At 64.3% G+C, this 56,166-nt stretch carries 61 protein-coding genes (1 of these 61 only partly in view); 34 read left to right on the top strand and 27 right to left on the bottom strand.

The genetic code is table 11. The annotated features are described in order from the left end of the window. The 9 genes in view from ORI27_RS06250 to ORI27_RS06210 are tightly spaced (at most 57 nt apart) and all read left to right on the top strand, a layout consistent with a single transcriptional unit that may run on beyond the window. On the top strand, positions 1–261 hold the end of the coding sequence (locus tag ORI27_RS06250; protein ID WP_265995972.1) for a phytoene desaturase family protein. Its footprint begins 1,311 nt before the window's first position; the window shows 261 of its 1,572 coding nt (coding positions 1,312–1,572); its start codon lies beyond the left edge, outside the window; the stop codon is at positions 259–261. A gap of 32 nt (positions 262–293) precedes the next feature. Then, complete coding sequence (locus tag ORI27_RS06245) at positions 294–1,049, top strand: hypothetical protein (protein WP_265995973.1); 756 nt, start codon at positions 294–296, stop codon at positions 1,047–1,049. A 46-nt stretch (positions 1,050–1,095) separates the two neighbouring features. Continuing rightward, positions 1,096–1,854, top strand: a complete 759-nt coding sequence (locus tag ORI27_RS06240) for a hypothetical protein (protein ID WP_265995974.1) — start codon at positions 1,096–1,098, stop codon at positions 1,852–1,854. A 57-nt stretch (positions 1,855–1,911) separates the two neighbouring features. Beyond that, positions 1,912–3,486 (top strand): AMP-binding protein, encoded by a 1,575-nt coding sequence (locus ORI27_RS06235; RefSeq protein WP_265995975.1) that lies wholly within the window; start codon positions 1,912–1,914, stop codon positions 3,484–3,486. 2 nt (positions 3,487–3,488) lie between these two features. Next, a complete protein-coding gene (locus ORI27_RS06230; protein ID WP_265995976.1) occupies positions 3,489–4,652 on the top strand; it encodes an acyl-CoA dehydrogenase family protein in 1,164 nt (387 codons plus the stop codon). Then, complete coding sequence (locus ORI27_RS06225; protein ID WP_265995977.1) at positions 4,649–5,788, top strand: acyl-CoA dehydrogenase family protein; 1,140 nt, start codon at positions 4,649–4,651, stop codon at positions 5,786–5,788. The genes ORI27_RS06230 and ORI27_RS06225 overlap by 4 nt, the downstream gene beginning before the upstream one ends. An 18-nt stretch (positions 5,789–5,806) precedes the next feature. Further along, positions 5,807–6,613: an enoyl-CoA hydratase/isomerase family protein gene (locus ORI27_RS06220; RefSeq protein ID WP_265995978.1), complete on the top strand. Its 807-nt coding sequence runs from the start codon at positions 5,807–5,809 to the stop codon at positions 6,611–6,613. Beyond that, positions 6,610–7,320 (top strand): hypothetical protein, encoded by a 711-nt coding sequence (locus ORI27_RS06215; RefSeq protein WP_265995979.1) that lies wholly within the window; start codon positions 6,610–6,612, stop codon positions 7,318–7,320. Before ORI27_RS06220 ends, ORI27_RS06215 begins: the two co-directional genes overlap by 4 nt. 9 nt (positions 7,321–7,329) lie before the next feature. Further along, positions 7,330–8,532, top strand: a complete 1,203-nt coding sequence (locus ORI27_RS06210; RefSeq protein WP_265995980.1) for an aminoglycoside phosphotransferase family protein — start codon at positions 7,330–7,332, stop codon at positions 8,530–8,532. Here ORI27_RS06210 and ORI27_RS06205 read toward each other — a convergent pair. Further along, positions 8,515–9,834, bottom strand: coding sequence for a protoporphyrinogen/coproporphyrinogen oxidase (locus tag ORI27_RS06205; protein ID WP_265995981.1), 1,320 nt, complete (start codon positions 9,832–9,834; stop codon positions 8,515–8,517). The genes ORI27_RS06210 and ORI27_RS06205 overlap by 18 nt on opposite strands. A gap of 115 nt (positions 9,835–9,949) precedes the next feature. On the opposite strand from ORI27_RS06205, the gene ORI27_RS06200 reads away from it, so the two are divergent. Beyond that, entirely contained in the window at positions 9,950–10,567 is a 618-nt protein-coding gene (locus ORI27_RS06200) for a TetR/AcrR family transcriptional regulator (protein WP_265995982.1), read from the top strand. A gap of 43 nt (positions 10,568–10,610) precedes the next feature. Here ORI27_RS06200 and ORI27_RS06195 read toward each other — a convergent pair whose 3' ends face one another. Continuing rightward, on the bottom strand, positions 10,611–11,354 hold the full coding sequence (locus ORI27_RS06195; protein ID WP_265995983.1) for a hypothetical protein: 744 nt from the start codon (positions 11,352–11,354) through the stop codon (positions 10,611–10,613). Between the two features lie 71 nt (positions 11,355–11,425). On the opposite strand from ORI27_RS06195, the gene ORI27_RS06190 reads away from it, so the two are divergent. The 5 genes from ORI27_RS06190 (at position 11,426) to ORI27_RS06170 (ending at position 16,572) form a co-directional block, all read left to right on the top strand. Continuing rightward, positions 11,426–12,058 (top strand): TetR/AcrR family transcriptional regulator, encoded by a 633-nt coding sequence (locus tag ORI27_RS06190; RefSeq protein ID WP_265995984.1) that lies wholly within the window; start codon positions 11,426–11,428, stop codon positions 12,056–12,058. A 182-nt stretch (positions 12,059–12,240) separates the two neighbouring features. Then, complete coding sequence (locus tag ORI27_RS06185) at positions 12,241–13,419, top strand: spirocyclase AveC family protein (RefSeq protein WP_265995985.1); 1,179 nt, start codon at positions 12,241–12,243, stop codon at positions 13,417–13,419. A 28-nt stretch (positions 13,420–13,447) separates the two neighbouring features. After that, a complete protein-coding gene (locus ORI27_RS06180) occupies positions 13,448–15,142 on the top strand; it encodes a nitric oxide reductase activation protein NorD (RefSeq protein WP_265995986.1) in 1,695 nt (564 codons plus the stop codon). Beyond that, entirely contained in the window at positions 15,123–15,947 is an 825-nt protein-coding gene (locus ORI27_RS06175) for a CbbQ/NirQ/NorQ/GpvN family protein (RefSeq protein WP_265995987.1), read from the top strand. The genes ORI27_RS06180 and ORI27_RS06175 overlap by 20 nt, the downstream gene beginning before the upstream one ends. After that, complete coding sequence (locus ORI27_RS06170; RefSeq protein WP_265995988.1) at positions 15,928–16,572, top strand: TetR/AcrR family transcriptional regulator; 645 nt, start codon at positions 15,928–15,930, stop codon at positions 16,570–16,572. Before ORI27_RS06175 ends, ORI27_RS06170 begins: the two co-directional genes overlap by 20 nt. Here the strand turns inward: ORI27_RS06170 and ORI27_RS06165 are convergent. Together ORI27_RS06165 and ORI27_RS06160 are read right to left on the bottom strand one after the other, a co-directional pair. Then, positions 16,526–17,296 carry a hypothetical protein gene (locus ORI27_RS06165; RefSeq protein WP_265995990.1) on the bottom strand — a complete coding sequence of 257 codons (771 nt, stop codon included), beginning with the start codon at positions 17,294–17,296 and terminating at the stop codon, positions 16,526–16,528. The genes ORI27_RS06170 and ORI27_RS06165 overlap by 47 nt on opposite strands. A gap of 10 nt (positions 17,297–17,306) precedes the next feature. Continuing rightward, entirely contained in the window at positions 17,307–18,383 is a 1,077-nt protein-coding gene (locus ORI27_RS06160; RefSeq protein ID WP_265995992.1) for a spirocyclase AveC family protein, read from the bottom strand. A gap of 120 nt (positions 18,384–18,503) precedes the next feature. Between ORI27_RS06160 and ORI27_RS06155 the strand changes: the two genes are divergently transcribed. Next, positions 18,504–19,127: a TetR/AcrR family transcriptional regulator gene (locus tag ORI27_RS06155; RefSeq protein WP_265995993.1), complete on the top strand. Its 624-nt coding sequence runs from the start codon at positions 18,504–18,506 to the stop codon at positions 19,125–19,127. On the opposite strand, the gene ORI27_RS06150 is transcribed toward ORI27_RS06155, so the two are convergent. From ORI27_RS06150 to ORI27_RS06140, 3 genes are read right to left on the bottom strand one after another with little or no spacing between them, the layout of a single operon-like run. Then, on the bottom strand, positions 19,124–19,417 hold the full coding sequence (locus ORI27_RS06150; RefSeq protein ID WP_323055567.1) for a cytochrome C oxidase subunit IV family protein: 294 nt from the start codon (positions 19,415–19,417) through the stop codon (positions 19,124–19,126). The genes ORI27_RS06155 and ORI27_RS06150 overlap by 4 nt on opposite strands. 7 nt (positions 19,418–19,424) lie before the next feature. Continuing rightward, positions 19,425–20,024: a cytochrome c oxidase subunit 3 gene (locus ORI27_RS06145; protein WP_265995995.1), complete on the bottom strand. Its 600-nt coding sequence runs from the start codon at positions 20,022–20,024 to the stop codon at positions 19,425–19,427. Then, positions 20,021–20,830 (bottom strand): hypothetical protein, encoded by an 810-nt coding sequence (locus ORI27_RS06140; protein WP_265995996.1) that lies wholly within the window; start codon positions 20,828–20,830, stop codon positions 20,021–20,023. Before ORI27_RS06140 ends, ORI27_RS06145 begins: the two co-directional genes overlap by 4 nt. A 145-nt stretch (positions 20,831–20,975) precedes the next feature. Here ORI27_RS06140 and ORI27_RS06135 point away from each other — a divergent pair, with 145 nt between their 5' ends. Continuing rightward, positions 20,976–21,641: a TetR/AcrR family transcriptional regulator gene (locus ORI27_RS06135; protein ID WP_265995997.1), complete on the top strand. Its 666-nt coding sequence runs from the start codon at positions 20,976–20,978 to the stop codon at positions 21,639–21,641. On the opposite strand, the gene ORI27_RS06130 is transcribed toward ORI27_RS06135, so the two are convergent. Beyond that, positions 21,638–22,402 (bottom strand): hypothetical protein, encoded by a 765-nt coding sequence (locus ORI27_RS06130; RefSeq protein ID WP_265995998.1) that lies wholly within the window; start codon positions 22,400–22,402, stop codon positions 21,638–21,640. The two genes, ORI27_RS06135 and ORI27_RS06130, sit on opposite strands and share 4 nt — an antisense overlap. Between ORI27_RS06130 and ORI27_RS06125 the strand changes: the two genes are divergently transcribed. From ORI27_RS06125 to ORI27_RS06115, 3 genes are all read left to right on the top strand, one after another. Then, positions 22,352–23,506, top strand: coding sequence for a TetR family transcriptional regulator (locus ORI27_RS06125; RefSeq protein ID WP_265995999.1), 1,155 nt, complete (start codon positions 22,352–22,354; stop codon positions 23,504–23,506). The two genes, ORI27_RS06130 and ORI27_RS06125, sit on opposite strands and share 51 nt — an antisense overlap. A gap of 88 nt (positions 23,507–23,594) precedes the next feature. Then, positions 23,595–24,299 carry a hypothetical protein gene (locus tag ORI27_RS06120; RefSeq protein ID WP_265996000.1) on the top strand — a complete coding sequence of 235 codons (705 nt, stop codon included), beginning with the start codon at positions 23,595–23,597 and terminating at the stop codon, positions 24,297–24,299. A gap of 35 nt (positions 24,300–24,334) precedes the next feature. Beyond that, entirely contained in the window at positions 24,335–24,931 is a 597-nt protein-coding gene (locus tag ORI27_RS06115) for a TetR/AcrR family transcriptional regulator (protein WP_265996001.1), read from the top strand. On the opposite strand, the gene ORI27_RS06110 is transcribed toward ORI27_RS06115, so the two are convergent. Further along, positions 24,925–25,998, bottom strand: coding sequence for a spirocyclase AveC family protein (locus ORI27_RS06110; protein ID WP_265996002.1), 1,074 nt, complete (start codon positions 25,996–25,998; stop codon positions 24,925–24,927). The two genes, ORI27_RS06115 and ORI27_RS06110, sit on opposite strands and share 7 nt — an antisense overlap. 316 nt (positions 25,999–26,314) lie before the next feature. On the opposite strand from ORI27_RS06110, the gene ORI27_RS06105 reads away from it, so the two are divergent. Beyond that, entirely contained in the window at positions 26,315–27,085 is a 771-nt protein-coding gene (locus ORI27_RS06105) for a hypothetical protein (RefSeq protein WP_265996003.1), read from the top strand. A 15-nt stretch (positions 27,086–27,100) separates the two neighbouring features. Then, positions 27,101–28,693, top strand: coding sequence for a phytoene desaturase family protein (locus tag ORI27_RS06100; protein WP_265996004.1), 1,593 nt, complete (start codon positions 27,101–27,103; stop codon positions 28,691–28,693). Here ORI27_RS06100 and ORI27_RS06095 read toward each other — a convergent pair. The 4 genes from ORI27_RS06095 to ORI27_RS06080 are packed head-to-tail and all read right to left on the bottom strand — an operon-like array spanning position 28,690 to position 31,193. Further along, positions 28,690–29,478, bottom strand: coding sequence for a hypothetical protein (locus ORI27_RS06095; protein WP_265996005.1), 789 nt, complete (start codon positions 29,476–29,478; stop codon positions 28,690–28,692). The two genes, ORI27_RS06100 and ORI27_RS06095, sit on opposite strands and share 4 nt — an antisense overlap. A 46-nt stretch (positions 29,479–29,524) precedes the next feature. Beyond that, positions 29,525–30,289 (bottom strand): hypothetical protein, encoded by a 765-nt coding sequence (locus tag ORI27_RS06090; RefSeq protein WP_265996006.1) that lies wholly within the window; start codon positions 30,287–30,289, stop codon positions 29,525–29,527. An 8-nt stretch (positions 30,290–30,297) separates the two neighbouring features. Then, positions 30,298–30,573 carry a cytochrome C oxidase subunit IV family protein gene (locus ORI27_RS06085; protein WP_265996007.1) on the bottom strand — a complete coding sequence of 92 codons (276 nt, stop codon included), beginning with the start codon at positions 30,571–30,573 and terminating at the stop codon, positions 30,298–30,300. A 2-nt stretch (positions 30,574–30,575) separates the two neighbouring features. After that, positions 30,576–31,193 carry a cytochrome c oxidase subunit 3 family protein gene (locus tag ORI27_RS06080; protein WP_265996008.1) on the bottom strand — a complete coding sequence of 206 codons (618 nt, stop codon included), beginning with the start codon at positions 31,191–31,193 and terminating at the stop codon, positions 30,576–30,578. Between the two features lie 180 nt (positions 31,194–31,373). Between ORI27_RS06080 and ORI27_RS06075 the strand changes: the two genes are divergently transcribed. Beyond that, positions 31,374–32,147 (top strand): hypothetical protein, encoded by a 774-nt coding sequence (locus ORI27_RS06075; RefSeq protein WP_265996009.1) that lies wholly within the window; start codon positions 31,374–31,376, stop codon positions 32,145–32,147. 145 nt (positions 32,148–32,292) lie between these two features. Here the strand turns inward: ORI27_RS06075 and ORI27_RS06070 are convergent, their stop codons facing one another. From ORI27_RS06070 to ORI27_RS06040, 7 genes are all read right to left on the bottom strand, one after another. Further along, positions 32,293–33,258 (bottom strand): acyl-CoA dehydrogenase family protein, encoded by a 966-nt coding sequence (locus tag ORI27_RS06070; protein ID WP_265996010.1) that lies wholly within the window; start codon positions 33,256–33,258, stop codon positions 32,293–32,295. Continuing rightward, positions 33,255–34,379 carry an acyl-CoA dehydrogenase family protein gene (locus tag ORI27_RS06065; RefSeq protein WP_265996012.1) on the bottom strand — a complete coding sequence of 375 codons (1,125 nt, stop codon included), beginning with the start codon at positions 34,377–34,379 and terminating at the stop codon, positions 33,255–33,257. The genes ORI27_RS06070 and ORI27_RS06065 overlap by 4 nt, the downstream gene beginning before the upstream one ends. Continuing rightward, positions 34,376–35,155 carry an enoyl-CoA hydratase/isomerase family protein gene (locus tag ORI27_RS06060; protein WP_265996013.1) on the bottom strand — a complete coding sequence of 260 codons (780 nt, stop codon included), beginning with the start codon at positions 35,153–35,155 and terminating at the stop codon, positions 34,376–34,378. Before ORI27_RS06060 ends, ORI27_RS06065 begins: the two co-directional genes overlap by 4 nt. 83 nt (positions 35,156–35,238) lie before the next feature. Further along, positions 35,239–35,796, bottom strand: a complete 558-nt coding sequence (locus ORI27_RS06055) for a TetR/AcrR family transcriptional regulator (protein WP_265996014.1) — start codon at positions 35,794–35,796, stop codon at positions 35,239–35,241. A 135-nt stretch (positions 35,797–35,931) separates the two neighbouring features. Then, positions 35,932–36,699: a crotonase/enoyl-CoA hydratase family protein gene (locus ORI27_RS06050; protein WP_265996015.1), complete on the bottom strand. Its 768-nt coding sequence runs from the start codon at positions 36,697–36,699 to the stop codon at positions 35,932–35,934. Continuing rightward, complete coding sequence (locus ORI27_RS06045; RefSeq protein ID WP_265996016.1) at positions 36,696–37,460, bottom strand: SDR family NAD(P)-dependent oxidoreductase; 765 nt, start codon at positions 37,458–37,460, stop codon at positions 36,696–36,698. Before ORI27_RS06045 ends, ORI27_RS06050 begins: the two co-directional genes overlap by 4 nt. 100 nt (positions 37,461–37,560) lie before the next feature. Continuing rightward, positions 37,561–38,391, bottom strand: a complete 831-nt coding sequence (locus ORI27_RS06040; protein ID WP_265996018.1) for a mycofactocin-coupled SDR family oxidoreductase — start codon at positions 38,389–38,391, stop codon at positions 37,561–37,563. Positions 38,392–38,524: 133 nt separating this feature from the next. Between ORI27_RS06040 and ORI27_RS06035 the strand changes: the two genes are divergently transcribed. The 4 genes from ORI27_RS06035 to ORI27_RS06020 all read left to right on the top strand — a co-directional run bounded on the left by ORI27_RS06035 (position 38,525) and on the right by ORI27_RS06020 (position 41,750). After that, positions 38,525–38,998 (top strand): PaaI family thioesterase, encoded by a 474-nt coding sequence (locus tag ORI27_RS06035; RefSeq protein WP_265996020.1) that lies wholly within the window; start codon positions 38,525–38,527, stop codon positions 38,996–38,998. 72 nt (positions 38,999–39,070) lie between these two features. Next, on the top strand, positions 39,071–39,496 hold the full coding sequence (locus ORI27_RS06030; protein WP_265996021.1) for a nuclear transport factor 2 family protein: 426 nt from the start codon (positions 39,071–39,073) through the stop codon (positions 39,494–39,496). A 26-nt stretch (positions 39,497–39,522) separates the two neighbouring features. After that, positions 39,523–40,713, top strand: coding sequence for a thiolase family protein (locus ORI27_RS06025; RefSeq protein WP_265996022.1), 1,191 nt, complete (start codon positions 39,523–39,525; stop codon positions 40,711–40,713). Then, positions 40,710–41,750: an acyl-CoA dehydrogenase family protein gene (locus ORI27_RS06020; protein WP_265996023.1), complete on the top strand. Its 1,041-nt coding sequence runs from the start codon at positions 40,710–40,712 to the stop codon at positions 41,748–41,750. The genes ORI27_RS06025 and ORI27_RS06020 overlap by 4 nt, the downstream gene beginning before the upstream one ends. On the opposite strand, the gene ORI27_RS06015 is transcribed toward ORI27_RS06020, so the two are convergent. Beyond that, the gene (locus ORI27_RS06015; protein ID WP_265996025.1) at positions 41,737–42,534 is read right to left on the bottom strand and encodes an enoyl-CoA hydratase/isomerase family protein; all 798 of its coding nucleotides are present in this window, start codon (positions 42,532–42,534) and stop codon (positions 41,737–41,739) included. The two genes, ORI27_RS06020 and ORI27_RS06015, sit on opposite strands and share 14 nt — an antisense overlap. A gap of 66 nt (positions 42,535–42,600) precedes the next feature. Here ORI27_RS06015 and ORI27_RS06010 point away from each other — a divergent pair, with 66 nt between their 5' ends. Next, positions 42,601–43,401 (top strand): alpha/beta fold hydrolase, encoded by an 801-nt coding sequence (locus tag ORI27_RS06010; protein ID WP_265996026.1) that lies wholly within the window; start codon positions 42,601–42,603, stop codon positions 43,399–43,401. 112 nt (positions 43,402–43,513) lie between these two features. On the opposite strand, the gene ORI27_RS06005 is transcribed toward ORI27_RS06010, so the two are convergent. Both ORI27_RS06005 and ORI27_RS06000 read right to left on the bottom strand, forming a co-directional pair. Further along, positions 43,514–44,098, bottom strand: a complete 585-nt coding sequence (locus tag ORI27_RS06005) for a TetR/AcrR family transcriptional regulator (protein ID WP_265996027.1) — start codon at positions 44,096–44,098, stop codon at positions 43,514–43,516. Between the two features lie 3 nt (positions 44,099–44,101). After that, positions 44,102–45,250: an acyl-CoA dehydrogenase family protein gene (locus tag ORI27_RS06000; RefSeq protein ID WP_265996028.1), complete on the bottom strand. Its 1,149-nt coding sequence runs from the start codon at positions 45,248–45,250 to the stop codon at positions 44,102–44,104. A 190-nt stretch (positions 45,251–45,440) separates the two neighbouring features. Between ORI27_RS06000 and ORI27_RS05995 the strand changes: the two genes are divergently transcribed. From ORI27_RS05995 to ORI27_RS05975, 5 genes are all read left to right on the top strand, one after another. Continuing rightward, the gene (locus ORI27_RS05995; RefSeq protein WP_265996029.1) at positions 45,441–46,604 is read left to right on the top strand and encodes an acyl-CoA dehydrogenase family protein; all 1,164 of its coding nucleotides are present in this window, start codon (positions 45,441–45,443) and stop codon (positions 46,602–46,604) included. Positions 46,605–46,757: 153 nt separating this feature from the next. Continuing rightward, positions 46,758–47,996: a cytochrome P450 gene (locus tag ORI27_RS05990; protein WP_265996030.1), complete on the top strand. Its 1,239-nt coding sequence runs from the start codon at positions 46,758–46,760 to the stop codon at positions 47,994–47,996. An 8-nt stretch (positions 47,997–48,004) separates the two neighbouring features. Further along, entirely contained in the window at positions 48,005–48,199 is a 195-nt protein-coding gene (locus tag ORI27_RS05985) for a ferredoxin (RefSeq protein WP_265996031.1), read from the top strand. 5 nt (positions 48,200–48,204) lie between these two features. Beyond that, a complete protein-coding gene (locus ORI27_RS05980) occupies positions 48,205–49,746 on the top strand; it encodes an aldehyde dehydrogenase family protein (RefSeq protein ID WP_265996032.1) in 1,542 nt (513 codons plus the stop codon). Continuing rightward, entirely contained in the window at positions 49,743–50,888 is a 1,146-nt protein-coding gene (locus ORI27_RS05975; protein WP_265996033.1) for a CaiB/BaiF CoA transferase family protein, read from the top strand. Before ORI27_RS05980 ends, ORI27_RS05975 begins: the two co-directional genes overlap by 4 nt. A 17-nt stretch (positions 50,889–50,905) precedes the next feature. Here the strand turns inward: ORI27_RS05975 and ORI27_RS05970 are convergent, their stop codons facing one another. The 4 genes from ORI27_RS05970 to ORI27_RS05955 form a co-directional block, all read right to left on the bottom strand. After that, entirely contained in the window at positions 50,906–52,858 is a 1,953-nt protein-coding gene (locus tag ORI27_RS05970; RefSeq protein WP_265996034.1) for a flavin-containing monooxygenase, read from the bottom strand. Between the two features lie 182 nt (positions 52,859–53,040). Next, positions 53,041–53,661, bottom strand: coding sequence for a TetR/AcrR family transcriptional regulator (locus tag ORI27_RS05965; RefSeq protein WP_265996035.1), 621 nt, complete (start codon positions 53,659–53,661; stop codon positions 53,041–53,043). A 10-nt stretch (positions 53,662–53,671) separates the two neighbouring features. Beyond that, entirely contained in the window at positions 53,672–54,454 is a 783-nt protein-coding gene (locus tag ORI27_RS05960) for a hypothetical protein (protein ID WP_265996036.1), read from the bottom strand. Between the two features lie 47 nt (positions 54,455–54,501). After that, the gene (locus tag ORI27_RS05955; protein WP_265996037.1) at positions 54,502–55,131 is read right to left on the bottom strand and encodes a TetR/AcrR family transcriptional regulator; all 630 of its coding nucleotides are present in this window, start codon (positions 55,129–55,131) and stop codon (positions 54,502–54,504) included. Between the two features lie 256 nt (positions 55,132–55,387). Here ORI27_RS05955 and ORI27_RS05950 point away from each other — a divergent pair. Next, positions 55,388–56,166 (top strand): sulfurtransferase (locus ORI27_RS05950; protein ID WP_265996039.1); only part of this gene is annotated, 779 nt, incomplete at its 3' end.

Below are 56,166 nucleotides of genomic sequence, written 5' to 3'. Positions count from 1 at the left end.
GGTCTCGATGCCGAGATCGGGCGAGTCGTGCACACCCCCAAGGACTTCGAGGACCGATTCAGCACACCCAAGGGCTGCTACTTCCATGTCGACATGACACCGCTGCGGCTGGGCACCAACCGCCCCGCCCGCGAGCTCGGCGGGTACGCCACCCCGGTCCCCGGCCTGTACCTGGCCGGCGCCGGATCCCACCCCGGCGGCACCGTGAACGGGTGGTGTGGCCGGCTCGCCGCGCAGACCGCGATCGCCGACGAATCATAGATCTTCCCGAGAGGACCACCACCATGCGCAACATGAACATCACCGCCCAGAAGATCTGTGTCTGGTGCGGGCCGGTGATGATCTTCACCTGGGCCGCCGCCTTCACCTTCCTGTGCCGGTTCATCCCGCCGCCAAGGCCGACGATGTCCGGAGAGGAACTGGTGGCGCAGTTCAGCCAGAACACCAACCTGATCCGGCTCGGCCTGGTCATCAGTGTGTTCATGTGCGCGCTGCTGGTGCCGTTCTGCGCCGTGATAGCCGCGCAGATCCGCCGGATGGAAGGGGTTCGCTCGGTGCTGGCCGAGACCCAGTTGGTCTCCGGCGGCCTGTTGTGCGTCGAGTTCCTGCTGCCCTTCGCCATCTGGCAGACCGCGCTCTACCGGTTGCACGAATGGCCGCCCTACATCGTCCAGATGCTCAACGACATGTCCTGGCTGATGTTCCTGGGCATCATCTCCTCGGCCTGCGTCCAGGTGGCCGCGCTCGGGTTGGCCATCCTGCTCGACAAGAGGGCCAACCCGGTGTTTCCCCGCTGGGCGGGTTACTTCAACATCTGGGTATCGCTGATCTGGGTGCCCGCCGCGGTGATCCCGTTCTTCAAGACCGGGCCACTGGCGTGGAACGGGGTATTCGCCTGGTGGGTACCGCTGAGTGTGTATTTCTGCTGGTTCGTCGTGATGATCGTTCTCCTCCTGCGCGCGATCGGTGACGATGAGCGCGAACAGTCCAAGGCCGATTCCGGCACCGTTTCCTACGAGCCAACTGGTGCCAGAGCTGTTGTCGGGTAATGACATCGATCGAACGTTCGTCGCTGTGTGACACAGGAGGTCAGTCATGATGGGCACGATCGCGAAATCCCGCATTCAGTTGTTCGGCGCCTGGTGCGGTGTCATCTACACGCTGTTGATCTTCGGCGGTTGGGGCATTGTTGCCGGCCTCCTCCCCCCGATAGCACCGTCGGCCGGGCCTGAACAGGTCGCCCGCCTCTTCGCCGAGGACACGATGCGGATCCGCGTCGGAATGATCATCGTGATGTTCAGTGCGCTGATGCTGTTCCCGTTCGTCGCGGTGATCGCACAGATGATCGCCCGAATCGAAGGCGGCGCCGGCGTACTGACGTACACGTTCCTGCTGGGTGGGGCCGGCAACATGGTGTTGAGTTTCTACCCACCCATGTGGTGGCTCACCGCCGCTTACCGACCGGACCGCAGCGCCGACCTGCTCTACCTGGTAAACGACACAGCCTGGCTGCAGTTCATCGGGGGCGTGTCCATCTATCTGGCCATGCCGCTCTCGATCATGGTCGCGTCACTCTGCGACAAGAGCCCGAATCCGGTGTTTCCCCGCTGGTCGGGCTATGCGATGGGCTGGATCGCGCTGATCACGATCCCCGACCAGATGCTCTTCTTCTTCCACGGCGGGCCGTTCGCGTGGAACGGTGTGCTGGGCCTGTGGATACCCGCGGTGATGTTCGGGCTGTTCTTCCTGATCAATACCTTTGTAATCCGAGCTGCCGTGCTGCGAGAACGTGCAACATTGACGGGTGACACCACTGCGGACGGCACGTACGCCCTACAGCCGAACGGCCGTTAACGATTGTTCAGCACACTCTTTCGCAACCCTCCGACCGACGCTATAGTTATTTTTGAGATGACCAGTCACGTAATTCCAGACCTGCTCCGGGCCCGGGCCGCTGCCACCCCCGACAACGTCTGCTGCGCCATGGACGACACGGTGTACACCTACGCCCAGATGGATGCGCGCTCCGACCAGGTGGCCGCCGGCCTGGCCGCGCTCGGCATCGGTCCCGGCGAGCGTGTCGCAACGCTTTCCCCCAACCGGACCGAACTGCTCGAGCTGTTCTACGGCGTGGCGAAAACCGGTGCCGCGCAGGTGCCCCTGAACGCATACCTCAAAGGTGACTTCCTCCTGCACCAGCTGCGACAGTCGCGATCCCGGGTATTGGTCACCGATGCGTCGGGACGTGACGCGCTCGCCCCGGTCCGCGACCAGCTACCCGAGCTGCAAACGGTCGTCATCCTCGATGACGCAATCGGCGACGAGGTGCCCTACGCCTCGATCCGTGAGTGCACCGAGGCGGCGCCGGCCGTCGCACTCACCCCGAGCGACACCATGTCGATCCTCTACACCTCCGGCACCACCGGCTTGCCGAAGGGATGCGTGGCGAGCCACGGGTACTACTTCCGGAGCGCCCAGCTGATCGGTGACGCCCTCGAGATCACCTCCGATGATGTGCTGCTCGCCGGGCTCCCGCTGTTCCATGCCGGCGCACGGTTGGTCACCGTTACCCTGCCACTCCTGTTCGGCATACCCGCCTACTTGCAGGGCACCTTCAGCGCGAGGGGTTACTTCCCCCGCGCCAAGGAGGTCGGCGCGACAGTGATGATCGCCGTCGGCGCGATGGGAGCGGCGATCCTCGCCACCGAGCCGTCAGCCGACGATCGCGACCATCAGGTTCGCCGGATCATGTGCGCCCCACTGTCCCTGGAATCCCAGGCCATCTTCCGCGAGAGGTTCGGCGTCGATCCGTGGGTCGATGTCTTCGGGCAGACCGAGTGCATGCCGACCACCCTGACGCCGCTGTCGTCGGATCGGCGCGACGCAGGAGGCTGCGGGATCGCAGCGCCCGATCTGGAGGTCGCCCTCCTCGATGACGAGGGAAACGTTCTCGAGGGTGAGGCCGCCGGCGAGATCTGCATCCGGCCGCTACGGCCGCACGCCATGTTCGACGGCTACTTCGAGCAGCCCGAGGCCACCGTGCAGGCATTCCGCGGATTGTGGTACCACACTGGCGATTTCGGCCGCCGCCTGCCCAGCGGCGCCTTAGCCTTCGTCGACCGGATGAAGGACTGCCTGCGCAGGCGCGGTGAGAACATCTCGAGTTTCGAGGTCGAGCAGGCAATCGACCACCATCCGTCGATCACGGAATCCGCGGTGCACGCGGTGCCGTCGGAGCTGGGCGAAGACGATCTCAAGGCTGTCATCGTTGCCAGCTCACCGATCGATCCCGCCGAGCTGTTCGCGTTCTTCAAGACCTCGTTGCCCTACTTCGCGATCCCGCGCTACATCGAGTTCATCGACGCCCTGCCCCGTAACGGGGTCGGCAGGGTGCTCAAGCACAAGCTGCGAGATGTCGGGTTGGGCGGTAACACCATTGACTTCGAGGCGCTGAGCCTGACCGTCACGAAACAGGAGCGGCGCTAGCCATGGACTTCGGTTTGACACCGCAACAACAGGACCTTCAGGCTCGGGCCGAGAAGCTGGGCCAGTCGTTCGCCGAGGAAGCCCGCGGATGGGACGAATCCGATGAGGCTCCCTACCGCGAGATCTTCGAACGGGTCGGCGCCGAGGGCCTGTTCGGGATCGCGATGCCCACCGAGTACGGCGGCCAGGGCGGCGGTGCCGTCGAGTACCTCATCGTCGTCGAAGCATTGTTCCGCCACGCCAAGTCCTGGCTTCCGCCGGAGCCGGTCTTCTGCACCAGCGGCCCCGGACCGTCGATGTTCCTGCTCGGCGACGAGACAGTGAAAGAGAAGTACCTGCACGATATCGTCGCAGGCAGGCGCGCCTGCAATATCGCCCTGACCGAGCCCGAGGCCGGCTCTGCGTTGACGCATCTGACCACGACGGCGGTGCGCGACGGTGACGCCTTTATTCTCAACGGCCACAAGAGCTTCCTGACTGGATCCAATGTCAACGACCTGAATGCGACCTTCGTCCGATTCGACGACCTGCCAGGGGCCAAGGGGATCGGCGCGGTCGTGGTCGAGGCATCGATGCCGGGTGTGGAGGTCCGCCGCGGACCGGTGTTCATCGGCGACCGCGGCATTCACCACGGCGATATGGTGCTCACCGACGTCCGGGTCCCCGCCGAGAATGTGATCGTCGGACCTGGGCAGTTCGCCCGCCTGATGACCGCGTTCAACCTTGAACGCCTGCACAACTGCGGCTTCTGGTTGGGGTTCAGCCAGGCCGCATACGACGAGGCAGCTGCCTACACGCAACGGCGGGAGGCATTCGGCAAGCCGATCCTCGATTTTCAGTCGGTCTATCACAACCTCGCCGATATGTGGGTCCAGATCGAAGCGCTGCGGTTGCTCGCCTACCGCGCCGCCGCATCGGCGATCGAAGGGCGCTTCCCGAAGCTCGCCGAAGTGACGCAGGCGAAGCTCTTCGGCGCCACGGTCGGCCCGCAGATCACGCTGAAGGCGATGGAGCTGCACGGAGGCTACGGTCCGACAACCGATTTCCCGATCCAACGCATCCACCGCGACTGCGTCACCAACGTCGTGGCCGGCGGCGCCCCCGCAGTACTGCGCAATGGTGTCGCGGCGGGCCTGTTTCCCGACCGGAGGTTCCCGCAAGCATGAGCTTGTCCGTCGAGCAGCTCGACTTTCAGGCAGCCGTCCGGGACTTCTGCGCCCGCGAATGCGCTACTCGTGAACAGCGCGAGGCGCTGCTGGACCCCGACGAGGAAGACCAGTCCGCCGCGTTATACAAACAACTCGCCGAACTCGGATGGCTCGGCGTGGCCATCCCGGAGGAGTACGACGGATCCGGCGGCACCTATCTCGACCAGACGATCCTGTTCGAAGAGTTGTGGCGCGGCCTGGCACCGGTCAAGGCGCTGGGACCGACGACCACGGTCGCCGGGTGCTACAAACGCTTCGGATCCGAAGACCAGAAGCGGGAAGCGCTCGCGGCCGTCGCAGACGGCGAGATCATGTCGATCTCGATCTCGGAACCCGGCGCCGGCTCCGACGTTGCCGCCATCGCCTGCTCAGCGACCCCGGTCAGCGGTGGCTATGTCCTCAACGGCCAGAAGACCTGGTGCTCGTACGCGCACCGTGCGGGCCGGATCCTGTTGGTGGCCAGGACGAGCCGCGATGAGAAGCCGCACGCCGGACTGACGATCTTCGAAGTGCCTGCCGACTCCGAGGGTGTGCAGACCCGCCGGATCTCCACCCTGGGCGGTCGCGAGGTCAATGATGTTTTCTTCACCGACTGCTTTGTCGCCGATGAGCAGGTCGTCGGCGAGATCGGACGCGGATTCCCGCAGATCATGGCCGGCCTCGACGGTGAACGGCTGCTCGGTGCGGCCGTCGGACTCGGCCTGGGCCAGCGCGCCCTGGACGACGCCATCGGCTACGTCAAGGACCGCAGGCAGTTCGGCAAGACAATCGGCAGTTTCCAGGTACTACGCCACCGAATCGCGGATCTGGCCACCGAGCTGGAATGTGCGCGCCTGCTGACCTACGAGGTGGCTCAGCGGCTCGATCGCGGGCCCGACCCGGTCACTACCAGGATGACGTCGATGGCCAAGGTGAAGACCTCTGAGGTCGCCAAACGAATCGCGCTGGAAGGCCTGCAGATGATGGGCGGATACGGCTACGCCACCGAGTACGACATGGAGAGCCACGTACGGCATTCACTTGTCCTGCCGATCTATGCAGGCACCAACGAGATTCAGCGTGAGATCATCAGCGGGTCATTGGGCCTGCGGTAACCCACCGGAGAGGTTCAGATGACTGTTGCTCCTGACCAAACCACTGACACCGACGTCCTCGTCACCAGCGACGGTTCGGTCGGCATCGTGACGATCAACCGGCCGCACCGGCTCAACGCGGTCACCCCCGAGGCCGGCGATCGACTGGCCGCCGCATTCGAGCGCTTGGAAGCTGACCCGCAGATCCGCGCCGTGGTGCTGACCGGCGCGGGGCGGGGATTCTGCGCGGGAGCCGATATCTCGGGTGACGTCGGAAATGCGCGGGACGTGTTGATCAACACGTGGAATCCGCTGGTGCAAAAAATGATTGGACTGGAAATTCCGATCATTGCAGCGCTCAACGGTGTCGCCGCCGGCGCGGGTGCGTCGCTCGCGCTGGCCTGCGACTTGCGAGTGGCCGCGACTTCGGCACGAATCCAGCTGTCCTTCACCAAAATCGGGCTCCTTCCCGATGCCGGGTTGACCTGGTTACTACCGCGCATAGTCGGGCTCGGACGAGCCAACGAGCTCGCACTTCTGGCCCGGGATCTGCACGCACCCGAGGCGCTCGACTGGGGGCTGGTGAACCGGGTATGTGACGACGGCGCCGCTCTGGACATCGCGATCGCGATGGGACGCGATATCGCGGCCCTGGCGGGCAGCGTGGCGGCGGTCAAGATGGCGCACCGGCGGACATTCGACTCGACACTCGTCGACCAGCTGGTGTTCGAGGCCGACACTCAGGGGTGGCTGCAACAGCAGCCCGACTTCGCCGAATCGACGCAGGCTTTCGGCGAGAAACGCCCCCCGGTACGCGCTGACCGAGTACCGGGCCGCTACCGGTGACCGAAAGGCATCAACGCCTGTGCATCTGGGTGGGGCTGATGTTCCTGCCGCTGTTCTGGCTGGGCCTGCTCGTGGCGGGCTGGTTCCCGCCACCGACACCCAACATGTCGGTCACCGAGGTCACCGACATGTTCGATGCCGACCGGGCGCGAATTCGCATCGGGGTGCTGATCCTGACCTCGGCCGCTCCCCTGCTGGCCTGCTACGGCGCGGCACTGACCCATCAGATCCGGCGAAGCGTCGGTGCGGCATCACCGTTGGCGACCGCACAGACCCTGGTCGCCGCGTGCCTGATCCTGGAGTTCATCTTTCCCCAGATGATCTGGCAGGCAGGGGCCTTCCGAGCCGAGCGCAGCCCCGATCTGGTCCAGCTCTGCTATGACATGGGCTGGCTGATGTACATCGGCGTCGTCGGCACCGCTATCGTCCAGATGCTGCTCTGCGGCGTTGCGATCCTGCAAGATCGGCGGCCGGCACCTCTCGTCCCGCGGTGGGCGGCCTACGTGTGCTTCTGGTCGGCCATCGGAGTGGCCGGCGGCTCATTCTGCGTATTCACCCGCACTGGTCCGCTCGCCTGGAACGGGCTGATCGCCTTCTGGCTGCTCGCCGTCGCGTTCTTCGTCTGGATGCTGACAATGAGCACGATGATGCTGCGCGCCAGCCGAATCCACGAGGAAGATTCCCATCTCTCCCCGCTCTTCACCTAGGACGCTGCCATGACCGGACCGATCGCCACCAAACTCAGAGTGACCGGCCAGGTCGGCCGGATCGGTGCGCACGTGCTCTACGAGCAGCTACGCCGCCCCAAACCGACGTCTCTTGCCGAGATCCCGCCGGCGGTGGAGGCGCTCACGCCCGAGTGGCTCACTGCCGCGCTGTGCAAAGGCCATCCCGGCGCCTGGGTGACCGGGGTGTCCACCAGCTCGGGAAGTGACGGGTCGACCACCCGGCGAGTGCTTCAGATCGACTACAACGACGTCGGCCAAGCCGCCGGGCTACCGACGTCGGTATTCACCAAGTCCACGCCGAAATTCACCTCGCGGGCCGTCACCGTGCCCGCGGCAGCCCTGGAATGCGAGGCATTGTTCTACGACCGGATCCGGCCCGGCCTGGCGGTGGACGCGCCCCATGGCTACTACCTGGCAGTCGACGCCCGCTCCGGCCGCTCGATGTTCCTCCTGGAAGACGTGGCCACGTCTCGCGGTGTCGTCTTCGGCGATCCGACCAAACACCACATCGACCGCACCCGGGCCGAGTCCATCGTCACCACTTTGGCGACACTGCACGGAACACTCTGGGAGAGCCCGCGGTTCGCCGGTGATCTGGCAGCGGTCAAGAACACCGTCCAATGGCAGACCGACGTCAACGACACCATCGCGTTCCCGAAGCGCACCGTCATCGGGTTCGATCGGGCGGAGTCGGTGTTCCCCACGCAGTTCCGTAGGCGCCGCAACGAGATCTTCGGGGCACTGATGACCTCGCTGACCCTGCACAGGTCCGCCGCCACCACGCTGCTGCACTCCGACGTCCATTCGCGCAATTGGTATTTGACGCCTGAGGGCGGTATGGGGCTCTACGATTGGCAGCTGATCAGCCGCGGATCGTGGGCAATGGACGTCGCCTACGCCCTGAGCTCGGCGCTGACCGTCGACGATCGTCGAGCATGGGAGCGCGACCTCATCGCGTTGTACATTGATCGGCTGCACGCAGCAGGCGGGCCGCGTCTGACCGCCGCGGGCGCCTGGCTGACCTACCGGCAACAACCGTTCCACGGTCTGGTGTTCTGGCTCTACACCATTGGCGCCGGCCGGATGCAGCCGGCGATGCAGCCCGACGACGTGTCGCTGGCCAACTTGGAACGGATGACCAACATGATCGTCGACCTCGACAGCTTCGAAGCCCTAGGCGAGCTGCCGTAACAGGGCAGCTGCGGCGTTGTCACCCCATCGGGTGGCTGATTCCATCGACCCAGCCCCGAACAAGTCGCCGGCTACCCGAACCGGGCCGTCAGTCGGCAGTGCACCCAGCAAGATCTTCGAGCGCTGCCAGAACCCGGGCTCGGCCAGATATCCCGCGACGGGCCATCGGGTCACCACTGCCATATCGCGATGTCCGGCCAGCTCCGGACACAGGCGTTCGATGATCCCTGCGGCCCAGGCCTCGAGTTGCGCGTCGCTGCGACCGAGAAATGAGTCGGTGACCGTGGTGTCGGTGTACACCGTCACCAGGCTGTGCCCGACCGGCGCTCGATCGGGAGACTTGTTGTGTTGCATGAAGATCAGCAGCGCCTCACGATTCTCCACCGTCGGCACCAGGATCGGATAGGCCGCCGTCGTGGTCGGCGCGGTGTAGCCGAGCGACACGCTGATCAGTTTGACGTTGCGCAACTTGTCGCCGAACGCCGGTGAGGCATGGGACAAAGCCGGCCAGATATCACTCGCCCGGTCGTACATGGCACTGATCACCACTCCATCAGCGGTGAGGTCATGCTCCCCACCGTCTCCGTCGACGTAGGAGACGCTCACCCCGGTGGCCGACTCATCAACGCGGGTGACGGTGGCCCCGTAGCGCACGTCGAGCCGGCCAGCCAGTGCGTCGGTAACGGAGCCCAGGCCGCCGCGGACGGTGCGCAACGCACCCGACCAGGCCCCGAGCGCACCCAGCACGCTGAGAGTGGAGGCGTTGTCGGCGCCGCTGCCCGTTGTCAACCGCATCAAGGGATCGATCAGATAGTCGGCCACCTCGCGCCCGAACTGTCTGCGAGCGAATTCGGCCGCCGTCATCGACGGGTCATCGAGGTCGGCTGAGCTGCCCATATCGTAGGAATCGACACCGGCGATGGCCTTGCGCAGCTTCACGAACCCGACCGCCATCCGGAGTTTCGCCACCGTCGACAACGCCGGAGTGAACGGCAGTCGCAATAGCCGGCCGGGGTCGATGTCGATCACCCGGCCATCGCGAACCAGACCGATCACCGCCGATGTATCGTGCAGCCGGTCCTGGAAGCCGATATCACTGATCAATCGCAGATAGCTGGAATAGCCGGCGGTCAGGGCATCGGGTCCGGTGTCGACGAGGTAGCGCCCACAGGTCTGGGTCTCGACTCGCCCGCCTGGCCTGGCGCCCGCTTCCAACACCACAACCGTGGCACCGGCCTGGGTGAGGCGATAGGCAGCCGTCAGGCCCGAAAGACCCGCTCCCACAACGACGACTGATGCCATGAATTCTCCCCGATCCACTCCGTTAACGTTCGTTATCAATACGATAGCGCACGGCGGGATCGCTCCGGTCGCGGTAGCGCAGCTGCCGACCTGCCCGCTGCGGTACCGTTGACGGGTGGCCACCACCCGAAACGAGCGTTCCGAGCGGATCCTGCGTGCAGCGATGCATCTGTTCCACGAACGCGGATTCGACGGCGTCGGCGTCGACCTGATCGGTGAGCGGGCCGGTATGTCCGGGCCCGCCATCTACCGCTACTTCAGCGGGAAGGACGAGATCCTGATCACGCTGGTCGACGAGGCGATCGACCGCGTGCTGATGTCGACCGGCGGCGACTTCGACAATCCGCGCGAGGAGCTCGAACACCTCATCCGCGGGCACGTCCAGCGGGCGTTGGAAGAACGCGAGTTGATGAGCGTGTGGACCCGAGAGCGCAATTCGATTCCCAAGCCGTACCGCTCCCGGCTGCGTTCTCGCATCAACCGGTACATCGACAGGTGGGTGGACTGCCTCGACGCGTGCTACCCGGGCAACAACCGCGAGCTCCTCGTCAGCGCGGTCCATGCGACGCACGGACTGATCGATTCAACGGCATTCTGGCCGGCCCAGTCGTTGAAGCTGCCCGCCCTCGACGATGTCCTGACGGGGATGGCCTTGGCCAGCCTGGAGTATCTGGCGCAGAGCGGCCCGTCTGACGCCACCGGGAAGCTGGCGCCGAGAGTGAACGCCAACTAGGGCCGCCGGCCCCGATACCCAGCGTTGGCGCTCGTCGTGGGCGTCACCGCGCCAGAACAACTGCGGGACGCCGCGGTGTCCATGAGGCGAACGGCACCCCCGCCCGCCGTGCGTCGGCGATCACAACGAGACTCCACACGCACGCCGCAACGCAGATCCCCAGGTAGGGCCACGAATGGAAGAAGCCGCCCCCGAAGAACACGATCGACACGATCGAATAGCAGACCGCCATCACGCTGTAGCAGATCCATTCGAGCAGTGATTGCCCACGACCGTCCGGACGGCGACCCAAGAGGGCGCTGGCCGACGGGGCACCCCACAACAGGGTCGCCATGAAGGACAGCAGATAGAGATCGTCGGCGATGGCGCCCTTGACCAGCGCCCAGCTGATCACACCGGCGGCCAGGGCACCCAGGATGCGGAATCGATGTTGCCCCTGTGTGCATCCCGGCGACAGTTCCTCACGTCCGTATCTGATGGTCTGCCAGGCATATACGGTCTCGGCCAGGAACGTGACGACGATCGCGAACCAGAACAACTGCATGAACCAGTGGTCATAGCGCCCACCGAACCAATCCCGGAAATGCAGCAGGTACGACCCGTCGTGCGGCCACCACAGCGCCGTCATCCACAGGGCCATCGGGTAGACGCGATCGCGATTGCCCATCCGCGCGCCCTCGACGAAGAACACGAACATCGCCAGGATGGACAGCCCACCGATCGCTACGACCGCGACGGCGTTGGCGGATATCGCCGCGAGGACCGCGTCGGGGTCGTAGGTGGTCATATTTTTGAATCATAGCAACTCAAAAATACCCGGGACCGGAATTGGCCTGGGCATTCAGTAGGGTGTGAGCCGTGGTTGCGCCCCGTGCCGACAGCGGTGGGGAGCTGCGCGCCCGGATTCTGACGGCCGCACACGACCTGTTCACCAAGCAGGGCTACCAATCGACGACCACCAAAGAGATCAGTGCTCGAGCCCGGGTCGCCGAACCGACGGTCTTCCGTCACTTCGGCTCCAAGGTGGAGCTGTTCGAGGCCAGCATTCTCGAACCGTTCAACGCCGTCGTCGACGAGTGGACTCAGTCCTGGGCGGACATGCCCACCGAGATCACTCTCGAGGAACTCGCCGAGAACCTGGTGGATGGCTTGTACACGCTGGTCTGGGAGGACCGCCGGATACTCCGCGAGCTGATGGCCGCGCGTTCGGATCCGCAGTCGGCGCTGCATCAGTCGGCGGTCGCGATCAGCGCGCAGTTCCGGGAAGGTTTCAGCTCCGTTCTCGAAGTCGGGGTCGATATCGCGCGCACCAGGGAACTGGTCTACGTCGACCCGCCGGCCACCATCGGTGCAGTCGCCAGCATGATCATCGGCTCCGTGCTGCTGGGCGACTGGGCCTACCCGGCGAACCGGCGCACTCCCGGACGTACCCGGATGGTGCGCGAGATGGCGCGGCTGATCGTCGACGGCATCGCCCACCGGCATTCCTGAGTCCCCAACGATCGCCGGTCTTTCTAAGACATGCTCTCTCTTATATCCTGATACAGGCATTGAACTGCTACGAAACGCACCCATCATGCAAGCGTGACTATTGATGTCAGCACACGCTGTCGCTATATTGACTCAAGGTGGTGCGCGCCACAACGACAGCCCGGTTGGACGAGAGGACAACGATGACTCGGCACTTGGACCAACCCATACCCGCAGCGGCTGTCCCGGTCGATTCCGCATCGCAGCCCAAACGGAACCTGCCCGTCAACATCTTCGCGGCCTTGGGCGTGCTGCTGGTGCTGTTCGAGTGCTACGTCCTGATCAAGTGGGTCACCGGGCCGTTCTTCGTCCGGGTACCCAGTGGCCCTTCGGAGCCCCCCGCGTTGATGAAGGGAATTCTCATCGCCTGGCAGGTGGGCTCGATACCCGCCACGTTGGGGTTGACGTACTGGTTTGTCATCCGGCCCTGGTTGCGTGACCGCAAGCTGGGGATCGACGGCATCCTGGTCATTTCGTTCTTGACGGTGTGGTTCCAAGACCCGCTGTCGTCGTACGGAGGCCACTGGTTCACCTACAACACCTGGATGCTGAACTTCGGATCGTGGGTGAACTCCGTTCCGGGCTGGAACTCGTTCGGCAGGCCGGGCGCGATGCTCAGCGAACCGATCCTGTTCACCCCGTTCGCGTACTGCTACATCTTCGTCATCGTCATGCTCATCGGCTCGTGGTTCATGCGCACAGTGCGCCAACGTTTTCCGAGGCTGAGCAATCTCGGCCTCATTGCAAGCTGCTATGCGTTCATGATGGTTTTCGACTTCGTACTCGAAGGCCTGTTGTGGCTGCCGATGGGAATCTTCGCCTACCAGGGCGGGCACTGGGGCATCTTTGCCGACACCTATCACAAGTTCCCCATCCACGAGGCCCTGACCATCGGAGCCGTCTTTTGTGCGGTCGCGTGCTTCCGCTACTTCCTGAATGACAAGGGGCAGATGATCTTCGAGCGTGGCATCGAGGATGTACGCGGCGGCGAGACCCGCAAGACGGCCGTACGTGCCCTGGCGGCGATCTTCGTGATCCAGGCGACGATGTTCATCGGCTACAACGTGCCCAACTTCTGGGTCGGCATGCACTCCACCGAATGGAACCAAGATATTCAGAAGCGTTCGTACTTCACCTCGGGCATCTGCGGTGAGAACACCGACCGGCCGTGCCCCGGTCCCGCTGTGCCGCTGGACCGCAACAACAACAGCAATCCCGTCAACGGCAGTTCGGGCTACATTGACCAGGACGGAAAGGCGGTGATTCCCCCCGATGCGCCGTGGCAGCGGAAGGTCATCCCGTTCGATCGACCGGGCCAGTGATCATCGCGACTCCCCCACTCCCCAGGCTGTGGGGAACCTCACGCTGTCGTTGTTCGCGAGTGCACTAGCCGGCAAGCCGGTGCCCCTGGAGTTCACGAAGGGCCCCGTCGGTGGCAGCGACGGGTCAACCATCCAGGTGCCCACACACCTGGACCAGGACTCCACCGACGCGCGGTACCTGGTGATCTGCCAGGCCTCGCTGCAACGATCCGGCACCTACCGCAAAGACGTTCTGCGCAAACTCAATTGGGGTGGTTCAGCGGTCGCCCAGCGTTACCTGATGCTGGAAGTCCTCCGATCGTGCATCGCGCTGGAACACATGCTGCCGCGCTCGTTCAACGCGGCCCTGCGCGACGTCGGCGCCGGTGTCCGGCCGTCGGTGTCGGCGACTGAGTCGCTGTCGCGGGCGCGATCGACCGAAAAACTACCTACCGCGCCGTCGTGGTTCGGCGAATTGACACCAGGGCGCATCCTCTCGGCCGGGAACGCCTCGGCGGCTGGGGATTCGGGTGACAAGAAGCTTGCGGCATCCGATCAGCTGCCCGAGCCGGAAGACGAGGACGACGACACCGCCGCCGGCGAGCGCAGCCGGATCATGGAGCTGTTCTCCGCGCCCATGCGAAGTCCGTTCGGCGATGCCCTCCAGAAGTTACTCGGGATGAGCCGCTCGCCCAGCGAAGGCACCGCAGGCGACGAGGTACCCGTCGTCGGGGCCCGGCACGGACGGGGTAACTCCGCCAAGGGGCGCCTGGTTCCCGGCGGCGGACATCCGCGCATCGAGATGGCCGGTGAGCTCGTGGTCGGTGCCGCCTACCCGGAGTGGGACACCCACCGCCGCGCCTATCACGAGGACTGGACATTGGTCGGCGAGTTCGACCCGGCCCCCGCCGACGACGCCGAACCGAGCGGTGCCCCGCCCAACCGCTCCCTCATGCGGGCGATGGCCCGGCTGGGGCTGGCCTGGGAAACCCACCGCGCCGAGCCGATGGGTGACAACCTCGACCTGTCCGCGCTCGTCGATCTGCAGACGAATGTCGCCGCGGGACATGGCGGTGAAGCCCTGGTGTACACCGCGTCAAGACGTACCTCTCGGCGCCTAGGGGTACTGGTCCTGCTCGATGCCACCGGGTCGACTGCCGAGACCACGGACGGCGAAGTGGTGTTCGCCGCGCAGCGCAACCTCGCCTTCGAGGTGACCTCTGCCCTCGACCAACTCGGAGTGCGCACCGCGACCTACGGCTTCTACTCCCAAGGCCGCCGCAATGTGCGCTTCCTGCACGCCAAGTCGTTCGACGAGCCGTGGTCCGCGGCCGCGCAGCGTCGCTTGCTCAGTATCGGACCATCAGGATTCACCCGACTCGGGGCCGCGGTCCGGCACGCCACGAACCTCGTGGCCACCCGGGCCGGCACCGACCACCAGTTGGTCGTGGTGATCGGTGACGGCGTGGTCTTCGACCACGGCTATGAAGGGCGATATGCCACCGAGGATGCCCGGTTCGCGATCGAGGAGGCGACGCTGCGCGGCGTCGCCATTGCCGGATTGTCGGTCCGCCCGACACCGGACGAATCGGTATGGCCCCCAGCCCAACACCGCGTCGTCCACGACGCGGACGAATTGGCTCCCCACGTGCGCGATTTGTTCGGCGGAGCACTCGGACGGGCTCGCGGGACACAGCGTCCACAACACACACAGAGGAGTGTGCATGTCAGTGCAGGAGTTTGAGCGCGTGGACATTGATCATCAGTCGGCAGACGTTCCCTACTACTTGCCGATCGGCAACGAGGTCACCGTTTTTCGTGCGGCCTGGGAGATGGGTTTGCCGGTGATGCTCAAAGGTCCCACCGGGTGCGGTAAAACTCGTCTGGTCGAGCACATAGCGGCGTCGCTGCAGATTCCGCTGCACACGGTGTCCTGCCACGAAGACATGACCGCCTCAGACCTGCTCGGCCGATTCCTGTTGATCGGTGGCGAAACCCGCTGGGTCGATGGGCCTCTGACCACCGCCGCCCGCGAAGGTGGCATCTGCTACCTCGACGAGATCGTCGAGGCACGCCAGGACGCGGTGGTGGCGATCCACTCCCTGGCCGACCATCGCCGGGAGTTGAGCCTGGAACGCCTCGGCGGGCAGACGGTCAAGGCCACGCCGGGTTTTCAGCTCGTGGTGTCCTACAACCCCGGATATCAGAGCATCCTCAAGGACATGAAGCCATCGACCCGTCAACGCATGGTGGCGATCGAACTCGAATACCCCGATCCTGCTCACGAGGCGGAAATCGTCCGGCACGAATCCGAGCATCACGACGCCAGAGTCGACGACTTGCTGCGCTTTGCCCAGGCGGTCCGGAAGGTGGCGCACCCGGGAATGCGGGAAGTGTGTTCGACCAGAACACTTGTCGCCGCCAGTCAGCTGATGCGGGCCGGGCTCACCTTCCGCGATGCGACCATCGCCGCCATCGCCGGCCCGCTATCCGACGACCAGGAGCTGCGCCGCGGCCTCATTGCCATGATTGATTCCTACGCTGACTGACACAACGGACGGCCGGCGAGCGGTAGCGGCCAAGAACCGGGAGCGCCTCCTGGCGGCCGCGATCGAGATCTTCGCCCAACGCGGGTACCGGGGAACGACCACGCGGGACATCGCGGCGGCGGCGGGCATCACCGAACGAACCCTGTTCCGCCATGTTCCGTCGAAGGCAGCGCTTTTCCAGGAGGCTGTGGCCGGCCCGGTCGAGTGCTTCTTCGCCGATTTCCGGGAGTCCTGGGCAGCCCGTCCACGTGGCTCACGCGACTCCGAGACGGAGATCCGCGAGTTCTTCGGCAGTCTGCGCACCGTGCTGGAGGGTGAGCGGGCCCTGCTGCAGGCGTTCCTGGCCGCGATGTCCGTCGACGAGGCCGAGGGGCTGGGCGATCTGCGTTCCACCTTCACACCGGTGATCGATTCGCTGGTCGATATCTTCGCCGTCGAAGCCGAACTGCGCGGCTGGACAGCCGATCACGGTATCGCGGTGCGGCTCATCATCGGCATGGCGTTCTCGGCCACCGTGCACCGCGATTGGCTGTTCACCGATGAGCAGCTGGGCGACTTCGAATACCTGATCAACCAGCTCACGCAGATGACGCTGTGGGGACTCGAAGGGCCTCGGACACAGTGACACCACTGTCGCCGGCAGCGGCTTCGGCGTTGATGGCGCGGATCGTCAGGACTGAGAACGTCACGATCCACACGAAGAAGACGATCATCGGCACGTAGAACACCAGGACGCCGTTCTGCGAGAACGGTCCGGTCTTGAAGAACAGCAGCAGACTGGCTTCGCACATGAAGAAGCTTGCGAACAGGTTGAAGTAGGCCGACCAGCGCGGGTAGGCGGGCCGGGCGCTTTTGTCCATCAGGATGCTGATAGCCAGGGCGATCTGGAACAGCGCGAACGGGGCGCCGGTGAACAACACACCCAACCAGCCCAGGTCGTTCAAAGCCTGTGTCACGTCCGGACTCGTCTCGCCGGGACGCCACGCGGCTGCCCCGAAGAAGAAGCCGATGAACATCACCACGACAACCTCGGCGGCGACCGAGATCAACATGACGTTGAACAGGATCGGCCACTGGCCTTCCCTCCGTCGGACCATCTGGATGATGCTGGCGCTCCACGTGGTGTACAGAATGCTCGAGAAGATGAAGATCACCGTGGCCACCCTGATTCCCGTTGTGTGGGCGAGGTAGTCGGCCACCACCGCGGCAGCGGGGTCTGCCGCGGATGGCGGCAGGATGTACTGGCCGCTCGCGACGACGATCGCGGCGAACGGCCAGAAGAAGGCGAAGGCGAATCCGGTATAGGTGCAGAATTTCAAGACTCGCGGGTCGAAGCCATCGGTGCGCATATCTCGTGTCCTATCGTTGCGAATTCTCATAGGGCGGTCTGGGCATGGGGACACCCGGGCCCGGGCAGGTCGCTGCGTCAACCCCCGACGAACACATGTCGTTCACCAGGTAAGACGGATAGCCCTCGGGGAATGGTCCGGAGTGCAGGGCGAAGAATTGCTGCGGAATCATGTACAGCAGAACAAAACTCAGGTGAACAGCGCCATAGATCGCGAAGAACTTCACGAGCTGTCGCCCTCTGAAGTTCAGCTTGAGTGTGCTGATCCCGCGCTCGACGAACGTCTGGCCGCGGTCATCGCGGAAGTGGCTCAGGCAAGCGATGGCGCCCAGCCCGAAGCCGCCGAATAGGAGGGTTTCCGACAACGGTATCTGGTAGGTCTCGCCGGCGAAGAGAGTGATCGCGCGGATGCCGCCGGGGTAGGCGTAGACGCCGGTTCGCAGAACCAGACCCTCGATCATCGTGTCGCTGATCGTCAGCCCCAACACGATCGCTCCGACGGTCCCGGCCACACCGAGCCTCGGCCAGCGGGCCTTCACCTTGCGAATAATCCAGAGGACAATGATGACCTGCGAATACACCAGCGCGGTGTAAGCCGGCGGCACGATCAACAGCGGCTCGGGCAGGCGATTCGCGTTCGGGCTGATCCAGGTGGGCCAGGCCCCGTTGGCCCACGCGCCCCGATTGATCAGGTGCGAGTTGTAGAACAACGTCACCGACGTGTAGTTCATCACCATGTCCCAGAAGAACACCGTCGACGCGGCCAGGGCGATCATCGCATCCGTCGTGAGATAGCCCTGTTGCCGCCACGGCCGGACCACCCAGAAGTACAGCAAGACAACGGCCCCTGTCGGGATCGCGATCTGCAATGCCGTGAGCATCGCCGATTGCCACACCGGAATAGGATCCGGCCCGGGATCGGTCGGCACGAAGTTTGGGCCGGCAACCCACCTGACCATGACGACGATCTGAAACGCCAGCAGCAGCCCGCCGATGCCTGCCCACCACAGGACGGGGCGCAGGCGCCGCGCCTTCGACCCGTCGACGACGCCACCGGCCGGCACGTTCCCCCGCTGGATCGTCGCCACACCAAGTCCTATCCATCGTGCTGGACCACACCACATGCAAGTGCCACTCGCATTATGAGGCGAGCCGACTCACAAATGCAAGTGCCACTTGCATAACAGTGGTAGCCGTAGGATCGTGGCATGCAACAAGGGCCTCGTCGCGACGCAAGGACCCGGATACTCACCGCGGCGCGGGCGCTGTTCACTGCGAACGGCTATAAGTCGACCACCACAAAAGAGATCGCCGTGGGCGCCCAGGTTTCCGAGCCGACGTTGTTCCGCCTGTTCGGCACCAAATCAGACCTGTTCGAGGCCGCGATCCTCGAGCCGTTCTCCGAGTTCATCGACGGCTGGATTCGGTCGTGGCATGAGTTCAGCACGGACTCTTCGGTCGAACAGCTGGCCGAGAGTCTGGTGGACGGGCTGTTCAAGCTCGTGCAGCAGGACCGCCGGCTGTTTCAGGAGCTGATGGAGGCACGTGCCGATCCGGGCAATCCCCTGCACAAGTCGGCTCTCTCCATCAGCTGGCGTCTTCGAGAAGGCCTCAGGGCCGTGCACGACGCGGGACTCGAGATCGCCACCGATCATCACCTCGATCGCCTCGACCCGCCGGCAACCATCGCGTCGGTGGGTGCGATGGTCATCGGCGCGGTGGTATTGGAGGACTGGATCGTTCCTGCCGGATTTCGTTCTCCAAGCCGTGCTCGGATGATCAAGGAGATCGCGATGCTGATCGCATACGGGATCAGCGGCCGACCCGCCTAACTTGCGAAATACACCGTCAGCATTGCTGTGCAGACCGCCAGGCAATGCACTTCGAACAGGGTGCGCAACCGAGTGGGCGCATCCCTGAGTTCCATGAAGTACAGGCCCACGAATCGGACTTTGACGAACGCCACGAGCAGGATCACGGTCGTCGCGACCTGATGGTTGTGGATGCCGTGATCGGCACCCAGGTACCACGAGAGCAGCGTCGCCGCGATGAGTATCCCCCACACCACAACGAATGGGCCGCGCAGGAGTTCGGCGAAAGTGACTGGCGCGCTGTGGTTCACCGGGACCTCACCTCACGAAGTACAGCAACGGGAACAGCACGATCCACAGCAGGTCGACCATGTGCCAGAAGCAGGCACCGCCTTCGACAAAGGCGAACTCCTTGACCGTCAACCGTTCCTTCTTGGACTTCACCATCAGGTAGACCAACACGGCCATCCCGACCAGCAAGTGGAAGAAGTGCAGACCGGTCAGAATGTAGAAGTACATCCAGAATTCGTTCGTGGCCGGGGTGATGCCGTGACCGACCTTGCTGGTGTACTCGCTGACCTTGAGGACCGAGAAGCCCAGTCCGCACACAAACGCACCGGCGAAGCACTTCGGTGCGATGCTCAGCGCCCGGCGGCGAATCGCGCGCAGTCCCGTCACCACCAGCACCGAACTGGTCAGCAGCAGAAGAGTATTGATCACTCCGTACAGCTGCGTCAGCCGGGCCGACGACTCGTTGAACAGCTCGACGTTGCGCGACCGATAGACCAGGTAGGTGATGAAGAACCCGGAGAAGACGGTCATGTCGCCCAGGATGAAGATCCAGGTTCCGTCTTCACCCGGCGTATGGGGTATGCCTGCCCTTCGTGACCCGGCGCGATTGATCGCCGTATCGGTCACGCAGAACTCTCGGGGCTGGTGAACGCCAGCCGATCGCGAGTGTTGTCGACGTCGGCGTACGCGACTCCCGGCACTCCGGCTTCGGCGTCAGCCTGCAGCTTGGCCGCCTGCTGGTTGATGACCTTCAACGACACAACGATCATCACGACGATCTCACCGAAGAAGATGACGACGGGGAACCAGAACGCACCCACCCCGTCGTAGGCGAAGGGGCCGTCCTTCCAGAACACGATCAATGCCGCCGGGAAGATCAGGAAGCCGCACCACAGGTTGAAGTAGCCCACCCAGCGGGGATAGATCGTGGGCACATTGTGATCCTTGAAGATGGCGGCGGCGATCACGAAGAACCAGATGGCGAACGGCGGCCAGGTGAACAGCCAGTCGAACCACACCCAGTCATTGGCGAACTGGATGATCTGCGGGTCCATCTCGTCCGCCCGGTAGGCGCAAACCGCCCAGGTCATCGGGATGAGCAAGAAGAACACGGATCCACCGCCGACCAGGGCGATCGAGGCATACGTCAGGAAGGGGTATCCCCGCTCCATCCGCCGCATGAAAGTACTTACGACGACCCCCCACGTCGCCCAGAAACTCCACGCGATGATCTGGATAATCGAACCGATCTGAATCGCAAACCTGCGGTCGATGAAGACCTGCCGCAGTTCCTCGGCGCTGAGCGTGGGGCTGGGCGCAGGCACGAATCGCATCAGGAAGCCCTGAGCCACAAGCAGTCCGACGACGACCACGGCCGCCGACCAGGTGAACGCCTTGGCGACGCCCTTGTCCATCTCGATCTGTCTGATCACCGGTTCCTCCGCCTCTCCCGGCACGTTCACCTTTGTGAGACGCACCACATCAGAATTAGCGTAAAGAGCACCCCTCGCTTTAGCAAGTGTCACTTTCGATAATCAATAGTGCCGCTTACTCCGTCAGTGGCGATACGATGTCTACATGGCCGATGCGGAACCAACTGGCCCACGCGCACGCCGCGGGCCCCGCGAGGTACAAGACCTCGTCCTCAAGGCGGCAGATCGACTGTTCACCAGCCAGGGCTACCACGGCACCACAACACGGCAGATCGCCGAGGAGGCCGGCGTCGGCGAACCGGTCATCTTCCGCAACTTCGGCAGCAAGGCAGGCCTTTTCGAGCAGGCAACGCTGCGACCGTTCACTGAGTTTCTGACCAATTGGGTGTCGTCATGGGAGCGCGAGCAGCCGGCCACCACCAACGCCGAGAAGATCGTCCGGTCGTTCGTCACGGGCTTCTATGGAGTGGTCGACGAGCATCGCGAACTGATCAAGACGCTGATCTCCGCGAGAGCGCAGGGCGGCGATCAGGAGCTCGACCGAGTTTCCGCGGCGGTGAGTGACAAGGTCGCCGAGGCACTGCGCATCATGCGGCGAGCCCTGCTCGATCATGGCGAGCCGAGACACTATGACCGACTCGATCCGCCCTTGACTGTTGCGGTGAGCGCCGGTGCGGTGATGTCTGTTCTACTGCTTGATGATTGGCTCTTTCCGTCTCGGGAACGCCGCCCCAGCAGGAAGAGGCAGATCGACGAGCTGACGCAGATGCTGCTGCACGGAATCGCACACCGCCAGACGCCCCCGCCCTAGCTGCTGAGCCGGCGTTCGTCGTGGGTGATGGCTTTGAACGTCATCACCGACATCACCACCATCCAGGTGAAGAAGTCGACCGCGACGAGCCAGAACGCCAGCATGCCGTTGTAGGCCAGTGGGCCGGTCTTGAACAGCCCCATGAAGCTCGCCGGTGCCATCGCGATGGCGGCGTAGAGGTTGTAGTACGCGACCCACCTCGGGTATGCGGGGCGGGCATTGCAGTCTCGGAAGATCGCCACCGCGATGATGACCATCAGGATGCCGAAGGGCGGCCAGGTGTAGAGGAACAAGAAGAACCCGAGATCCAGAAACGCCTGGACGATCGCAGCATCCTCAGCGCGAAAGGCCATGACCGTCCACGACACGGCGATCGTGGTGATGACAGCGGCACCCCCGCCCACGTTCGTCAGTGCCGCAATGGTCAGAACAGGCACGCGCTCCATCCGCCGGACGTACAGAAGCACGGGCGCGGCCCATGTCACCCAGAACGACCAGAAGAAGGTGCACAGCGCGGCGCCGATGAGGATGGAGCGCTGATTTTGCGCAACCCAATCCAGCGCAGCAGTTTTGGGCATCGTCGGTGACGGAGGAGGAACCATCTGCATGAGCCAGCCGAAGCCGATCACCGTCATGGCGACGAGCGCCAAGCCGCTCCACACGAGTATCCGCATCACCGTTGGGTCGATGCGAAACTCTGCCAACCAGCCATGGTGGACCGCTTCGGCGTCGCCGGCCCTGTCGATCTTCGCCGTTGTCATCAGAGCTCCTTTGTTCAGCGGAGCACCGTTGCGCACATCGGCATGCCCGCGCAAGGCGTACTAATCGGACGCACCAGCCAGCGCCTCATCGTTGCTGGCAGAGGGCTGTTTCATTATTATTTCAAAATGGCCGGGCCGGGGCGCCGAGACACCACAATCGATGACCGCATCGTGTCCGCAGCTCGGGCGGCATTCGGCCAATACGGGTACAACGCCACGACGACCAGCAGCATCGCCAGACGCGCCGGCGTTTCAGAGCCCGTGATCTATCGCCACTTCGGCACCAAGGAAGCCCTTTTCGACGCGGCCGTGCTCACCCCGTTCACCGAATTCCTCACCCGCCACTTGGCTGAATGGCAACAACGCCGGCCCGGGTCTCGGCCTGCAATCGACGAGGCCGAGGAACTCTTCAACGATCTGATCCGGCTTTTCATGGACGAACGCGACATCGCACTGCCGCTACTGGCCGTCTACCACTTCGGCGATCCCAGCGGGACTCTGAAACGACGTCTCGAACAATCGATGCGTCAGGTTGTCACCCTTGTCGAGCAGCGCTCGGCCAGCGAGGCGTCCACCCGCGAGTACAGCGGCGTTGATATCCCCGTGCTGGCCCGAATCATGGTTGGTGTCTGCTTTTCTCTCGTCACTTTCCCGCACTTGTTCGACATGGACCAGCTTCCGCGGACCCGCTTCGTCCACGAAATGGCCCGACTCACGATGCACGGAATCGAATTTCGCAACCACCCGCTACGCGAGGATCTCGGTCATCGCGCGGCACCTGCCGACCTCGCCCCGCATATCGATCACCAAACCAGGCTGCTGCCGCGAGCTGTTTCCGACGAATTGTGGGCCCGCGTCGAGTCAGTGCTTCGGTCCGCCGCCACGGCTACCAGGCGTGGACGACTCCCGATCGACGATCGGCTCGCCCTCGAAGGGGTGATAGACGTTCTGTCCAACGACATACCGTGGCGGGACCTCCCGCGGACCCGGTATGGAATCTCAGGTGTCAGCTGTTGGCGCAGGCTCAAAAAGTGGCAGGAGCGCGGCGTTTGGCCTGCTGTTGCAGACATTTTGCGATCCGAGGGCATCGAGGTGACGTCGTAGCGGTCGGTGACGCGATTTCCCTGCGATACGACATTTGGACAGCTAGTGTCGTACTGTCGCATGGCGGGCGCGTCGAAAGGAATTGCTCATGGAGGCACGGGTCCAACGCATCTTGATCTGGGCGGGTCCGGCGATGGTGATCATCTGGTTCGCGATGTTCATCTTCGTCATGGGTTTCTTTCCGCCGTCACGGCCCAGCGCCACTGCTGACGAAATCCGCCAGCTCTACGCGGATAACACCATATTGATCAAACTCGGGCTCGTCGTGGTGATGGCGGCGTCAGCGCTACTCGTTCCCTGGGCCGCGGCGATCTCCGGACAGCTCAAGCGAATTGACGGCGCTCGCGCACTGGCGGCGACCCAGTTGGTCTCCTGCGGACTACTCTCCCTGGAGTTCATCACCCCCATCGGAGTGTGGATGGCGGCATCGTTCCGCTTCGACGGGCGGGCCCCCGAGGTCACCGAGGCGTTGCACGACGTCGGATGGATCCTTTTCGTCACCGTGATCTGGTCGCTGTGGATCCAGATGTGGTGCATCGTGGCGGCGATATTCATCGACAAGAACGACCCGCCCATCCTGCCGCGCTGGCTGGGCTACCTGACCGCATGGGCCGCATTGTTGATCACCCCCGCGGGAATGGTGCTGTTCTTCAAGACAGGTCCATTCGCCTGGAACGGCATCGTCGGGATCTATATCCCACTGGCGGCCTTCGCCATCTGGATGGGGGCAATCAGTTACGAAGTGCACAAGGCACTCACTCGGCAGATCGCCGAGGGCACCAACCCACTGTGAGCGGTAGCGGCCAGTCGGTTGCGTAGTCTTGCAGCATGGATGAAGCCACGGCGAGTGTGGTGCGCGCTGCGCGGCAGGCCTTTATCAAGTACGGCCCCGACCGCACGACCATGTCTGACGTGGCCCGCTCGGCGGGGGTGGTTCGTCAGACCCTGTACTACACCGTGTCCAGCCGTGATCAGCTGCTGGAGCTGGCGATGGTGCAATGCTGCGAAGAACTCCAGGAACAAATCGATTCGTGGAATCTCGGCGACGTTGAAGACCTCGACGAGGCACTCGTCGAGTTTCTCGCCAGGGCAGTCGAAATCACTCATGGGGATGAAGAGCTGGCGGCCCTGTCGGCCAGCCTGCCCGCCGAGCGCGCAAAGGCGGTCTTCGGCGAATCCCACCCCATCGAGACGCTCATCCGGGATAGCTTGCACCCGATATTGGCTCGAGCCGAATCCAGCGGCCGACTCCGGCCCGGTGTCACAACCGAAGAGGCCAGCCGCTGGCTGCAAGGTGTCTTGACGTTCGCGCTGCTTCGCGATGACCCGAGACCAGAGACGCTACGTGAGGAGTTGCGCAAGTTTGCGCTGCCGTCGGTGTTGGTCACTGATGAAAGGCCCGCCCGCCGACGGCGGAGTCAGTGACCGGTATCGGGGACGAAGGTGTTGTTGACCGGCATCCGGAATCCAGGGCTGCCCGGGCAGGGCCCATAGGCTGTGGGTACCGTCGAGTTCGGGTTGCCGGGGATGTTGCACAGGCCGTTGATGAGATGGGCCGGATAGTCGTCGGGATACGGCGAGGCATGCAGTCCGGCGGGAATTTGCACCAAGAGCAACGCCCACATAGACATCGCGAAGACCGCGATAGTGGCGAAGACCGTCACCACCGTCTTGGCGGCCGGCCTGAATGACTGCAGACCTCGCTCGACGATCGTCTCGCCCTTGTCGTTCTTGAAGTAGCGGACGGCGGCGAAAGTTGTGAAAACGATTCCAGTGGTGAGGTATTCCGCCCACGCGTAGCGCTGACCATTGGAGAACAGCGAGAAGTCGGCGGGCGCACCGGGAAGCCCCCACAAGTTCGACAGGAAGGTCGGCGCCTCGAGGCAGCCACCCAGGATCAGGCCGTATCCGTAGGCGAACGCCATCAGGGCGAAGGTGCTGATCTGCGGGAATCGCCGCTGCACCAACCGCATCCCGTGGTTGATGATGATCGCGAAGCCCAATAGCCCGAACGGGTAGATGAGCATGATGAAGACCGGCTGAGGCATCAGCCCGGCGGTAGGGTTCACCACACCCGGTGCCTGGGCGACCCAGGTGTTGACGTTCAGCCACTGCGAGCTGTACATGAAGTTCGGCTGCATCCAGTTGACCATCGGATCCCAGAACAAGGTGAAGAACCCGGCGATGACGATGATCGCGTCGAAGGCCAGCCGTCCTTGCCGAACACACTGGCGCACCACGTAAGTGCCGATGACGGCGACGGCAATGACCATGATCGTCTCGTATGCCCGGGCTACCCACCAGGACATGTCTGCGGAATCGCGAGTAGCGGATACCGGGGCGGGAGCAGAGGCCAGCCAGGCGCCCCAGGTCCACAGCGCGTAGGCGACGATCAACCCGCCGATCACCGCCAGGATGACCGGTGCCGGAACCTGGCGCGCCGGTACGGACGTCGGAAATGACGTGCGGTGATCCGCCGAGACGGTCGACATCGAGCCTCCATTCGGGGCCGGCGCAGGCAACAGCTCTGTCGCACATCACGGTATATCAATCTGCGACACTACGACAAATATTGTCGTAGTGTCGCAGATTGAGCACCCGAGAAAGCAGCAACGCAAAAACTGAACACGCCAAGCAGCCACCGGAGCCAAACTGGTCATTGACAGCCAGACGGCGCCGTGCCTATTTTGAGACGAATCTATCCATTAATTGATGCCGGGCCTCAGGTGCCCACTCGGGCAGGCCGAGATCGGTAGATGTCTCTCTTGGACAGCAACACTCACGAATATCAGAATCAGAGAGGTCGCCATGGCAACTGATCGAAGCCTGTTTTCCGAGCGCAGCCAACGCGCGATCTTGTGGTGGGGTATTGCCTTGGCAATCGCGTACATCGCCGCGTTTGCACTTCTGCTGCAACAGGTTCCCCTGAAGAATCCAGCCTGGTCAGCTCAGCAGGTGGCCGACTGGTACGTCCGCAACAGCACCCGCATCAAGTGGGGCGCGGTGATATGTAGCTGGACCGGTGCGTTCATGATGCCGATCTTGGCCGTCGTCGCCGTACAGATGGCGCGGGTGGAGACCGGCGGCTTCAAGATTTGGAGCGTCCTGTCGTTGGTCAGTGGGGCGCTGATGTCGCTGTTCTTGATGCTCCCGCCGATGTTCTGGGGCGTCGCCGCCTACACCGCACCGCGCAAGGATCCAGAAGTCACGACACTCATGCATGAGCTGGCCTCGCTGACGATGACGACCACCGATCAGTTCTACATCTTCATGTGGGTCGGCGTGACCGTCATCGCCCTGCGCCCGGCTACCCAGCTGATCAAGAACAACCCGTTCCCGCGGTGGTGGGGGTACTTGTCGTTGTGGATCACCATCATGTTCGAAGCCGGCGCGATCGCCTTCATCCCCCGCAGCGGCCCGTTTGCGTGGAACGGCCTGTTGGTGTTCTGGTCCCCGTTGATCCTGTTCTCTGCCTGGATCGCAATCCAAAGCTGGTTGGTCTTCCGGGCACTGCGTGGCCAGGTCGCCGATCCCGACCCTGAACTCGCACCCAGCCAGGCCGCCGCCACCGTCTTCTGAGTATCGGGCGGACCGGTGAAATCACCTGAGCTGGATGCCAATTACGACTACATCGTGATCGGCGGCGGCCACAACGGGCTGAGCGCAGCATGCACCTTGGCGGCTTCCGGGGCTACCGTGCTGGTCCTGGAGCAGCGCCCGCACCTGGGTGGCCTGGCCAACAGCGGCGCATTTTGTCCCGAGGCCCCACACCACATCCTGAGCCTCGGTGCCATGGACGACATGTTCATGTCATGTACGAGCTTCATCTCCGATCTGGATCTGCCGAAGTACGGCTATCGCGGCACTCCGGTAGAAGCGCCCTACGGTTGGATCGGCGAAGACGGCTCCACCCTGCTGCTGTTTCACGATATGGATCGCACATTGGCCGAGGTGCGGCGGTTCTCGGCCGCCGACGCCCGAAGTTACGCAGACCTACAGCCTGCCCTGTCGTGGATCTTCGAGGCGCTCAGCACCGTCATGCCGCACCATCCCGCGCAGCTGCCGAAAGCCGAGCTGGGCAAGCTCATCCTCAAACTTGCCCCGAGTCGGGCAATTCGGCGCCAGTTGGGCCGGATCATGTCACACAACCTGGTCGACCTGATGGCCGACACCTTCCAGTCCGACCAGATGCGGTCCCTGACCACGTACTGGGGCAGCATGATCGGGCCGATCGATCACGATGGCGGCGGGTTCTACTGTGTGGGGCTCGCGGCGGTGCATCTAAAACCCGGCGTGATCCGACCGTTGGGTGGGATGGGCGCGGTGATGACCGCTATGGCAACGTATGCCGCGGAACGCGGCGCCCAGATCCGCACCGAGACGGCGGTTGCGCGAGTGATCGTCGAGCGCAACCGAGCCACCGGCGTCGAACTCGCCGATGGCACCGAGATCGGCGCCACGCAGGGGGTGCTCGCCGCTGTGCCTCCGCAACTGGCCTACGGCGGGCTACTCGATGACGGAGTGCTGGATTCGGCGACCCGGGCCAAGGTTGCCATTCTGCCGGCCAGCGGCAACAACTCCGCAACGTTCAAGATCGACATCGCCCTATCCGGACGCGCCTGCTATCCGCGGGGGGCGAAGCAACGCGCGAAGATCGACGGGTTCGACATCCGCAAGACCGCGCTCATGACCGGAACGTTCGACGAGAACATTCGCCAATTGGCAGCAATCCGTGCCGGGGAGACGTTGCCCAAGCCTCCGGTCTACATGGCGGTCCTGTCCGCCAACGACTCTGGGCTTGCTCCGCAGGGCCAGGATGTGGTCTACCTGGCGGCCAACGTGCCGGCCCAACCCCGCGATGGCTGGGAGAAGGCCAAGGGTGTGATATCGGCGGCGATCATGGAATCGGTGGCCAGCCATCTCGACGGTTTCGACGCGGAGATCGGCCGGATCGAAACCAGCCCAGCTGATTTCGGCACGCAGTTCGCCACGCCGAACGGATCGTACTTTCACGTCGACATGACTCCGCTGCGGCTCGCCATGAACAGGCCCGCGCCCGGCTTGGGCGGCTACCGCTCGCCGGTGACGAACTACTTCCACGCCGGAGCGGGCTCACATCCCGGAGGTGGCGTGAGCGGGTGGCCTGGTCGGCTCGCTGCGCAGACCGCGCTGGGGCAGTACGACTAGCTCGGTGCCGATCGCGAATGTAGCTGTCCGACTTGGCGCTGCAGGTCTGCGATCGTGGCGGCCAGCTCGGCCACCGAGGGCGTCTTATCCGCGTCGACTTCGTCGATGTGGGTCTCGATGGCACGACGTAGATATACGGTGACGACGATCAGCCATAGTGCGAATACCACAACGGGCAGCCACCACGACAACACGCCATTCCACGCCAAGGGCCCCGTCTTGAAGAATACGTTGAACGTGCCTGCGCAGAAGATGAGCGCCACCCAGAGATTCCCGTAGCCAAGCCACCGCGGGAACACCGGAACGGGCCGGCGGTCGATCAAGATGGCGACGCCGAACGCCGCGACCTGAACGGCCGCGGTCCCGGTGAGGCCCACGAAGGGAATCCACGCCATATCGTTGAGGAGTTCGATCAGCTGTGGGTCTCGGTCGGCGCGGAATGTTGCTGTCTGCCAAAAGAAGAGCAGGTAGAGGAATTCGAGCACGAACAGCATCCCCAGCCCGAACTCCGTCATCGACAAGATCGGGAACCGGCCTTCGATGCGACGCATCTGCACTGCGATCGAGACGGCGAATATCCCGAGCAGAACCGCGGCGACCATCGTCACGATCATGCCCCAGCGGATCGTGGTGGCGTGTCCGATGATGATCGCAGTGGTTTGGTCGGCGCTGAGTGCGGGAGAGGGCGGCGGAAAGAATCGCGCCAGGCCGACGAATCCGAAGGCCATCAGAACCAGGACCCCGGCACCGCTCCAGCCGGCGGCTCGGTGAATTGTCCGACTCATTTGCATTCTCCAGGGGTCGTGGACTTCAGCAGGGTGATCTGTTCAGTCATTGGCTTGTGGCCTTGAGTTGCGCCGCGAGCAGCCGGTCGAGATCGGCTCGCATGCGCTCGAACTCCGTCGGCTCGTCGTCGGCCATGGTGTCGACGGCCTTGGACAGGAAGATGGGATTGATGATCATCCAGGACGCGAACACCGCTAGCGGCATGTACCACGCGATGATCCCGTTCCAGGCCAGCGGCCCATTGTGGAAGAACACGTTGAAGGTTCCCGGCATGAACATCAACGCAACCCACAGGTTGTAGTACCCCAGCCAGCGCGGGAAGATCGGCTGGGCCCGGCGGTCGAGCAGCACCGCGATGCCGAAACAGGCGACTTGGAGCACTGCCGTCGACGTCAGGCCGACGAACGGTATCCAGGCCATATCGTTGAGCAGCTGCACCAATTCCGGCGCCCGGTCTACCCGGAAAGTCGCTGTCTGCCAGAAGAACAACAGATAGATGAACTCGAGGACGAAGATCGCACCGAGTCCGAACTGGATCATCGCCAGGGCCGGGAAGCGTCCTTCAATACGCCGCATGTGGGTGGCCATCGACACCGCGTACGTCATCAACAGCGATGACGCGAACATCCCGAGGATCATCCCCCACCGGATCCGGGTCCGGTTGTCGATGATGAATTGCGCCGTTTGCACCGCGCTCTGCCCGGGAGACGGAGTTGGTACGAACCGAGCGATCGCGATGAGTCCGATTGCCATGAGGATCAGACACAGCGTCCCACTCCACGCGCAGAACTTGTGGACCCTGCGATTCACCGGTCCTCCTAGGCCAGCAGGTACATACCGACGAGCAGACCCAGCAGCACGACGCAATACCCCTCGAAGATCGCGCGTAATGCCAGCGGAGCGTCCCGTAGCTCCATGAAGTACATCCCCACCAGGCGCACCTTGAAGACCGCGACGACGAAGATGATCAGGCTGGCAGGCACGTGGCCGCCGCCGCCCAGCCCGTGTTGAGTGCCCAACGCCCAGGAGACGACGGTCAGGGTCGTCAGGGCCAGCCAGGCGATCGACGCATTGCTACGAATCAGGGTTCTCATGATCACCGCACCAGGAAGAGCAGAGGGAAGATGACGATCCACAACAGATCCACCATGTGCCAGAAGCATCCGCCGCCCTCGAAGAAGGCGATCTGGGTGCGCGAGGGCTCCGGGTTGCGGGCCAGCCGTGACAGCGCCAGCAGGACCCCGAGCCCGATGACGACGTGGGCAAGATGCAGGCCGGTCAACACGAAGTAGTACATGTAGAACTCGTTGGTGCTCGGCGTGATGCCCGCGCTGATCTTCTCGTGATACTCGAAGACCTTGACGATCACGAAGCAGCATCCGACCGCGAACCCGGCGAGAGTCAGCCGCGGGGCAAGTGCCCGCCAGCGTTCGGATCTCAGCGCCAGAACAGCGAACACCACCAACACCGAACTGGTCAGCAAAACCAGGGTATTGATGGCGCCGAAGTTCCGGTTCAACGCGTCCTGCGACTGCGCGAACAACTCACGGTTCTCACCGCGACGGCTCAGGTAGACCACGAACAACACGGTGAAGACCAGCATGTCGCCAAAGAGCAGCACCCAGATTCCGGGTTCACCAGGGATGTGCTTGGCGGATGCGGCAGACTCGCTAGCGGTGGCCTCCGGCTGTCCGATCACCTCCGATGCGGACATGCTTCGGCGCCTCCTCATTCTTTGAGATTGACTGTCTCATATTCTAAATGTGGCCGCTGACACAGTCAATATCAAGCGAGTGGTTCTATCCCTGCGGGTGGCTCGCGATTCTTGACAGCCGTCTCGCGGGAACCTTATTTTTGAGATACGCGATCTGAAATTGGTCTAAGGAGTTGAGGCATGGCCACCCCCCGCAGCCGTTTCTCGGAACAGAGCCAGCGCGCGATCCTGTGGTGGGGTATCGCACTGGCCGTCATCTACACCCTCTCGCTGATCTTCCTCCTCCAGCAGGTCCCGACGAAGAACCCGGCGTGGAGCGCCGAGCAAATCGCGCAGTGGTATGCCGACAATCAGACCAAGATCAAATGGGGAGCGGTCATCTGCAGCTGGACGGGTGCGTTCATGATGCCGATCCTGGCTGTCATCGCGGTGCAGATGGCCCGGGTCGAGACCGGCGGCTGGAAGATCTGGAGCGCGCTGTCGCTGGTCAGCGGCGCGATGATGTCGCTGTTCCTGATGCTTCCGCCGATGTTCTGGGGCGTGGCCGCCTACACCGCGCCCCGTAAGGACCCCGAAGTGACCGCGCTGATGCACGAGCTGGCGACGCTGACACTCACGACGACCGATCAGTACTACATCTTCATGTGGGTCGGGGTGACCGTGATCTGCCTGCGCCCAGCCACCCAGTTGGTCAAGCACAATCCGTTCCCTCGCTGGTGGGGCTGGATGTCGTTGTGGATCACCATCATGTTCGAGGCCGGTGCCATCGCCTTCATCCCGCGCAGTGGACCGTTCGCCTGGAACGGGCTGTTGGTGTTCTGGTCGCCGCTGACATTGTTCGGGGTGTGGATCACCGTGCAGAGCTTCCTCGCTTTCCGGGCTATCCGGCAGCAGTCGGCCGATCCCGAGCCCGCACCGGTCACCGACCCGCGGGAAGCCGCGACGGTCTTCTAGCATCCTGAGTCATCAACTCGAGCCCCCGCGCGACTTCGCCGAGGCTGTAAGTGGCGACTGAAAGTGCGAGTGGCGGTGTCGATAAGGACAGCCTCGCGAGATCGCGGATATTCCCCGACGGTAAACCGGAGTTTTTGAAGCCCGATCAGGCGGTCAGCTGATCCCAGAAGGCATCTTCGTCAACGTCGAGTGCCGCTGCCCCGAGCCGGCCGCACCAGTGCAGCTCTGATTCGTCGGCGTCGCGCTGGGCCCACAGTGCCCTGGTGTAGGAGTGCAGACCGTACTCGGTGGTGATTCCGACTGCGCCATGTAGCTGGTGGGCGGTGCGTGCGACGGCGGTCGCACACTGGGCGGCTGCGATACGTGCGCTCGCCGCCGCACCGAATCGGCGTAGTTCGGTGGCACCGGGATCGGATGACGCCGCGACCGCGCGGCGCAATGCCGACTCAGCCATGCGGATTCCGACGACCATGTGCGCCACATTGGTCGACACCGCCGAGATCTTGATCAGCGGGGCCCCGAACTGGTGCCGGTCGACAACATACCGCTTGGTCAGATCGTAGGCACCCCAGCACAGTCCGATCAGGGACGCCGACCTGGCCAGTGCCAGCCGCTCCGACACCGCGTCGGCACTGATCGCCGGGTGGGTGACAGACGCGCCGCCCAGCCGCACCCGGCCAGCAGGCCGGCCGGCAATGTCGATCAGCGAATCGATGTCAGCCTCAGCGAGCTCGAAAACGGCGATGTCGGATGCACCGACGACCACCGCACGTCGGGCTGACGGGGCATAGGTGACGATATCGAGGCCGGCTTCAGCGCTCAGGACGACGGTGTCGAACCGGCCATCGGCGCTGGGACCGATCGCGAACGCCGCGGTGGCTGCTTCGACGATGGGGGTGTCGATGCCGGCGCGGGCGAGCTCGCGGATCACCACCAGGAGGTCGTCCAGTTCACCACCGGATCCGCCTGCCTCCTCGGCGATCCCGATGCCCGCAAGCCCAAGCTCCTGGACTTTCGGCCAGATATCGGGCAGCTGGCCATCCCGGGCCGGTGCCGCATCCTTGGCAAGATCGCGGACCAGGCCGGTCAATTCGTCGGCGAACTCGCTCATGATGGGCTCTGACTCCTGACTTCACTCTTGGCGACGATGGACAACAAGACGTCGGAGGAACCACCCCGGATACTGAAACCCGGTGCCGCGCACAGCGCCTGAGCCAGCGAGTCACCCTGTGCGAGGCCGAACCCGGTACGCCGAGCGAATTCGATGACGTCGACCTCGAACCTGGTGCCCAGATATTTCAGGCTCGCGGCTTCGGTGATCGGCGCGCGGCCGCCGTCCACCGCCTCGGCGATCTCCCAGCATTGCCGCCGCAGCACCGAAAGCCGCCCGACGAGATCGCCCAGTTCGGCGTCGAACCGGCGGTCTCGGGTTTCGCGGAGGTGCTGAATCACCTGGCGCAGTAGCGGGTAGGTGCTCAGAACCCGCTCCGGACCGCCGCGCTCGAACGACAGCTGTTCGGTGACCTGCCGCCAGCCGTTGCCGGCCTGACCGATCAGCCGGCCGTCCGGCACGAACACGTCGGTGAAGGTCATCTCGTTGAAATGGTGTTCCCCGGACATGTCCCAGATCGGCGAGACCTCGACGCCCTCGCTTGCCATGTCGACGACAAATTCCGACAGGCCTTCGTGTTTGCGCCCGGACGCGTCGGTACGGGCCAGCAGATAGGCGTGGGTCGCGTGGTGCGCCTGGCTGGTCCAGGTCTTGCGGCCGTTGACCCGCCATCCGCCGTCGACCTTGACCGCTGTGGTGTGCACTGCCGCAAGATCGGATCCCGCCTCCGGCTCGCTCATACCCAGGCAGAAGATGTACTCGGCGGCGACGATGCCGCCCAACAGCTCGTGCTGTAACTCCGGTGTGCCATAACGCAAAATCGTGGGTCCGATCTGGCGATCGCCGATCCAATGGGCGGCCACCGGCGCGCCTGCGCGCAGCAGCTCCTCGGTGACCGCCAGGCGTGACCGGGCGTCCAGACCGGCTCCGCCGAACTGTGTGGGCCAGGTCAGCCCGATCAGTCCCCTGGCCGCCAACTCTCGGGAGAACTCGAGGTCGTACGACCGCAACCAGCAGTCGCTGCGCGGAACATAGCGACCTGCCGCCAGCCACTCGTCGGTGAGTTCGCGAACTGTCTGCCGCAGTTCGGTGACGGTGCGGGCGGGATCGAGGACGCTCATCGTGCTGAGAAGGTCGGGGTCCAGCGCTCCACCGACGCCCGTATCCCTTCGGCGAAGTCGTCGGTGTCTCGGAGCCAGGCTTGTTCTGCCCGTTCGTGTTCCGTTGCCGCCGCTACGGCATCGGCCAATCCGCGGCGCATGGTCGCCCGGATGCTGCGGACAGCAAGCGGAGCTGCCGTTGCGATCTCGGCGGCGAACGCAATCGCGGTCGCCCGGATCGCCGCGTCGGTATCGACAAGGCGATCGACCAATCCGATCCGGTGCGCCTCCAGACCGTCGATCCGCCGACCTGTCAACAGCAGATCCGCGGCATGTTGAGCGCCGACCACGCCGGGCAACGTCACCGTCATTCCGAAACCGTGGTGCAAGCCGATGCGGGAGAAGTTGGCGGCAAACCGCGAGCTGGGGCCGGCGACACGGAAATCCGCCGCCAGCGCCAGCCCGAGCCCACCACCCACCGCGGCGCCCTGCACCGCCGCCACGATCGGGAGCTCCGCTTCGAAGAGCCGCACCGCCGACCCGTAGAGGCGTCGCGCACCTTCGTCGGCCGACACCTCGCCGGCGCCGCTGGTTCCAGCGAAATCGGCTCCGGCGCAGAAGTTCTTTCCCTCGGAAGCGATGACCAGTGCACGGACGGCCTCGGACGCCGAGAGCTGGTGCGCCGCCGAGGCGATCGACTCGATGAGATCCGGGTCGAAGAAGTTGTTCGGTGGCCGGCGGATCTCCAACACGCCGACTCCGTCGGATAGCAATTCGATACCGAGATCGGTAGTCATGACTCAACCCCAAACGTTTTTGAGTTTACTCGTCTCAAATACTAGTCGTGGGCGTCGTCAGAGGTCAATCCGGTCGATCCTCGTCAGGAGCTCTCCGGCAGTATCAGTGATACCGCCACCCGCGCAATGTGTTCGACCTCGATGCCCTCCTCGGGGCGATACCACCGCGAGACCCATAGGCACATGCCCAGCAGCAGCCGAGTGGTTGTTCCGACATCAGCGCGTTCGAGGACTCCCTGCGCCATGGCCTCTTCGACACAGCCGTTCCACGTTGCTTCATACTCGCGGCTCCAGGCATGCCAACGTTGGAAAACGTCGGAGGGCAGGCCGTCACCCCCGAAGAACACCGGCATATAACCGCGCATTCTGACGGCGGCTTCGACCTGCATCTCGATGAGCCGGATCAGCCTGTCCCGCACCGGCATTTCCGATTCCACGACTTCGGACATGACTTCGGTCTGCTGTCGGGTGGCCCGCTCGAACATGATCCCGACCAAATCCTCCTTGGTCGGGACGAGGCGGTACAGGGTGGCCCGTGACACATCGAGCCGCTCGGCCGCGCCGACGATCGAGATGGCTTTCTCGCCTCCGTCGATGACCAGACCGGCGACGGCGTCGGCGACGGCATCCAGGTCGATCACCGTACGAGGCCGGCCCCGTGGCCGCGGAGTATCCGCAGGTACGTCGTCGCCGCGCTCCCCCGACATGGATAGGCCTCCCGCATCTAATCTGAGACTGCTGACCTCAGAATAGAGGACATTCGGCCACCGGGACGCTCAGGCGTCCTGCCAGACGGGAGGACGTTTCTCCACGAAGGCGCGCGCACCCTCGGCGGCGTCCGCCGATTCCCGCACCGGATCGGTGTATCGGCGCTGCAGCATGAACCCGTCGGAGCCCTCCCAGCGCTGCGCGTTGAGCGCCACCGCCTTGGCAGCGCGCACGGCCATCGGGGCATTGGCGGCGATGGTCTGAGCCAGCTCGACGGCGCTGGCCAGCGCGCCACCCTCGGGGACGACCTGGTTGACCAGGCCGATCTGATAGGCGCGCTCGGCGGAGATCGGCGCGCCGGTCATGATCATCTCCAAGGCGGCCGCCCGGGGCACCCGGCTCGGCAGCCGGAGCACACCACCGGCCGTGGCGACAAGCCCGCGGGCCACCTCCGGCAACCCGAGCCGGGCATTTTCGGCGACGACGATGAGGTCGGCGGCCATGGCGATCTCCAGGCCGCCACCGAGGGCCGCGCCCTCGACCGCGGCGATCATCGGCTTGGCCGGCGGCTTCTCCACCACCCCGAAGGCGCCCCGGGAGGCAGTGATGGGTCGCTGGTTCGTGGCGGTCAGCGCCTTCAGATCCATCCCTGCGCTGAAAAAGCCGCCCCTGCCGGTGATGACGATCGCACGGATCTCTGACCGTGTTTCGAAATCGTCGAGCGCGGCCGCGATCTGCTCGGCCGTGGGGAGGTCGATCGCGTTGCGGACCGCGGGCCGATTGATGGCGAGAACGCCGACGTTCCCCTCGAGGAAGGTGTCAACGCCCGAGGTCATCGTGGAGCCATCCTGATAGCGCCGTCCAGCCGGATGGTCTCACCATTGAGCATGCCGTTCTCGATGATCGCGGTGGCCAGGTGGGCGAACTCATCTGGATCGCCCAGCCGGCTGGGATGCGGAACGGTCGCGGCCAGCGACGACCGCACCTGCTCGGACAACCTCGCCAACAAAGGAGTGTCGAACGTTCCGGGAGCGATGGTGTTCACCCGGATCTGCTTGCCCGCCAAATCGCGCGCCGCGACGATGGTCATCCCGACCACGCCCGCCTTCGACGAGGCGTAGGGGATCTGCCCGATCTGGCCTTCGAACGCGGCCACCGAGGCCGTCAGGATCACGACACCGCGGTCACCGTCGAGAGGTTCGTTACCCACCATCCGGGCAGCCGCCAGCCGAAGCACGTTGAACGAGCCGATCAGGTTCGTGGTGACGATCTCGGTGTAGAGCTCGAGGGAACCGGGCTCGCCGTTCTTGTCGACCACCCGGACCGGGCCACCGCGGCCGGCACAGTGCACCACGGCACGAACCGGTCCGGCCTTCGCGGCGAGGTCCAGCACCGCGGCGATGTCGTCGGCGCTGCGGACGTCAGCGGCAGCGAACTGCGCGCGCGGTCCCAGCTCGGCGGCCACCGACTCCCCCGCCGATGTCGGTAGGTCCGCGATGACGACGTGGGCGCCGTGGTCGAGGAGTCGTTTGACGGTTGCCAGGCCAAGGCCCGAGGCCCCGCCCGTCACCATCGCGGATGCGCCGTCAATGTTCATGCTCTGCCTTTCAACGTGATTGGGGTGATAGGGGCCCAGCCCGCACGAGCACGCCGGCCCGGCAGGATTTCTACCGGACCGGCGGGGATCGTGAGGGTGATCAGGCTCGGCTGGAGAACCCCGCGTCGACGCGGAACTCGGTACCCGTGATGTACTGCCCGGCATCGGAGACCAGGTGCAGGATCGAGTTGGTCACATCCTCGGGTTCCAGGAGTCCGTTGGGCAGCGGGAATGGATTCTGCATGATGGCCGCGACTTCGGGATACTCCTGCACGAACCGCGCGAAGGCCTCATTGGCCACCATCGGCGAGTTGACCCCGGTCGGATGCACCGTGTTGACCCGGATACCGTCCTTGGCAAGGACATTCGACCAGCCGCGCATCAGGCCGACCACGCCGTGCTTGGCCGCGATATAGCCCTGGATACCGGGCGATCCGTCGGAGAGTCCGCCGGTGAGGCCCGCTGTCGAGCTGGTGATCACGATCGACCCGCCACGCCCACCGGCACGCACATGCGGGATGGCCGCTTCGACGGTGTTGTAGACGCCGTTCAGCATCACGTCGATGCCGACGTCCCAGGCGGCGCGCCGCAATCGGTGCTCGCCGGTGATCGCCATGACCCCCGCGTTGGCCAGCACGATGTCGAGGCGACCGAGTTGTGCGACGCCGGAGTCGACGACGTTCTTGACGGCGTCGTAGTCGCGGACATCGGCGACCTCCAAGATCGCTGTGCGCCCGAACTTCTCGATGAGTGCCCGGGTCTCGTCGAGATCGGCCGGACTCGCCAGCGGGTACTCGACGGCATCGTCGTCAGCACAGATATCGAATCCGATGATGTCGGCGCCTTCTTCGGCGAGGCGCACGGCATGGGATCGTCCCTGCCCGCGCGCCACCCCCGAGATGAATGCGACCTTTCCCTCGGCCAGTCCCATATCCCGATCTCCTTGTTGCGATCTTATTTTTAAGTCGTTTCGTCTCATAATTACTCACCGCGACGACCTGTGTCAACGGTCACAAGCCTGATTCAATGAGAACGCTCGTTATCGTGATGGTTAGGCTGGCACCATGTCCGCAAGCTCTGACTGCCCAGATCCCCGCGAACCCTGGTGGTTGCCCGCCGGCGACTCCGACGCACACTGGCTGTCGTGGGCCAACTCCCTACCGTTCTGCCGGGATCTCGGCTTGGAGTGCGAGGACTTCACCCGCGATATCGCCCTCTTCCGGATGGACCGACCGGTGTTGACACCCAACCCGAACGGCGCAGTCAACGGCGGCATCGTCGTCGCAGCCGCCGACCAGGTGATGGGCGCGATGGCCATGCGAGTCAGCGAACCCGGCCAACTGCCGGCCACCGGCTCGCTGCACATCCAATACCACCGCCCGGCCCTGGCCCCGCTCCTGTTCCGGGCCAGCCCGCTCGGCGGCGGTAGGCGGATGAAGTTCATCGAGGTGGTGGTCTCCGACGCCAACGGCAATCGATGCGCGACCAGTCACGGAACGATGGTCGCCGGTGGGTCCTCGGCCGTCCGCCTGGACTGAGCCTGATTGCCCTTCGATTACTGAGACGCTAATGTTCTAAAATCGAATCGCTCAGACCCCGAGGTGTCTCCCATGCCTGAACCAGCCATCAGCCCGCGCCGACTCGTCGCCGATTTCTACAACGCGCTATCGGCTGCCGACACCGAAACGATCGTGAACACCATCGAGAACCGATTCGCCGAGAACGCGGCCATCGAATGGCCGCCGTCACTGCCACACGGCGGCCGGCTCGAGGGCACCCGCAAGCTACGCGCGGTGTTCACCGCATCGGCGAATCCCGACGCTCCGGCCGGTGCGAAGAACCTGAAGCTGGTCAGCGCGATCGGGGACGGCGACGAGGTGGTCGCCTGGATCACCTTCGACTGGCTGCAGCCAGGAAGCTCTGCCCCGGTGCCCAATCAGGCCTTGGAACTGTGGCGATTCTCCGACGGGTTGGTCCAGGAGATCCGTGCGTTCTATTGGGATACCGACGCGATCTCGACACCCCAACCCGCCTGACCTGCCGCACGAACCAGAGGAGAACCATGACACGACAAGCCGTCATCATCGACGCCGTCCGCTCCCCGATGGGAAAAGGCAAGGCACCCAAGGACGGTAAACCCGGTGGCTCGCTGTCCGGCGTTCACCCCGTCGAGTTGCTGGGCCAGGTCATCAAAGCGCTGATCGATCGCACCGGGATCGATCCGGCATCGGTCGACGATGTGATCGCCGGGTGTGTCAGTCAGGTCGGCGAACAATCCGGTCCGGTCGGCCGATGGGCGTGGTTGGCCGCCGGGCTACCCGAGACGGTGCCGTCGGTGGCCGTGCACCGGGCGTGCGGTTCGAGCCAGCAGGCCGCCGATTTCGCCGCCCAGTCGGTGATAGCGGGCGCGTGCGACATCGTCGTCGCGGCCGGAGTGGAATCGATGAGCCGGATCCCGATGTTCACGGCACGAATCGGCATGGATCCCTACGGCCCCTCGGTCGCCGAGCGATACGCTCCCGGCCTCATCCCCCAGGGTGTGTCGGCCGAACTGATCGCCGCGAGATGGAAACTTGATCGCGATGCGCTCGACGAATTCTCGGCCCGATCGCACCGCAACGCCGCAGCGGCCGATTTCAGCGCCGAAATCGTCGGTATCACCACCCCCGACGGCGTGGTCGAAGTCGACGAGACCATCCGGCCCGCCACCACCGTCGACGGTCTGGCGGCCCTGAAGTCGTCGTTCTACTCCGACGAGATGGCGACACGCTTCCCCGAGATCACCGAATGGTCGATCACGGCCGGTAACTCGTCCCAGCTCGCCGACGGCGCCGCCGCGGTACTGATCATGTCCGACGACACCGCCGAACGCCTCGGCCTGGTTCCGCGGGCTCGTTTCCACGGGTTCGGACTGGCCGGAGATGACCCGTTGACGATGCTGACCGGTCCGCTGCCGGCAACCGAGAAGGTCCTCCGCCGAACCGGTTTGGCGATCGACGAGATCGACCACTACGAGATCAACGAGGCATTTGCCCCAGTGCCGATGGCCTGGGCACAGCACTTCGGCGCCGATCCGGACAAACTCAACCCCCGCGGCGGCGCGATCGCCCTCGGCCACCCACTCGGCGCGTCCGGCGCGCGACTGCTCACGACGATGCTCTACGCGCTGGAAAGCACCGGCGGGCGCTACGGACTGCAGTCGATGTGCGAAGCCGGTGGGATGGCGAACGCGACGGTGATCGAACGACTGTGACCACACTGGCACGGCGGTCGGACCACAGCGCCGACCATGTCGCCTTCCGCGAGAGCGCGCGCCGATTCGTGGCCAATGATGTCGTACCGCACCTGGACGACTGGCGCCGCGACGGCGCCGTCGCACGAGCGGTGTTCACCGCCGCAGGCTCGCACGGTTTCCTCGGCACGTGTGCGCCCGACGAGTTCGGGGGCGGGGACGTCGGCGATTACGGCTTCCTCGCAATCCTGATCGAGGAGACTGTGGACGCGGGGTCGATCGGTTTGGCCCTGTTGTGGGCATTGCATGCGGGTGTGGCCCTGCCCCAACTGCTCGATCACGGAACGCCGGAAATCCGCCAGGAATTGGCTCCTGGCCTGGTGGCCGGGGACATCATCGCCGCGGTGGCAGGCGGGATGGACGGTCATGCGGTGCTGGGCGCCAAGTTGGCCGATATCGTCCTCATGGCCGCTGACGACGAGGTGACCCTATTGCCCGTCGGCGCGGCGGGAGCCGGCGCGGTCCCGCTTCCCGCCAGCCTGGCCGCGGCCGAAGCGGGGTCGGCGGATCTGGAGATCTCCGATGCGGGCACACCGACACCCCTGTCCGGGGCCGGCGAGTCCTTCGGACGCGACGTCGATCTGTGGATCGCGGTGGTCGCGGTGGCCGCCGCCCGGCAATCGATGAACTTGGCCGTTCACTACGCAGAGAGCCGTCGCGTTTTCGGCAAGCCGCTCGCCGAATTCGAGAACACCCAGATGCGACTGGGCGAGATCGCAGCCGACATTCGTATGGTCACAACGTATGTCGACCACTGCATCGCGGCACGATCAAGTTCGGTCTTGGACACCACCGATGCAGCCGCGGCGCGCGAGGTGGCCGTCCGGCTGGCAGGTCGGGCCGCCGATCAGAGCCTGCAACTGCACGGTGGCTACGGATACATGCGCGAGTACCCGATAGCGCAGACCTTCGCCGACACCCGGTACCTGGCCACCGCAGCACAGCAGTTCTCCGACGCCCGTCGGGTGATGGCGGCAGAATTGTTCAGCGCCCGGTGAACGAGGGCGCTCTGCGCTCTTGGAACGCGGCGATGCCCTCCAGCAGATCGCTGCTGGCCAGCGTCTGATCCTCCAGGCCGAACGCCAGGTCCACCACCTCAGCGGCACGCAGTTTGACCACATGATTGAGCGCCTTCTTGGTGCCCTGAACCGCCATCGGCGGCAGTGCGGCGATGCGTTCCGCGATCATCCGCGCGCAGGGCAGTGCCTGATCAGGATCATCGACCAGGTCCGTGACGATGCCGATCTGATAGGCGGTTTCGGCATCGAGCGCGTCACCGGTGAGCAGATGTCTTTTGGCGCGCAGCATTCCGGCGGCGTTGGGCCATACCAGACAGCCCCCGTCACCGGCCACCAAACCGATCTGCACATGCGTGTCGGCGAGCTTCACCCGCCTGGCGGCGACGACGACATCGCACATCAATGCCACGGTGGCGCCCAGTCCGATCGCCGCCCCCTGAACCGCGACCACAACCGGCTGGCGCACATCGAGGAAGGCGTGCAGCAGATCCCGGCCCGCGGCCACCGTCTCGCTGCGCACCTCGTCGTCGTCGTGGGCGGCCCGCATCAGGGCGAAGTCACCGCCCGCGGAGAACGCCGATCCCGTGGAGCCCAACACGATCGCGCGTACGGCGTCGTCGTCGCCCAGCCGGCGAAGAGCGGTGGCGAGCTCCACCTGGAGCAGATTGTCGAAGCGGTTTCGCAACTCGGGACGGGTCAGGGCGATCTCCCACACCCCGCTACCGCGATCCGTCAGCGTCAACCCCTGAAATTCGGTACCCACCCACGCCCCTTCCGCATTATTAAGACGAATAGTATCATTATTGATGGATAGAGGAGTCGCCCAAATATGCCCATGATTGACGTGGAAGACCAAGTACGCGTACACGTTCAGGATCTCGGCACAGGTCCTGCCGTAGTCTTCATCTCCGGTTTCGGGCTCGATCACGAACTCTGGGACCGGCAGGTGCGGGTGTTCACCGAAGCCGGATACCGCACCATCTGCATCACGCAGCGTGGCCACGGGCAGTCCGACCACCCGTTGCACGGCTACGATATCGACCGGCTCAGCGCGGATGTCCGGCATGTCCTTGAGACTCTCGGCGTCGCCTCCACGGTGATCGTCGGCCATTCGTTCGGCGGGCAGGTGGCCTTCCACACCACCGCGACGGCACCACACCTGGTTTCGCGGTTGGTGCTGGTCGGTTCAAATGCCGTGCGAGCCAGTCGAAGTGAAGATTTCCCGTTCGGTGCCCCGCCCGACGACGTGATCGCACAGATGGTCGAGGCCGAAGAGACCGACCGGGTGGCCGCCAGATACCGGCTGATCCAGACGAACTTCGCCGTCGAACCGGATCCTCGGGTGGTCGCGTGGTTGATGGGGACCTGGATGCGCATGCCGTCGTGGTCGGCGATCGCTTGCTATAGCACCCTGCTACGGACCGACCTCATCGCCGAGATACCGGCCGTCCGCCAGCCGGTGTTGCAGATCAACGGCACTGCCGACCGGGTGCACTCGGCGAAGGGGTCACACTGGCTGGCAGCACGGTTGGCCGACTCCAGGATGGTCGAACTCGACTGCGGGCACTTCCCGATGTTGGAGGCCCCCAACGAGTTCGACGAGGTACTCGCGAGCTTCCTCGCCGACTAGGGCGAGTCGACGATGCCGCCTACCGACCTCGACTCTGCGGTGACCGCATCCATTCTGCGGTGAGAACGCACTGGGCGGTCCAGATCGCACGCTGAGCGCAGTATCGATCCGGCTAGTTCAGCTCCCGCAGGGCACCCAGGCCGAGCTTCACGAGCAGTTCCTGCGCACGGGGGGCCGCGCGGCCGCCCGGCGGCCGAAACGCCTCGGACAGCAACAGCAACTGGACGCCCCTGGTCGCGGTGACGAGCTCATCGGTCGATGCGCGGGGATAGCAGCGCTGCAAGCAGTCCACCCATCGTTCGGCCACCCGTTTGTGTCTACGGTCGTGCTGGTCGCGGTATCGCTGCGCCAGCGATCGCTGTTCGCGCATCCAGATCGCGACCAGGCGCTCATGGCTGGCGACCAGACCGGCGAAACCGCGTAGCAATTGATCGAGATCGACGTGCGGGTCGTCCGCCGGCTCGCCGATGCGGATCAGCAGCGTGTCGAGAATCTTGTCGAACAATGCGGCCAGGATTGCGTCCTTGTTGGGGAAATGCCGGTAGATCGCCGACCCGCTGGTGCCGGCCGCCCTGCCGATCTCATCGACGCCGACACCGTCAAAGCTGCGTTCGAAGAACAGTCGCTCTGCGGCAGCGAGGATCTGATCTTCGCGGGTGAGGGCAGGGGCTTTAGGAGCCGATCGCACGGGGGTCATGGCTCACAGGCCCAGGTCCTGGCCGATGATGACCTTCATGATCTCGCTGGAACCACCGTAGATCCGGCTGACCCGGCCGTCGAGAAAGGCATTGCCCATCGGGGAATCGGAATCCCACACGCTGCCCGGATCCCACAGCCCCAGACAACGATCGACAACGCGGCCTTGCATCTCGGTGCAGTACAGCTTGGCCACCGCTGCGTCGCGACTGGTCAGTCGGTCGGCGACGTGCGCGCCCAACGACTGATCGATGAGAGCCTGGCCGGCCGCGACCTCCGCAGCGCTCTGCGCCAGCGTGAACTTTGCTTCCTGCCCGAGCTCGCCACGAGATCGCCTTTCCCGCAACATCTCAGCGGTCCATCCGACCGCGGCCGATGCCGCGGCTTGTGAATTGACCGCGATCGACAGCCGCTCCTGGGCCAGATTCGACGTCAAGTACGCGAAGCCCTCGTTCTCCCGGCCCAACAGATTCGCCACGGGTACCGCCATATCGGTGAACGACATCTCAGCCAGGTCTTGCGCTCTCAGCCCGAGCTTGTCGAGCTTTCGACCGCGTTCGAAGCCTGGCGTGCTGGTGTCGACCAGCAGCAGGCTGATACCTCGCCGGCCCGCTTGCGGGTCGGTCTTGACCGCGAGGATGACCAGATCAGCGGCAGCGCCGTTGGAGATGAACGTCTTGGCGCCGTTGACCACGTAGTGGTGCCCGTTGCGCTCAGCCCGGGTCGCCATGGCCTTGAGATCCGAGCCCGCTCCCGGTTCGGAGAGCCCCAGCGCGACCACCACACGCCCGGCGGACAACATCGGCAGCCAGGTCTGCTGCTGCGCGGCCGAACCGTGATGAAGCAGATAGGGCACGCAGATATCGGTCTGCACACGCAGTCCCCCGATGGCCATCCCGAGCGCCTGTATTTCCTCGGTGACGACCGCGCTGTGCCGGTAGTCCGACCCGGCCAATCCGCCGTACTCCTCGGGGATCCCGATGCCGAGAATGCCCAGCGCTGCTGCGCCGTGCCAGAACCGCCGGGACGGCTTTCCCTCGCTGACCCAGTCCGGGTAGTCCGGGAGCACCTCATTGGCGAGGAACTCGCGGACCGCGATGCGGAACCGCTGCTGCTCAGCAGTGAATATCGGGCGCTCGGCCTCGGTAGTCATCTCAAGCGGTCCCTTCTGCGCGTCCCAAGTAGAATAACGATCGTTCATCTCCGATGGAATCGCCAGACCTCTCAGGGGGTGCCATCGGCCCATTGACCTTCGCGAGTCTGAGGATCTAGTATTTGAGACAATCTAACTCATAAATTGGTGGTCGAGTATCGGCTGCGAGTAAACGTTCTCAGGAGGTCCCGTGGAAGCGTTGTCCCTCACCGACGAGCAGCGCGAGTTCGCGGCAGCGGTGCGCGAATTCGGACGCCGTGAGTGCGGAACCCGGGAGCAGCGCGATGCCCTCACCCACCACGGTGCCGAGCAGCATCACGCCGGGGTCTACCAGAAACTGGCGGACCTGGGCTATCTCGGGGTGTCCATCCCCGAGGAATACGGTGGCAGCGGTGGCGGCCTGACCGAGCAGGTGATCCTGTTCGAGGAATTGTGGCGGGCGCTGGTCCCGGTGCACGGTGCCGGCCCCGCGCACACCGTCGCCGGAATCTACAAGCGATTTGCCGCCGAGGAGCAGAAGAAGTCCGCCCTCGCGTCGATCTGTGCCGGCACCGTCATCTCGATCAGCATCTCCGAACCAGGCGCCGGATCGGACGCCGCGGCGGTGAGTTGCCGCGCCGACAAAGTGGACGGCGGCTGGCGAGTCAACGGGCAGAAGACGTGGTGCTCGGACGCCCAGTTCGCCAAGGCGATCGTGGTCGTGGTGCGCACGTCCCGTGGCACCAGACCCCACGACGGTCTGACCCTGCTCGAGGTACCGACCGACGCCGAGGGCCTGCAGATCAGCCCCATCTCTACGATGGGCGGCAGCGAGGTGAACGACCTGTACTTCACCGATGTGTTCGTTCCCGAGTCCGCGCTCGTCGGGGTCGAGGGCGGTGGCTGGAAGCACGTCATGGCCGGTCTCAACGGTGAGCGGTTGGTGTGCGCGGCACAGGGTCTCGGCATGGCGCAGCGCGCATTCGACGATCTGCTCGCCTATGTCTCCGAGCGTCAGCAGTTCGGCGCTCCGATCGGGTCGTTTCAGGCGCTGCGGCACCGGATCGCCGATCTCGCCATCGAGATCGAGGCCGCCAAAGCCCTGACGTACACCACCGTCCATCACATCGAAAACGCCATCGGCACACCCGAGGAGTGGGTCCGCGCGACCTCGATGTCGAAGGTGAAGGTGACCGAGACCGCCAAGAAGGTCGCGCTCGAGGGGGTGCAGATGATGGGCGGTTACGGGTACTCGTCCGAATTCGACATGGAACACCACCTCCGCATGAGCATCGCACCCACCATCTACGCCGGCACCAACGAGATCCAGCGCGACATCATCTCCTCGACATTCGGGCTGCGCCCATCTCGATGAAAGCGTCTCTTGCGGATCTGTGATGCTTGACACTGAACAGAGCATTCTTCAATAATTGAGATTGATCGGCTCATATATATCTGAGCGGTGATCCCCAACCCCAGCACCGGGAAAGTACCCAGGTCAACACCACCTTTTGGTGAGGAGCAGGAAATGACTGTCACACAGCCCGAGATCCGGGTACTCGACGCCGAGACCTACGCGAACGGCGACCCGACCACCTTCGGGCTGCCACTGGATCAGTTCGCCTGGCTGCGGGACAATGAGCCCTGCTATCTGCAGGAGTTCGACGACCCGATGCTCATCGACCGCGCCTGGGTGGTCAGCCGCAATGCCGATATCTGGGCCGTCGATCGCAACTCCGAGCTCTACACCACCGCGCGTGGCGGGGTGAACATCTGGCGGGTGACTCCGCTGGACGCCGAGGCGGGCGGCAAGCCGGCCATGCTGACGATGGACGGCGCCAAGCATCGCGAGCAGCGCGGGGTGATGAGCAAGGCCTTCACGCCGAGATTCGTCCGCGGCCTGGAGGAGAAGTTCCGCCAGTACGCGGTCAACATCGTCGACGAAGCGCTGGAGAAGGGCACTTTCAACTTCGTCGATGACATCGGCAACGCCATGCCCATGGAGGCGCTCGGCGACGTGCTCGGTGTGCCCGCGGGTGACCGCGCGAAATTCTTCGAGTGGGTCGACAAGTTCGCCGCGCCGTTCGACACCCGGATCACCCCGTCCTTCGAGGTGGTGTTCATCTCGATCATGAACCTGTTCAACTACGCGGTCGAGCTCGGCGATCTCAAACGCCGCGAGCCCGGTGACGATGTGATCACCCAGCTGGTGCAGGCCGGTGCCGAGGTGATTTCCGAGGACGAGCTGATGGGCAACGTGGCGCTGCTGGCCAGCGGTGCCGCGGAGAGCACCCGGACCGCGCTGTCGCACGGCATGCACGAGCTGATGCGAAACCCCGAGCAGATGGCCTGGCTGCGGGATCGCGCCGACGACATCCCCGACACCGCGATCCAGGAGATCGTCCGGATCGCCTCGCCGTTCACGCATCTGGTCCGGACCGCGACCGCCGATCACGAATTGCACGGCAAAGAGATCAAAGAGAACGACAAGGTACTGATGCACTTCGCGGCGGGCAACTTCGACGAGCGGGCCTTCACCGACCCCAACACCTTCGACCTGTCGCGGGAGAAGAACCAACACGTGAGCTTCGGCCGCGGCCCGCACCAGTGCCTCGGCAAGCACGTCGCCTCACTCGAGATGAAGATCCTGCTCGAAGAGCTGTTGCGGCGGACCAAGACCATCGAACCGGCCGGCGATATCGTCTATGTCCGCGATGCGTATTCGCGTGGCGTGTACCAGCTTCCGATCACCATCACGGCAGCCTAAGAGCGCCGATGAAGGTGATTGTCGACGCCCAGCGGTGTGAACTACACGGGGAATGCATGGTCGCCGCCCCGGAAGTCTTCGACATCGAAGACGACGCCGACATGGTGACCGTGCTCAACCCCGAACCCGACGAGAACATGCGCGCAGCAGTCGAGGAGGCCGCGCTGATGTGCCCGGTTGCCGCGATCAGGATCGAGGACTGAAAGCCATGACCACCACCGAAAACCCGCCTGAAGTCTCGGCTCTGGAGGTGCGGAACCCCGCCGACCACACCCTCGTGGGCATCGTCCCCGACATGGACCCCGACGCCGTTGCCGCGATGGCGGAGCGGTTGCGCGGCGCACAGCCGGCGTGGGCGGCGATGACACCGGCGGCGCGCGCCAAGTACTTGCTCCGCTGGCTTGATTGGATCGTCGACAATCAGGATCGCATCCTGGGTCTGGTCCACCGGGAAGCCGGCAAGTCCTGGGGAGACGCCCAGATCGAATTGCTGGTCTGTATGGAGGTCATCAACTACTACGCCAAGCACGGCGAAGAGTTCCTGGCCGACGAGACCCGCCGCCCACACGGTCCGGCGTCGTTGACCAAGAATCTCCGAATCCGTTACCAGCCTTATCAACTCGTCGGCATCATCACGCCGTGGAACTACCCGCTCGGCATGCCGATGATGGATATCCCCGGCGCCCTGATGGCCGGTGCAGCGGTGCTGAGCAAACCGTCCGAGGAGACGCCGTTGGCCTGGGCCGAGGTGGTCCGGGGCTGGAACGAGGAGATCGGCGCACCGCCGGTGCTCGGTTGCGCCAGCGGCCGCGGTGGCACCGGGGCCGCCGTCGTCGACGCCGTCGACATGGTGCAGTTCACCGGGTCGACAGCCACCGGACGGCGTATCGGCATGCGCTGCGCCGAGCGTCTCATCCCGGTCAGTCTCGAGCTGGGCGGCAAAGACGCGATGATCGTGCTCTCCGATGCTCCCCTGCAGCGCGCCATTCGCGGGGCCATCTGGGGTGGGCTGTTCAACGCGGGGCAGTCCTGCATCGCCGTCGAACGGATCTACGTCGAAGCGCCGATCTACGACGAATTCGTCACCGGGCTGGTCGATCAGGTCAATACCCTGCGGCAGGGGCATGACCAGCAGGGCAGCTTCACCGCGGAGTTCGGCGCCATGGCTACCGAGAATCAAATGGAGATCGTCGAGCGCCACGTCGCCGACGCGGTGACCAAGGGCGCCCGGGTGCTGACCGGGGGCCGTCGCGCCGAGCATGGGCTGTTCTATCCGCCAACGATTCTCGTCGATGTCGACCACACCATGCTCTGTATGCGCGAGGAGACCTTCGGCCCGTTGTTGCCGATCATGAAGGTGCGCGACGAGGACGAAGCCGTTCGCCTGGCCAATGACAGCCCGTACGGTCTGGCCAGTAGCGTCTGGACGTCATCGCCCCAACGCGCGGAGCGGGTCGGTACCCGCATCGAAGCCGGCGGGGTCAACATCAACAACGCGATGATCAACGTCTTCCAGTTCCCGCTGCCAATGGGCGGCTGGAAACAATCCGGGCTCGGCCACCGCTTCGGCGGCCCGAACGGCGTTCGCAAGTTCTGCCGGCAACAGGCGTTCGTCAGCGAAAAGGTGCATCTGGAGACCGAAACCCATTGGTACCCCTACTCGCGCCGGAAGGCTCGGGTGACGGCTGCGGTGCTTCGCCTCGTAGAGATGAACGACTGGCGCCGGCGGCTCGGGCTGCGCGCACGGTGACCAACGGAGGACCGCTTTCCGGGGTCAGGGTCGTCGAGCTGGCCGGTATCGGCCCGGGACCGTACGCGGCCATGCTGTTGGCCGATCTCGGCGCCGAGGTTGTTCGGGTGGAGCGGCCGGGGCCAGCTGCCAGTGAGGTACCCCCTGAGCTGGATGTGCTGCGGCGCAACCGCAGGTCCATCGTGGTGGATCTACGCCATCCGGACGGTCGGCAGACGGTCCTGGCGATGGCGGCCAAAGCCGATGTCCTGCTTGAGGGATTCCGCCCCGGCGTCACCGAGCGGCTGGGGCTTGGCCCCGAGGACTGCCTGGCCGTGAATCCTCGAATCGTGTACGGCCGGATGACGGGCTGGGGCCAGACAGGGCCGCTGGCGCCCAGCGCCGGCCACGACATCAACTACATCGCGCTCACCGGCGCGCTGGGCGCCATCGGTCGGGCCGGCGGCGCCCCGGTGCCGCCGGTGAACCTGGTGGGTGATTTCGGCGGCGGGTCGACGTTTCTGGTGATCGGCGTTCTCGCAGCGCTTTTCGAGGCGACTCGATCTGGGCAGGGACAGGTGGTCGATGCGGCCATCGTCGACGGCGCGAGTTCATTGACCGCCCTGCTGCACGGCCTGCTCGCGGCAGGCCGATGGATCGACCGTCGCGGCGAGAACTTCCTCGACACCGGCGTCCCGTGGTATGAGAACTACCAAACCTCCGACGGCGGGTGGATGTCCGTCGGCGCGCTCGAACCGAAGTTCTACGCGGAATTCACCGCACTGTTGGGCCTGGACCCGGAGACCGCCGCGCTACGCAACACACCATCGGCCTGGCCACGGCTACGGACCGCCATCACCGAAGCATTCGCCGGGCGCACTCGGCAACAGTGGGCCGACGTCTTCGAGGGCACCGACGCCTGCGTCGCTCCGGTGTTATCGCTCACCGAGGCCGCCGAGCATCCTCATCTGGCCGCTCGCGAGACGTTCATCGATGTCGGCGGCGTCCGGCAGCCTGCACCCGCACCCCGGTTCAGCAGGTCTGCCCCCGCGACACCGACCGCGCCACCGGCCGTGGGTGCTGATGGACGGGATATCCTGTCCGACTGGGGAATTCCCGGTGCCAGCGAGCTGATCGCGGCCGGCGTCGTCGTCTGCGACTGAGCGCCGGCCGCTGTCATTCAGCCGGTCAGCTCGCCTGCCTCCACCGGAGCCTTCACTTCGTGGTAGTCGCTGAGATCGAAGGGCAACAGCAGGCGCCAATAGTCGATGTACTTCCACGGTCCGGTCACGACGATGCGGCCGAACTCGTTGCGGTAGTACGTCGTCATGCCGGGATGCGACCAGATGCAGTGCGACAGAGCTTCATCCAACTTCGCGTTGTACTCGAGGAAGCGTTCCTCGTCCACCTCGATCACCTGGGAAGGCGTCTGCAACAGTGCCGCAATCGCCTGCATGATGTAACGCACCTGGAACTCGGTCGCGTGGATTGCGCTGCCGCCGTGGCCTGCGTTCGTGTTCGGGCCATTGAGGATGAAGAAGTTGGGAAAGTCCGGCACCGTCACGCCGAGATAGGCCTTGGCATCGTGCACACCCCAATGCTCACGCAAGGTGACCCCCGAGCGACCGATGATGTCCATGGGCCAGAGGAATTGCAGGATGTTGAAACCGGTTGCCAGCGCGATCACGTCGGCGTCACAACTGTCACCCGACACCGCGACGACACGGTTACCGTCGATCTTCGCCACGGCCTCGTCGACCAATGTGACGTCGTCGCGTGTCATCGTGCGATACCAGTTGTTGTCGATCAGGGGGCGCTTACCGTACGGCGGGTAGTCGGGGAGGCAGGCGTCGAGCAGATCGGTACGGTCGCCGAGTTGATCCTTGATGTACTTCGTGAGGAAGACCCGGTGCCGCTCGTTGGTGGCATTGACCGAACGCTCCGGATGTTCCCACTCCGGATCGATCTGCAATGAGGAGTGCAGCCGGTCGCTGAAGTTCCAGAACGCTCGCAGCCGATACCACTGCAGGTAGAACGGGACCTCCCGCATCAGGAACTGAACACTTGGGGTTACTTCGCGATGGTAGTTGGGGTGCGGCACCGCCCATTGCTTGGACCTCTGGAAAACAGTGACGTGCGCGACATCATCGACGATCGACGGCACCAGCTGCATTGCACTGGCTGCGCTTCCGATCACCGCCACCCGCTTTCCGGTGAGGTCCACATCGGGATCCCACGCGGCGGTGTGCAGGACGGGACCGGAAAATTCCTCCAGCCCCGGCAATTCGGGGATCAACGGCCGGTTGACCATCCCGACGGCACTGATGACGACATTGGCCTCGATGGTCTCGCTGCGCCCATCGGCCCGGGTGCCGATAATCCAGTTGCCGGACTCTGACTGGTAGCGCACGGTGTCCACCTCGACACCGAACTGGATATGCGACCGCAGGTCGTACCGATCGGCCAGGTGCTGCAGGTAGTCCTGCACTTCGCCCCGCGGGGCGAAGTAGCGAGTGATGTCGGGATTGGGCGCAAAGGAGAACGTATACAGATGCCCGGGGGTGTCGACCCCGCAACCCGGGTAGACGTTCTCCAGCCAGGTGCCGCCGAGATCCTCGTCCTTCTCCAGGATCGTGAAATCGACGCCGGCCGCCGCAAGTTGGATCCCCATAGCCAGACCGGACAACCCCGCTCCGATGATCACCACCCGGAAGCCCGGGTCGCGCGCCACGTCGGGCAACGCGACATCGCGGGAGATGAAACCCATTTCCTCGGAGAGCAGCTCGCCGTATTCCGCGGGCACGTCCTCGACCATCGCGCACGCCAGCATTTCGGCGACGGCGGCGGGTGTGGGCTGGACCGGGACGAGCCGGCCTTCCCGGTACCCGATCACCGCGTCCAGCACCGCTTCCCGCACCTCCTGCTGAACCTCCGCAGGGAGTCCACCGGAATCGTTGTCGTCCAGCGGTTTACCGCGGCGCGGACGGTATGGCTCGGCGGTCCACTTCGGGTCGTCGGTCAGGTGCCGAAGAACCATCAGAAGGGTGGGGATGTTGCCGTCGGGCAACGCGTCGCGGATTGCTTCGACCCATTCCCGCGATGCCGCAGACGGCACCGGATAAGACGTGTGCATGACCCCAACCTTCGAGACGTCGCGACCCTACCGGGTCACCATGTTTTTGAACTTATGCGTCTCAATATAGCTTCGGGGCGGTCCGAGCGCAACGCTCCATCGAGATCCCTTGCACTGTATGGCGATCGATCGATCCCGCGCAGGAGACATCCCGCACGTGCTGCAAGCGTTGGTTCTAGACGTCAGACCTTCGGGAGACGCAACCGCAGGAGAGTTATCGCCGAATCCGCGATCTCGTCGGCGGTAATCTTCTCGCTCGGCCGGTACCAGCGTGACACCCAGATGATCATGCCGAGGATCAGCCGGGTGGCGACCACGGGATCAGTCTTTTCCAGGCAACCCGCATCCATGCACGCGGCAACCACTCCCGACCAGCGCTTTTCGAACTGACGGCTCCACTTGCGCCACCGCATGAAGACATCGGGAGGCAAACCGCCGCCGCCGAAGAACACCGGCATATAGCTCCGCATCTGGATGGCCGCCTCGGCCTGCAGTTTGATCAATTCGATGAGCTGTTCCCCGGGTCCCGACGTCGCGTCCAGCACCGCGTCGGTGCGCTCGGTGAGTTCGCGAGTGCTGCGTTCGAACAGGATTCCCAGCAGGTCTTCCTTCGTGGGAACGGTCCGGTACAGAGTCGCCCGCGAAACCGACAGCCGCTCGGCGGTCTCGGCAATCGACACCGCGTCGATACCGCCTTCCACGAAGAGCTCAGCCACCGCGTCGGCGACCGCATCGCGGTCGATCTCCAGCCGTGGCCGCCCGCGCGAGCGGGAGGTACGAGAATCATCGCTGTTGGTTGACATTCGCACCTCATCAGACAGGGAAACGCGCCGGTGCGGAATCCGGCGCGGTCATCGCGTCGATTTTAGAGGCCGGCTGCCCCGATATCCCGGATGGGCCCAGCGACGCCGTGCCGTTGCGCAGCCGCGCAACGAAGACCGTCACGCCGGCGAGCATGACGCAGGCCGCGATCCCCACCGTTACGTACTGCCAGCTCCCGAAGAACGGCCCGTAGAACGTGACGGTGACCCCCCACCAGAGCACCACCATCGCCGCGAAACATCCATAGATGACCGGATGCTGCCCTACCGCCGAGCGGCGCCGCAATATCAGGGCCGTGGTCGCCACGGGCAGGACGAACAACGTGATGGCTGGGGCTGCCTGATAGAGCGGATCGCCCCACATGGCTTTGAGGTACTCCCAGAGAATCACGACCGCGGCGGCTCCGGCGATCACGAGGGCTGCCCAGGTCCTCGTCCGGCCGTTCGGCAGGTATTCACGGCGCCCGACGATGACCGCTTGATAGAGGAACACGAGCTCCAGCAGCAATGCGGTCAACAATCCGACCCAGAACAACTTCAGAAACCAGTGCCCATAGGTGTGAAACCAGGTGTCGAAGCGTGCGACGACGCCGAGATCGTGCGCGAACCACAGAAAGGTGCACGGCAGCGGTATGGAGATCCAACCCTCCCGACGCGTCATCACCACGGCAAGCACCATCGCGATGTTCTGCAACACCATGGCCAGCCCGAACCCGATCAAGATGGGCACCCAGTGCTGGTCTATCGCGGTGAGAATCCTCTGCGGGTCGTACATAACCGTATTATGATACTAATCGTCTCGATAATGTTGAATTCGGCGGACTACACCGTGGAGGCACCGACCCCGGCCGGCAGGAACGCCGGCAGCACGAAGGTGCGTAACAGGACGCGATGGCCGGGGTCGTCGGCCCGGGCGAAATCGAGCCGACCGACGAGAATGAACTGAACCAGAGCCAACCATTCGGCGACATCGGCCATCGCGAGATCGTCACGAATCTCCCCACGCTCAACCGCCGCCTGCAGGATCGGCTCCCACATTTCTCCCGTGAGCGCAGCGGCCAGACCCGCTCCCCCGACCAACGTGGTAGCCATCTCCATATGTTCGGGGCTGACCAGAATACGCACGATCGGGTCTCGACGGCCGTGGTCCACCAGGTAAATCAGGCCCTCGACGAGCTGCTCGGCAAAGGTCTCGTGGCTGGCGATGAACGCGCGGGCGCGTTCGAAAAGCCTCCGCGAGCGGCGCTCGATGAGCGCGCCAAGCAGGGCATCGCGGTCGCTGAAGTAGCGATAGACCGTCGGGCGGGAGATGCCCACTTCTTTGCCGATATCGTCCATCGTGGTCTTGTCGACGCCGTACCGCAGAATGGCCTGTTCGGCGGCACCGAGTATCTGTTGGCGCGCCTCGTCGGCATCGACACTGAGCCCTGTGCCGCCTCGTCGGCGAGCCATATAGCCTCCTGTCGATCAGTGGCGGCGCCTCACGACAGCAGGACACCTTGCAGAATTTTACAATCATCCCTTCTTGTCAGGTGTTGCATACCGGCATTCTGTGGTGTCGCAACATCACCGAAGAGTGCTGGTCCACGATGGCGCCGACGGGACGATTCGGTTGGCCAAACCGGTGATGGATTCCGACTGGCGGTAGTGTCAGCAGCAGCCTCAATATCTAATACCTATAGATAAGCCAACGCAGAATGGGACACTGATGTCTGATCGCCACGACAACTATCTGGTAACGACCGACTGGCTTGCCGAACACATCGAGGATCCCGACCTGCGGATCTTCGACTGCACCGGCAGCGTAGGGACTACTGACTTCCGGAACCACGGCCGCGAAGACCACTACGAACGTCACCATATTCCCGGGGCCGCCTATCTCGATGTGGCTAACCCGATCGGCGAGCTGGCCGACCCGGATGGCGCGTTTCCTTTCACCTGGCCACCCGCCGAACGCCTTGCCGAGACGATCGGCCGCCTCGGCATATCAGCCGACAGCCGGGTGGTGCTCTACGCCGGCCCGAACCCCGGCACCCCCAATCCACCCGCAGTGGGGCAGACCTGGGCCACCCGCGCATGGTGGCTACTGCATCACGCCGGCGTCAATGTCGCATTGCTGGATGGCGGATGGTCAAAATGGGTCACCGAGGGACGGGATGTATCCACCGACACCGTCAACTACCCCCCGACCAATTTCGTCATCTCGGCTGACATCCAGCGCGGACATGCTTCCAAACTGGATGTACTTGACGCCGTGCGTCGCGGCTCGGCCACCATCGTCGACGCTCTGAGTCCAGAGTCCTACAACGGCGAAGAGGACAAGCAGTACGGAAGTTTCGGCACCCGCCGAGGGCACATCACCAACGCGTTGAACATGGGCCCTGCCCCCGTGTGTTGGACACGCTTAATCCCGCAAGATTGGCGGGGGAAGCGAGATGATCCACCACGATGGCAAGGAAAAATTATCCCGACGAGTTTAAACGGGAC

Origin of the sequence: Mycobacterium pinniadriaticum (assembly GCF_026242045.1) — a bacterium.
Classification (GTDB): domain Bacteria; phylum Actinomycetota; class Actinomycetes; order Mycobacteriales; family Mycobacteriaceae; genus Mycobacterium; species Mycobacterium pinniadriaticum.
Note: the sequence above shows the minus strand (reverse complement) of the source record. Positions and strands in the feature narration are given on the sequence as shown.

Coding starts and splice junctions, on each gene's coding strand:
- ORI27_RS06245 (WP_265995973.1), top strand. CDS start 294: ATGAACATCACCGCCCAGAAGATCTGTGTCTGGTGCGGGCCGGTGATG.
- ORI27_RS06240 (WP_265995974.1), top strand. CDS start 1,096: ATGATGGGCACGATCGCGAAATCCCGCATTCAGTTGTTCGGCGCCTGG.
- ORI27_RS06235 (WP_265995975.1), top strand. CDS start 1,912: ATGACCAGTCACGTAATTCCAGACCTGCTCCGGGCCCGGGCCGCTGCC.
- ORI27_RS06230 (WP_265995976.1), top strand. CDS start 3,489: ATGGACTTCGGTTTGACACCGCAACAACAGGACCTTCAGGCTCGGGCC.
- ORI27_RS06225 (WP_265995977.1), top strand. CDS start 4,649: ATGAGCTTGTCCGTCGAGCAGCTCGACTTTCAGGCAGCCGTCCGGGAC.
- ORI27_RS06220 (WP_265995978.1), top strand. CDS start 5,807: ATGACTGTTGCTCCTGACCAAACCACTGACACCGACGTCCTCGTCACC.
- ORI27_RS06210 (WP_265995980.1), top strand. CDS start 7,330: ATGACCGGACCGATCGCCACCAAACTCAGAGTGACCGGCCAGGTCGGC.
- ORI27_RS06205 (WP_265995981.1), bottom strand. CDS start 9,834: ATGGCATCAGTCGTCGTTGTGGGAGCGGGTCTTTCGGGCCTGACGGCT.
- ORI27_RS06195 (WP_265995983.1), bottom strand. CDS start 11,354: ATGACCACCTACGACCCCGACGCGGTCCTCGCGGCGATATCCGCCAAC.
- ORI27_RS06185 (WP_265995985.1), top strand. CDS start 12,241: ATGACTCGGCACTTGGACCAACCCATACCCGCAGCGGCTGTCCCGGTC.
- ORI27_RS06175 (WP_265995987.1), top strand. CDS start 15,123: ATGTCAGTGCAGGAGTTTGAGCGCGTGGACATTGATCATCAGTCGGCA.
- ORI27_RS06165 (WP_265995990.1), bottom strand. CDS start 17,296: ATGCGCACCGATGGCTTCGACCCGCGAGTCTTGAAATTCTGCACCTAT.
- ORI27_RS06155 (WP_265995993.1), top strand. CDS start 18,504: ATGCAACAAGGGCCTCGTCGCGACGCAAGGACCCGGATACTCACCGCG.
- ORI27_RS06135 (WP_265995997.1), top strand. CDS start 20,976: ATGGCCGATGCGGAACCAACTGGCCCACGCGCACGCCGCGGGCCCCGC.
- ORI27_RS06125 (WP_265995999.1), top strand. CDS start 22,352: ATGGTGGACCGCTTCGGCGTCGCCGGCCCTGTCGATCTTCGCCGTTGT.
- ORI27_RS06130 (WP_265995998.1), bottom strand. CDS start 22,402: ATGACAACGGCGAAGATCGACAGGGCCGGCGACGCCGAAGCGGTCCAC.
- ORI27_RS06120 (WP_265996000.1), top strand. CDS start 23,595: ATGGAGGCACGGGTCCAACGCATCTTGATCTGGGCGGGTCCGGCGATG.
- ORI27_RS06115 (WP_265996001.1), top strand. CDS start 24,335: ATGGATGAAGCCACGGCGAGTGTGGTGCGCGCTGCGCGGCAGGCCTTT.
- ORI27_RS06110 (WP_265996002.1), bottom strand. CDS start 25,998: ATGTCGACCGTCTCGGCGGATCACCGCACGTCATTTCCGACGTCCGTA.
- ORI27_RS06105 (WP_265996003.1), top strand. CDS start 26,315: ATGGCAACTGATCGAAGCCTGTTTTCCGAGCGCAGCCAACGCGCGATC.
- ORI27_RS06095 (WP_265996005.1), bottom strand. CDS start 29,478: ATGAGTCGGACAATTCACCGAGCCGCCGGCTGGAGCGGTGCCGGGGTC.
- ORI27_RS06085 (WP_265996007.1), bottom strand. CDS start 30,573: ATGAGAACCCTGATTCGTAGCAATGCGTCGATCGCCTGGCTGGCCCTG.
- ORI27_RS06080 (WP_265996008.1), bottom strand. CDS start 31,193: ATGTCCGCATCGGAGGTGATCGGACAGCCGGAGGCCACCGCTAGCGAG.
- ORI27_RS06075 (WP_265996009.1), top strand. CDS start 31,374: ATGGCCACCCCCCGCAGCCGTTTCTCGGAACAGAGCCAGCGCGCGATC.
- ORI27_RS06070 (WP_265996010.1), bottom strand. CDS start 33,258: ATGAGCGAGTTCGCCGACGAATTGACCGGCCTGGTCCGCGATCTTGCC.
- ORI27_RS06065 (WP_265996012.1), bottom strand. CDS start 34,379: ATGAGCGTCCTCGATCCCGCCCGCACCGTCACCGAACTGCGGCAGACA.
- ORI27_RS06060 (WP_265996013.1), bottom strand. CDS start 35,155: ATGACTACCGATCTCGGTATCGAATTGCTATCCGACGGAGTCGGCGTG.
- ORI27_RS06050 (WP_265996015.1), bottom strand. CDS start 36,699: ATGACCTCGGGCGTTGACACCTTCCTCGAGGGGAACGTCGGCGTTCTC.
- ORI27_RS06045 (WP_265996016.1), bottom strand. CDS start 37,460: ATGAACATTGACGGCGCATCCGCGATGGTGACGGGCGGGGCCTCGGGC.
- ORI27_RS06040 (WP_265996018.1), bottom strand. CDS start 38,391: ATGGGACTGGCCGAGGGAAAGGTCGCATTCATCTCGGGGGTGGCGCGC.
- ORI27_RS06035 (WP_265996020.1), top strand. CDS start 38,525: ATGTCCGCAAGCTCTGACTGCCCAGATCCCCGCGAACCCTGGTGGTTG.
- ORI27_RS06030 (WP_265996021.1), top strand. CDS start 39,071: ATGCCTGAACCAGCCATCAGCCCGCGCCGACTCGTCGCCGATTTCTAC.
- ORI27_RS06025 (WP_265996022.1), top strand. CDS start 39,523: ATGACACGACAAGCCGTCATCATCGACGCCGTCCGCTCCCCGATGGGA.
- ORI27_RS06010 (WP_265996026.1), top strand. CDS start 42,601: ATGCCCATGATTGACGTGGAAGACCAAGTACGCGTACACGTTCAGGAT.
- ORI27_RS06005 (WP_265996027.1), bottom strand. CDS start 44,098: ATGACCCCCGTGCGATCGGCTCCTAAAGCCCCTGCCCTCACCCGCGAA.
- ORI27_RS06000 (WP_265996028.1), bottom strand. CDS start 45,250: ATGACTACCGAGGCCGAGCGCCCGATATTCACTGCTGAGCAGCAGCGG.
- ORI27_RS05990 (WP_265996030.1), top strand. CDS start 46,758: ATGACTGTCACACAGCCCGAGATCCGGGTACTCGACGCCGAGACCTAC.
- ORI27_RS05985 (WP_265996031.1), top strand. CDS start 48,005: ATGAAGGTGATTGTCGACGCCCAGCGGTGTGAACTACACGGGGAATGC.
- ORI27_RS05980 (WP_265996032.1), top strand. CDS start 48,205: ATGACCACCACCGAAAACCCGCCTGAAGTCTCGGCTCTGGAGGTGCGG.
- ORI27_RS05970 (WP_265996034.1), bottom strand. CDS start 52,858: ATGCACACGTCTTATCCGGTGCCGTCTGCGGCATCGCGGGAATGGGTC.
- ORI27_RS05965 (WP_265996035.1), bottom strand. CDS start 53,661: ATGTCAACCAACAGCGATGATTCTCGTACCTCCCGCTCGCGCGGGCGG.
- ORI27_RS05960 (WP_265996036.1), bottom strand. CDS start 54,454: ATGTACGACCCGCAGAGGATTCTCACCGCGATAGACCAGCACTGGGTG.
- ORI27_RS05955 (WP_265996037.1), bottom strand. CDS start 55,131: ATGGCTCGCCGACGAGGCGGCACAGGGCTCAGTGTCGATGCCGACGAG.